The organism is Rhizobium sp. RHZ02, from assembly GCF_014851575.1.
In the GTDB taxonomy this organism is placed as follows: Bacteria; Pseudomonadota; Alphaproteobacteria; order Rhizobiales; family Rhizobiaceae; genus Rhizobium; species Rhizobium altiplani.
Genome location: NZ_JACUZX010000002.1, coordinates 115344 through 173014, shown reverse-complemented (window position 1 = coordinate 173014; position 57671 = coordinate 115344). Strand labels below are relative to the sequence as shown.

Here is a 57671-nt window from a genome sequence, read left to right as displayed (position 1 = left end):
CGCCCTGCGGCATCTGCCAAAGCTGCGGCGATCCATCATATTCGGAATTCTCTTCCGGAATCCGCCGCCCCGCCCATACGAGACCCTGGCGGTTGAGGATCATAACGCCGACGCAGGGGCGATACGGCAGGTCTTCGGCGTTGACGATCAGCTTGCTCATCAGCTCTCTCTATTTCAGGGTCTCTTCGGGTCGTTGGTCAGCGCAGCGACACCGACGATCTCAATGCCTCGCATCGCGGCCTCCTGCGTCCATTGCGCGATGGCATCAATACTCTCATCGAAGGCGGCGGCAACACCGATTGCCTGGCCATTGCGCTTTGCGACGCGTTCAAGCTCGTCCAGCTTCTGGATGATGGCGTTCACATCAAGCTGCTTGTCCAACTGCACATCAGCAAAGGCGTAGGGCGCCTCCGTTCCTTTTGCGACTGCCGCGGTTTTGGACTGGGCCGACGTTCCGTCGTCAAGAAACAGCAACCCGCGCTTTCCGATATCCCGCATCACCGGCTCCATGGCGTTGGGGTCGGAAAGGAAGCGCCCGCCCTGATAATTCATGATGCCCGTATAATTGGTGATCTCGCCCATCGCCCGGTGCAGGCCTTCAATATTCTTCGCAGCCGACGTCGACGTCAGCAACGTATCCGGCCCGGGATCGTTTGCCGGGTAATCAAAAGGCTCGAATGGAACCTGCAGCAGGATTTCGTGGCCGCCGCGGCGCGCTTCCTGCATCCAGCGCTGCAAGCTGTTGCCGCTGGCGGCAAAAGCGAAGGTGACCTCCTCCGGCAACTGCTGGATCGCCCGCTGCGTGCCTGTCTGGCTTAACCCTAATCCGCTCACAACGATCGCGATACGTGTTCCGTGTGCACCGGACCATGGTCGCGCGTACTGGTCCATCGGGCGACGTCCGTCCGGCCCGACGATCGGGAGCCGCCCCAACGGCGTATTTTCCAGAAGCGCATCGTTCGGCAACGCCGCCATCCGTGGGTCCTGCCCGACCTGCGAGGCATCAACTAGCACCGGGCCATTTCCGTCGCGTTGTCTCGGGGAGTATTTCGTGACGACAGATCCATCGCCCGTGACCATCTGCTCCACATTGGCACCCGATCGGGGATCGGATGGCACCATACCATTTGGAGCGGCAGGGGTCGAAGACCGCGACGGCACCTGATTCTGAATAGTATCGGATGGCGGCAAAGCCGCCTGGTCTTGAACTGGCGGCTTCTCGGGCTTCAGCCCATCTCCGCGGAATGCCGTATAAAGCGACGAAACCCCGATCAGAACGAGGCAAATCCCGGCGACGACACGGCCCGTCCGCAGAATACCCGGCCGCTGCCGCTTAACCTTACGGCCCTGTCCTAGTGGTGCGTGCAGATCGGTATTCAAGCTCGTTTCCGCTTCAGAATCAGGACAGCAAAAAGGCGTCAGGCCGGATACACCATCCGGCCTGACGCCTCAAATTGCAATTACTTGGCGCTGACGGCCTTGTCCGGATTGGGCGGGAAGGACGGGTCCGTCTTCTTGCCGCGAAGCAGGTCAAGCGCGTAGTTGAGCTGAACGTCGTCCTTCGGATCCGGCGGAATATAGGCAACCGAACCGGAGCCTTCGTCCGTCTCGCTCTGGCCCTTGATGTGCCCACGCAGGCTGGACTCGCCTTCGGTGGTCATCTTGCCCTTCAGATCGTCCGGCAGCGGCTCTTCGACCTTGATATCCGGCGTGATGCCGGTGCCTTGGATCGAGCGGCCCGACGGCGTGTAGTAGAGCGCCGTCGTCAGTCGCAGCGCGCCGTTTTCGCCAAGCGGGATGATCGTCTGAACCGAGCCCTTGCCGAACGAGCGCGTTCCGAGAACGGTAGCACGACGCAGGTCCTGCAACGCGCCGGCAACGATTTCCGAAGCAGATGCCGAACCGCCGTTGATCAGGACGATTACCGGCTTGCCGTCCGTGAGGTCACCCGGACCAGCGTTGAAGCGGCGGGTCTCATCGGGATTGCGGCCGCGGGTGGAAACCACTTCGCCACGCTGCAGCAGCGCATCCGACACCTGGATCGCCTGGTCGAGCAGACCACCCGGGTTCAGACGAAGGTCGAGGACGTAGCCCTTCAGCTTGTCAGCCGGAACCGTCTTCTTGATCTTCTCGATCGCCTTCTCGAGATCGGGGTAGGTCTTCTCCGTGAAGGAGATGACGCGCAGATAGCCGACATCATCCTCGACGCGCGACTTCACGGCCTGCACAGCCACAACGTCGCGAACGATCGTCAGCTCTATAGGCTTGTCGGCACCCTTGCGGATCAGCGTCAGCTTGATCGGCGTGTTGACCGGGCCACGCATCTTTTCGACCGCGTCTTCCAGCTTCAGGCCGCGAACGGACTGACCGTCGATCTCGGAAATGTAGTCGCCAGCAAGAACGCCAGCCTTTGCCGCCGGCGTGTCGTCGATCGGCGTGATGACTTTGACGAGCTCGTCTTCCATGGTGACCTCAATGCCGAGACCGCCGAATTCACCCTTCGTCTGGGTCTGCATGTCAGCCGCATCCTTGGCATTCATGTAGCTCGAATGCGGATCCAGCGAAGAAAGCATGCCGTTGATGGCATTTTCGATGAGTTTGTCCTCGGCCGGCGGCGTCACATACTGTGCGCGCACACGCTCAAAAACGTCACCAAAAACGGAAAGCTCCTTGTAGGTGGAGGCTCCGGCTGCTTCCGCAGGCACGCCTGCCGAATAGATGACGCTCATCGCGGTCGCACCCATCAATGCGCCGACCAGAACAAGAGAAGCCCTACGAATCATTGCGTGCCTTTCCAGTGTCTTTAGCGGTCCACCAAGGCCGGGAATCGACCGGTTTTCCATCTTTTCGAAATTCAATGTAAAGCGTCGGACGGTTGGTTTCCAGCGCCAATGCTGTCGCGCTCGCCACTCTTTTCGCGCCCATGGCTGCAAGTGGCTCGCCGGAGAAGACGAACTTCCCCTGGCGCGTGCTGATCGTCTCCATTCCGGAGAGGACAAGGTGGTAGCCGTTGCCGGCATCGAGGATGATCATCTGGCCGTAGCTGCGAAAAGCACCCGCGTAAACGACAAGCCCATCTGCGGGAGCGGTAACCACCGTTTCCGGATTGGTGGCAAGCGTCATTCCCATCGCCTCATGGCCGGTTCCGTCGGCATCGCCGAACTGGCGGAGGATATCGCCTGCCACAGGCAATTCCAGCTTCGCCTTCAATTCTCCGAAGGGATATGCGGGCGCAATGCGGTTTTTATCAGGCACGCCGCTCTCCGCGAGGGCCTTGGCCTGGGCACGCTGCTCGTCGGTTAAGAGCTTGCGGTTTTCCTCGGCCTGGCGGGCCGCGGCGGCGGCGTCGCGAACCGATGCGATCTCGGTTTCCATCGATGCCACCAGTCCCTCGAGACTTGTTGCCTTGCTGGCAAGATCCTCCGACCGCTTCTTCTCCGCATCCAGTTCCGCCACGCTGCTGCGGCTCAGCTTCTCGTTTTCAGCGAGAAGCAAGTCCATCCGGCGCTCTTCCTCGATGCTATTGGTCATCGTCGTGGTGAGCGCCGTTTTCTCCGCAGCGCTTGCCGTTTGCAACGCAGACAGGTTGGCAAGATCGGCGACGAGCTTGTCAGTTTCCTTTCGGATACCGGGAACCACCGCGCCGAGCAGGATTGCGCTGCGAACCGAAGCGAGCGCGTCGTCAGGTGTCACGAGAAGGGCCGGCGGCGGATTGCGGCCCATCCGCTGCAGGGCACCCAGCACCTCGGCCAGCAGGCCACGCCGCTCATGCAATGACCGGCGGACCGCGTCTTCCTTGACGCCGAGATCGGCCAGTTTCTTCTCGCTCTCCAGGATCTGCTTCTCGAGCGACTTGCGCCGCGCCGCGGAATCGATCAGCGCCTGGCGAACGCTGCTGGTGCTCTTGTCCAGATCCGCGATGCTCTTCTGAAGCTCCGCAACCTTATCGGACGAGAGGCTGATGGTCTTCGATAGGGCTTCAAGCTCTGCGCGCGTCTCGTCTCGCTTCTTCGCAAGGTCGGCCGCCGGATCGGGCGGCGGCTGGGCAACCGTTGCACTTGCCAGGGCAGGGGCCTCGGGCGGCGAGATCCGCGCAGCTTCCGGCGCATCCTGCGCGAAGGCGCCGGAAGCGAAGGGGCGGTTCGCAACTGCCGCCACAGACACGCTCAAGCCTGCAGCCAAGGCCGACAGAATGACGTATTTTGGCTTGAACGCGCGTGTCGGCATACGAGCTTCGAAATCCCTTCAAATCGCGCGGAGATTAAGCTGATTTGACATTCTTTGCCAGATCGATTGAGGGACTGAGCACACCAGGACGGACACGCTCACGTGAGCAACGCAATCCATCAGACGCGATGATAGGGGTGGCCGGAAAGGATCGTGACGGCTCGATAAAGCTGCTCGGCGATGAGCGTGCGAACCAACTGATGCGGCCAAGTCATCTTGCCGAGACAGAGGGTTGCATCGGCAACGTCGTATAGCGACGGATCGAGGCCATCGGCACCGCCGATGGCAATCATCAGGTCGCGCTTGCCCTGGTCGCGATAGTTTCCAAGGAGATTGGCAAAGCCTTCACTGTCCAGCGCCTTGCCGCGCTCGTCCAACAGGATGAGAACACTCCCCTCGGACAACGACTTCTGCAGCATCGCCGCTTCATCGCGCTTGCGCGTATCGGCATTCGACGCACGACTTTCAGCCACTTCGGCCACGCGGGAGAATTCGAGGCCGACCGCAGGACCGGCCTTGGCAAAGCGATCGAAATAGCGGGCCGCAAGATCCTTCTCGGGGCCGGACTTCAGCCGCCCCACCGCAAAAAGACCAACACGCATCATCCGCTCCCGCAGTTCGGCAACCGGCGGCACACACCTGCCGCCAGCCGGATTCGTCCGGCCAATAAATGCCGTCTATCAGGCCGCGGACACAGCGTCCAGCAGCCTGTTAGTGCACCGTTTCCTCGTCCATATCGGGCGCGGCCCACATCTTTTCGATGTTGTAGAACTCGCGTATTTCTGGACGAAAGACATGGACGATGACATCGCCGGTGTCGATCAGGATCCAATCGCCGCCTTCCTGACCCTCGACGCGGGCGCTTCCAAGGCCCTCGTCTTTGAGATCAGACAGCAGGTGGTCCGAGATCGCCATGACATGCCTGCTCGAGCGCCCGGAGACGACGACCATGAAGTCTCCCAGTGCCGATTTTCCAGCAATGTCGATGGTGACGATATCTTCAGCCTTAGAGTCCTCAAGGCTAGTGAGGACGGCGTGCAGGGCGCGGGCGGCAGCATCGGCGCCACGTTCCGGGCTCTTCGGGACAACGGCAAGCGTTTTTCCCTTGGCGTGTACTGTTGTCAGTGCTTTCCCTTTCTCGGAATGACAAAACATGCACATCACTGATTTGGTGACCAAATCATAGTTAAGATAGGCACCAAACCATTAACGTTTCAAGACGCGCACAATCACAAAGCGTGAACGACCATTTGACGCGATAGATCATCTGTGGATGAAAGACCGAATGTGGCCCGGCTGTGTACAGTCCTTGCAACCACACGTAAAGTAAGATCGTTTTCGACTATAGAAGACTTGCCGATGAAAAGCCCCGCCGTTGATACGCTCACACCGATACTCCGCATCAGTTTTCCTCATGAAGACCGCCTCGGGCGCGGCAAGATGGAACTGCTCGAACATATCAGGGAAACGGGATCGATTTCCGCGGCAGGCAGGGCGATGGACATGTCCTATCGTCGCGCCTGGTTGCTTGTCAGCGATATGAACCGGATGTTTCGCGAGCCCGTCGTCGAGTCCCAGCGCGGCGGCCCAAAAGGTGGAGGTGCGGCGCTGACGCCGTTCGGCGATGAGCTCCTCGCCCGCTTTCGCAAGATGGAGCAGATGATGAAAACCACTCTTGCGGAAGAACTGGCATGGCTGGAGGCCAACCGATCGCCTGAAAGCAATCGCTGATCATGGCTCAAGCGCGACCGTCTTTATCACAGCAAAAACAGGCGACCCAATCCGCACGCCCAGCCGCTCTGCCGAAAAGCTTGTGATCCGGGAAAGAATGGTGTCCCCACCGCAATCGACGAGAACGTCAATGGTCGCGTCGTCTGCCTGCGTCATGTTCTGAACGGTACCTTCAAGCACGTTGAGCGCGCTCAGCGCTTCCGGCTTTCTCATCGCCAGCATCACGTCGCGAGATGGAATGCGGACGCGAACGGGCTTACCGAGGTTTAGCATCGCTCCCGGGACGTGAAGCCGAGCTGATTTCAGGGCAATTGTCGCAATGCGGTGCTGCACGTCGAGGCTCTCCACCGTCCCTTCAAGAAGAGCCCCCGCATCACGCCGCTCGAATGATGCAGGCGGATGGCTTAGCACATCCACGGCTGAGCCGACTGCTTCCACCTTTCCGTCGCGCATGACCACGACCTGATTGGCGAGGCGGGCGACTTCGGCGATCGAATGACTGACATAGACGATCGGAATGTCCATCTCGTCGCGCAGGCGCTCGAGATAGGGCATGACCTCGGCTTTCCGGGCGTCATCCAACGCCGCCAGCGGCTCGTCCATCAACAGCAGACGGGGAGCCGAAAGCAGGGCTCGCCCAATGGCAACGCGCTGCCTCTCGCCACCGGAGAGCTTTTCCGGCCTTCGCTCGAGCAGGCTTTCGATGCCCAGCAACGAAACAATATGATCCAATCCCTCTGCCGAACCGGTGGCTCTGGCAAACCACCGGCCATAGGACAGGTTGTGACGGACACTGAGGTGCGGGAACAGCCGCGCCTCCTGGAAGACATAACCGAACCTCCGTCGATGCTTGGCGACAAAGATCCGCCGCTCGGTATCTGTCAGGACTTCGCCATCGAGGACGACCTGGCCCGCGTCGGGCCGCGCCAACCCGGCAATGATACGGATCATAGAGGTCTTACCAGAGCCGGAACGGCCGAAAAGCGCGGTGATCCCGCGCCCCGAGGTAAACGCGGCATCGAGCGCGAATGCACCAAGCCGCTGTTTTGCTTTCACGACAAGCGTCATTCCGGATCAATCCTCCGGCCGACGATGCGCGACAGCAATTCCGAGGCAAGCAAGGCAGCCATTGAAATCACGATAGCGACGAGCGTCAACCGCAGGGCGCCGGCATCACCACCCGGGACCTGCGTGAAGGAGTAGATCGCCGCCGAAAGCGTCTGCGTTTCCCCCGGGATGTTGGAAACGAAGGTGATGGTCGCTCCGAACTCCCCCATGGCCTTCGCAAAGGAAAGGATCATTCCTGCTATGATGCCAGGCAGGGTAAGCGGCAATGTTATCGTCATGAAAACCCAGAATGGGCTGGCTCCCAAGGTGCCGGCTGCCTCTTCCAGCTTTCGATCGACCGCTTCGATCGACAGCCGGATGCTGCGCACCATCAACGGAAAGGCCATGACCCCGCAGGCGAGCGCGGCACCCGTCCAGCGAAACGAAAACACGATGCCGAAGTAGTGATCGAGAAAGCTGCCGATCGGTCCGCGCCGCCCGAAAAGGATCAGCAAAATGAAGCCCGTGACGACAGGCGGGAGGATCAGCGGCAAATGAACGACACCGTTGAGAACGGACTTACCCCAAAACCGCCCCCGCGCCAGCAGCAGCGCAACGCCGATGCCGAATGGCAGGCTGGCCAGCATCGCCACCACCGACACGCGCAGGCTGAGCAAGATTGCCGTCCATTCATCATCGCTCAGGCCGAGTGCGTCCAAGCCATTCTCTCCAAAAATAGAAGGCCCGTATCGACGGGCCTTCTCACGCTATGTCTTCGTGCGAGAATTCGCAATCATTTCAAGATGGTGAAGCCCTGCTTGGTAAAGAAATGAGCCACCTTTTCCGATTTCAGGAAGTCGAGGTATGCCGCGGCGTCTGGGTTCTTGCTCTCGGACAGAATAGCGACCGGATAAATGATCGGCGGGTGCGAATCCGCCGGGAAGGTGCCGACAACGGCAACGCCCGGGTCCGCGGAGGCGTCGGTCTGGTAGACAACGCCATAGGGCGCCTCGCCGCGCGATACCAACGCGAGCGCGGCGCGAACGCTTTCAGCTCCGGCAACCTTCGCCTCAACCGAGGGCCAGACGCCCAGCGCTTCAAGCGCAGCCTTGCCGTACTTGCCGGCCGGAACCGACTTCACCTCACCCATGGCGAGCTTGCCATCACCGAGCAGCGTGGCGAGCTCGAAGCCCTTTTTGATCTCGACCGGCTTGGCGTGGTCCCTGGTTGCGACAAGTACGATTCGGTTGCCCAAAAGATTGGACCGGCTGTCGGCCTTGATCAGATTCTTCTTCGCAAGATAGTCCATCCAGTCCAGGTCGGCGGAGATGAAGATGTCGGCGGGTGCGCCGCCTTCAATTTGCTTTGCAAGCGCTGAGCTCGCAGCATACGAGGCGACGGCCTCCTTGCCGGCTTCCTTCGCCCACGCGGCATTCGCTGCATCAAGGGCGTTCTTCAGGCTGGCCGCTGCAAAAACGCTGACCTTTTCCGCAGCGGCGGCTGGCGTTGCGGCAACGCCTAAGAAGACAGCCGAAATGGCTGTGACGGCAAACTTCATCCATTGGCGACGACTGTGCATGATCTCTCCCGAAGCTTTGGAAATATCTGTAGAAATATAACGTCGCTTGCGACTTGGCTAGCGCTATATTTTGGCAAGCATAACCGTCTGCGCGTCTCAGACTTCACACATTCGTGATGCGCATGACTGCGGAGATCCCAGTTCCAAAAACGGCGAAAATTCCCCGCCATTTTAGGGGGGAAACCGACAGGAGTTTGAAATCTCGACGAAAATCGTCTCGAATGCCAAAGAATTGGGCAAAATAGAGGAGGGTTTTGGCTACGGCCATGCTTGTAGCGCATTGCTGCAATGCAATGGACCCGCTTCAAGAATCCGGGCACTATGGTACAACACACTCATCGAACGGCGATCTCCTCCTCCCAAAGCCGTTGGATAGGATCGACAACACTCCTCCTCCCAGTTGTCGATCGAGTTTACGAAGCCCGACGGATCTCCTCCCCCGTCGGGCTTTTCATTTGTACGTCTTCCCTGAAAAGTCGAACTATTTTACGGTGCCGTTCGTAGCGCGGATAGCCGTCGAGCTATGACTGGAGCGCGGACCGTGTATGAAGGTCCAGGCTGGTGCCTGGCGCTTCCAGAGCGCGCGGGAATCATCTTCGTCAACGCGGGCAAAATCGAACGTCCTCGCCATCTTCGATGACAGGAACGACAGCGTGGAGCCCGGGCGGTCGATCACGGCAATCGGAAATGTGTTGACGATATCCTGCCAGCGTTGCCACTGATGGAAAGTCTTCAGGCTGTCGGCCCCCATGATCCAGATGAAATGGACATGTGGGTTGCGCGCCTTGACGCGCGCCAGCGTGTTTGCCGTGAAACTCGTCGCGAAATCGCGTTCGAACGCGGTGACCTTGATCGAAGGGTGTCGGGCTAGCCGCTCGCTCAGAGCGATGCGCTCGGCAAGCGGCAGCAGATGTCGCCGATCCTTCAGCGGGTTCCCGGGCGTGACCATCCACCATAGCTGGTCGAGGCCGAGCCGCTTGATCGCGATTTCGGCGACCAGCGCATGTCCGTCATGCGGCGGATTGAAGGAACCGCCGAAAAGACCGACCACCATGCCCCGCTCGCTATGCGGCATGCGAAGATGGCGCCGGTCGATTTCGTCGTTGATCACGTCAGGGCCGGGTCTGTCCGGTGCCGTGCACGCGGTATTTGAAGGAGGTGAGCTGCTCGACGCCGACAGGGCCGCGGGCATGCATCTTGCCGGTCGCAATGCCGATCTCGGCACCCATCCCGAACTCGCCGCCATCGGCAAACTGCGTCGATGCATTGTGCAGCAGGATCGCGGAATCAACCTCGGTGAAGAACCTCTGCACCACATCGGGATCGTCGGCAATCACCGCCTCGGTGTGGTTCGAGGAATAGGTCTGGATGTGCTCGATCGCACCCGAAATGCCATCGACGACAGCAACCGAAACGATGGCATCCAGATACTCGGTCGACCAGTCCTCCTCGGTGGCCGCCTTCGCGCCAGGCATTGCCTGGACGACCGCAGCCGAACCGCGGATTTCGCAACCGGCTCCAGCAAGGGCCTCCAGCAGCGGGCGAAGATGGCTCTTGGCCACGGCGCTGTCGACGAGAATCGTTTCCACCGCACCGCAGATACCGGTGCGCCGCATCTTGGCGTTGACGACGATCTCCTTGGCCATGCCGAGATCGGCCGATGCATCCACATAGATATGGCAAAGCCCCTCAAGGTGCGCGAAGACGGGCACCCTCGCCTCGTTCTGGACACGCGCAACAAGGCTCTTGCCGCCGCGCGGAACGATAACGTCGATCGCACCATCCAATCCGCGCAGCATCGCGCCGACGGCAGCTCGATCGGTTGTCGGCACGAGATGAATGGCATGCTCTGGAAGTCCCGCGGCCTTCAGGCCCTGCACGAGGCAGGCATGAATTGCGTGCGATGAGCGCCGGGAATCCGAGCCGCAACGCAGAATGACCGCATTGCCGGCTTTCAGGCAGAGCGCGCCGGCATCCGCCGTGACGTTCGGACGGCTCTCGAAGATCACACCGATGACACCGAGCGGCGTCCGAACGCGCTCGATCTTCAGTCCATTCGGGCGTTCCCAGGCGGCGATCACCTCGCCGACCGGATCCTTCAGCGCCGCGATCGCGCGGATACCCTCGGCCATCTCGGCAATGCGCTTGTCGGTCAGTGTCAGACGATCGACGAAGGATGCGAGCATGTCCGTGCCGGCGACATCTTTCAGATCCTTGGCATTCTCGGCGAGGATGTGATCCTTGGTGGCGAGGATCGCATCCGCCATGGCGTTCAGCGCCTTGTTTTTGGCTTCAGTGGACGCAAAGCCTAACGGTCGCGCCGCAGCCTTGGCCTTGCGGCCGATGTCATTCATCAGCGCGTCAATGTCAGGGCTCGGCGCAACTGTATCAAGCATAGCTTGTGTCCTTCTTCTGCCTTTCCGATTTTGAACTGATCTGCGACGTCATCACCATGTCATCGCGATGGATCATTGCCGCACGTCCCGCGTAGCCGAGGATTGCCTCGATCTCCGTCGACTTGCGGCCGGTAATCTGCCGCGCCTCTTCGGCATCGTAGCCAGCAAGTCCGCGCGCGATCTCCCGGCCATGCGGGCCGACGATCGCCACCGTATCGCCGCGGCTGAAAAGCCCGACAACCTTGCGAACCCCGGCAGGAAGCAGGCTCTTGCCGGCGCCGAGCGCAACAACGGCACCCTCGTCGACGTGGAGTTCGCCCGCCGGCTGCAACTGACCAGCAATCCAAGTCTTTCGCGCCGTGACGGGCGTCCCTGAAGGAGCAAACCAAGAGGAGCGCGCGCCATTCTCGATCGCCGAGAGCGGGCTGTCCGCCTTGCCTGAGGCGATGATCATTGCGCAGCCGGCCGTCGTCGCAATCTTGCCGGCGTCGATCTTGGTGCGCATGCCGCCACGCGACAGCTCGGACGCAGCGCCACCCGCCATCGCTTCGATTTCAGGCGTGATCTCGGCGATCGTGGCAAGAAATTCCGCCTGCGGATCGAGGTGCGGCGGCGCCGTATAGAGACCGTCAATATCGGACAGCAGAATCAGCAGATCAGCACCGGTCATGGTCGCGACCCGCGCAGCCAGGCGATCATTGTCGCCGTAGCGAATTTCGCTGGTAGCAACGGTATCATTCTCGTTGATAATCGGCACGGCGCCGATCTTCAGGAGCTGATTGATGGTGGCACGCGCGTTGAGATAGCGACGGCGCTCTTCCGTATCGCCGAGCGTCAAAAGGATCTGACCAGCAACGATCTCGTCGTGGGACAGACTTTCCGACCAGGCACGCGCCAGAGCGATCTGGCCGACGGCCGCCGATGCTTGACTTTCTTCGAGCTTCAGGGCTCCCGAAGGGAGATCGAGGACCGATCGGCCGAGAGCAATCGCGCCGGACGAAACAACAAGGACGTCGACGCCCTTGGCCTTCATGGCCGCAATATCGCGGCACATTGCGTCGAGCCACGCCTTCTTCAGACCGGTCTTGCGATCGACGAGGAGAGCCGAGCCGATTTTAATGACGATGCGGCGATAGCGCTCAAGCGACTTACGCGTCGTCATGGGCCTCGCCTTCATCATCCGACACCGTATCGCGATGGCGGAGCTTCGGTGCCTTGGCGAGCTTTTCCGCCCCGCCGGCATTCGCCTCGACAATGACATCCCGCAAGGCTCGCAGCACTTCCGTCATCCCCTTGCCCGTCGCCGCGGAAATCTGGAACGGCGTCTTGCCGCAGGCCTTGGCCAGTTCCCTCGTCTTCTTCTTCAAGGTGGCGTCATCGAGAACGTCGATCTGCGACAGGGCGACGATCTCGACCTTTTCGCCAAGATCACTGCCATAGGCCTCGAGTTCGCGCCGGACGGTCGTGTAGGCCTTGCCGACCTCTTCCTCTTGCGAGGAAACGAGATGCAACAGAACGCGCGTACGCTCGACGTGGCCGAGGAAGCGGTCACCGATCCCGACGCCTTCATGCGCGCCTTCGATCAGCCCCGGAATGTCGGCAAGGACGAATTCCTGACCGTCAACGGTCGCGACACCCAGGTTCGGGTGCAACGTCGTAAAGGGATAATTTGCAATCTTCGGCCGGGCACGGGTGACGGCTGCAAGGAACGTGGACTTGCCGGCATTCGGCAATCCAACAAGGCCAGCGTCTGCAATCAGCTTCAAGTGCAGCCAGATTGTCTTTTCCTCACCGGGAAGACCGGGATTGGCCCAGTCCGGCGCCTGGTTGACCGAGGATTTGAAGTGCGCATTTCCGAAGCCACCATTGCCGCCGGTAGCGAGCCGGTAGCGTTGGCCTTCCTCGGTGAGATCGCAAATGAGCGTTTCCTTGTCTTCCTCGAAAATCTGCGTGCCGACGGGCACCTTAAGTGTCACGTGCTCACCATTGGCGCCGGTACGGTCCCTGCCCATCCCGTGCGTACCGATCTTGGCCTTGAAGTGCTGCTGGTAGCGGAAGTCGATCAGTGTATTGAGACCGTTGACCGCCTCGACCCAGACATCACCGCCGCGTCCGCCGTCACCGCCATCGGGGCCACCAAACTCGATGAACTTCTCGCGTCGGAACGAGACGCTGCCCGCGCCGCCGTCTCCGGACTTGATGTAGACTTTTGCTTCGTCGAGAAATTTCATCTTACTTCCATTGTGGCCGTTCATCGCTCCTCTTGCCGCTTTCGATATAGGCGGTTCAATCGGAGGTCAAAGGATTATCGTGAGGTTTGCGAGCTATAGCATACAGTACGGTTGCGGTCTTGATGGTATCTACGACCTCGACCGTTCGGCAACATCATCGCATCCAGCAACCTGAAATCCGCGAAGATCGACATAGCTCCGACCATTTCCGCATCTGGGTCGTTATTCGGTAGTTGGGGTTGAGGCGCCCCGACGATCGGGACGCCTCGCATTCGTCTCAAGCAATCCTGGCCTGTTGCAGGGCACCCGGCTTCAGCATCGTCTCGACATGCGTGACCATGGTGTTGCGGGCGAAGCTGTAGATTTCGCTGCAACCGGTCATGCGGAAGCCGAGCCTTTCCTGCAGCTTCAACGAAGCCGGGTTGTCCGCGAAGACCCCGGAATGAACCGTCGTCTCCGGCATACGGCGCGAAAAGCGCTCCAGCACCGCCGTTACCGCCTCGCTCATATAGCCGCGCCGCCAGTAGAAGCGGTTCAGCCAGTAACCGAGGTGCCAAAGGCCATGGCGAAGCTCGATGGCGGCGACGCCGATATGAGCGTCGTCGCCAGTCGTGATGGCAAACTGCCAGTCGGCCATGCCACCCGCCGTCACCGGAACCAGCCAGTCGAGTGCGTCCTGCCTGTCATAAGGCGCAGGAACGCGCGCGAGCATGCGGGTAACGGCGAAGTCGGACAGCGTGTCCGCGATCGCATCGGCATCGCTCAGCCTGTGCGGGCGGAGCACCAGCCGGTCGGTGGTGATGACCGGCAATGGGCCGGGCGTCATCGACTGGCTCCTGGGTCTCTGAAGGCTGATCGCGTTCATAGGACGCTCCCCCAGCTTCTCAGCGACATCCAGGTCTTGCGGTCGAGCCTGTACCATTCGACGGGCACATTGCTGCCGAGAGCCAGCGATGCCGCCAACCCCGATCCCTGGAACTGGAAACCGCACTTCTGGATGACCCGCCGCGAAGCGACGTTCATCACCCGGCAACGAGCATCGATCTGATCGACATCCTGACGCGTGCGAAAGACCATATCGACCAAAGCATGGCATGCCTCGGTCATAAAGCCTTGATTCCAGTACGGTTCTCCAAGCCAGTACCCGATCTCGACGGTCCGCCCGTCAAGATGCGGTTCGACCCCGCAGCACCCTACAAAGGCGCCGTTCTCGGCCTTGGTGATCGCATAGACGCACTTGCCAATCTCGCCATTTTTCGTGCGTCGCACGAAGTCGGCGGCATCATTGGCCGTATACGGGTGCGGCATGCGCGACACCATGGTGGCGACTTTGGCGTTGTTGGCAAGATGGGCAAGGGCGTCGATGTCTTCTTCGTGCGGTGCGCGCATGACGAGCCGCTCCGAGAGTAAGACAGGGCAATCGGTCCTTAACCGCTCCGGCCTCAGCCGTTCCTTGGGAGACCGCTGGTCTTCCCTGAAAGACCGCGATTGGCCTTCCCTCAATAGTTCGCCTTGCATGTTCAGTCCTCCTTCGTTGGACAAGAAAAAAGGGGAGATGGCGCCCCATCTCCCCTGTTTTCTGGACTGAACCTGATACGCTCAGCCGGGTCGATGAGACGCCGGCTGTTTTAGAGCGCTACCGGCTTATTCCGCTGCTTCCGCTTTCGGCATTACAGACACGTACACGCGGCCATTGGCCTTCGTACGGTAGTTCACATTGCCGGCCGTAAGCGCAAAAATGGTGTGGTCCTTGCCGAGGCCGACGTTGGCGCCCGGATGCCACTGCGTACCGCGCTGACGCACGATGATGTTGCCTGCGATGACGGTTTCGCCACCGAACTTCTTCACGCCAAGGCGCTTGGATTCGGAATCACGACCGTTGCGCGATGAACCGCCAGCTTTTTTGTGTGCCATTGGTGTTCTCCTTTAAACCTTAAAGTCCCGTGATCTTACTTAGCAGCCACGATGTCCGTGATGCGGACAACAGTGTGGTGCTGGCGATGGCCGCGCGAACGCTTCGAGTTCTGACGACGGCGCTTCTTGAAGGCGATGACCTTCTTGCCGCGGTTGTGCTCGACCACTTCGGCCTTGACGGAAGCGCCCTTGACGAAGGGAGCACCAATCGCAGCGTCGGCGCCTTCGCCGATTACGAGGACTTCGGTGAATTCAATTGCGTCGCCAGCGGTTGCTTCAAGCTTCTCGATGGTCAGCACGTCGTTTGCCGCCACACGGTACTGCTTACCGCCGGTCTTGATGACTGCGAACATTTTTTATCCTTTCATGTTCGTTCCGGCTCGTGCCCGCCAATCAGCAGGTGGCCGTCTTTTTATCAGTCGAGGTTAAGCAGGGATTTCAAAGGCTTTAGCCCAGAACTCTCGCTGCCGGTGATGTGCCTCGCGAGCGCGAAGCATGCAAGGCGCGGACTTATCCACACCTATTGCGCAGCCGAGATACGCGAGCATAAAAAAACTGTCAAGGCAAAAGGATGAAAAGCTTTGAGATTTCGTCTTGCCAGCCCGTCATTCTGTCGCTATGTAGCCCCCCGCGCCGAATAAGCGCCGACCTGACCGCGGAGAGGTGGCAGAGTGGTCGAATGCACCGCACTCGAAATGCGGCATACCTGCAAGGGTATCGTGGGTTCAAATCCCACCCTCTCCGCCATTTTCCCCAATTAGCTGCCTTGTTGTGGTTTTCTCTAACTCCGGCGGCGGAGCCCGTCTTGGTAACGAGTCGGATCCAGCGCGTGAAGTGCGCCCGGCGACCATGCTCGCGGCGACCGCGTGAGCTGCACGCTGAATGGCACCGCTCACGCCAACATGCATGCGCCAGCAGAGCAATCCTCGTTATCGCTAATCGACGGTATCAGGATGCGTCGATGCCTTCAGATCGGCCAGACCGCGGTTTGCATCCTTGTTGCCGGTCGAGGCCGCGGCAGTGAATATCCGCTCGGCATCGCCGTACATCTTCATGTTCAGGTAGGCATATCCGCGCAGCACCATCAGATCGATCGGTTCCTGGCGAAGCTGGGCGCGCTGATCGAGATATATCAAGGCCTCGCGATAGCGCTTTGCATCGAAGGCGGCGAGAGCTCGGTCGGCCAGGATCGCAATCTGCAATTCGGCCGCGCGCTGTTGCGTCTGCGGTGCCTTCGTCGCGGCTACGGCAGCATTGTTGGATAGGCCGGCGCGCAGGAAGGCGAGGCTCTGGCCATAGGCTGCGTCCTCGCGCGTCTTGCGGTTTGGACTGGCGAGCGCTGCCTCGAAAGCCTTGGCTGCCTCCATCGGACGATTGATGTCCATCAGGCACCAGCCACGTGACAGTGCGGTTTCCGGATCGAGCAGTTGCGCATTGACCGTGGTCGTACATCCGCGCAGTTGCCGTGCACCGCGACGAACCGTAACGGTTTGCATCGGAGGCTGGCGTACGACCTCTGTGATGGCTGGCGGATTTGCACTTTCGATGCGCTCCGGCGGTGCCCGGACGATCTCCGGTGACGCGGCCGTTGGACCTTGCGGCACCATCTGCCCGGGAGGGGCGGGCAGGGGAGGTGTTGTGGTCCGTTGGTTCGTGGCCTCACCCAACTGTGCGATGCGCTCGGACCTGCCAGCCCACAGGCGCTGGATCTCAACTACGCCCGCCCGGTCCTGCAACTGCTGGCGCGTGATGGCCAATCCGTAAGCGGACGGTTCGTCATCCGGCTTCCAGCGTAGCGCCGTCTCGAACCAGCGCGCCGCTGTTTGCGGTTGATTGAGAGTGCGGGCAAACCAGCCGAATTGCTGTGCCGTCGGCACATATTTCTGGGCAATGATTTCGCTGGCGATGCGCGAAAGTACCTCTTCGCTGAGGTTGGCAGGCGGCTGCAGGGCCATCAGGTTCGCCGTCGCAGCAAGATATGTCGCGGTCGCATCCTTGGAGGCACCACGCCACTTGTACATGACGTCCTCCGCCTCTTGCGGTTTCTTCTCGGCAATCAGCGCCAGCGCCAGACCCTGGGAAGCGATTGCCGAGTCTTCCTTCTCCCGCGCTGCCCGAAACCATCTTTCCGCATCGGGATAGTTTTCCCGGCGAAGCTGGTACCAGCCGAGAAGAAGGCTGTCGGATGCCAGCCGCTCCGTTTCAGCAAGTCGTTGCACGATTGAAAGATAAGCCGGCGCCACAGCCAGATCGGGGTCATCGTTGCCGGCGGCGACAAAGCGGCGGGCAAGCTCATTGCGAATGCCATCGAATTCGCGGCCGCCGTTGCCATCGGGGCGTTCAAGCGCCAGGAGATCCTGCATCACTGCGTAGGAAAGCAAGGCGGCCGCCTTCTGAATGGTCGCCACACGCTCTTGCGGATTTGTGCAATTCTTCAGGATATAGACATAGGCATCCCGGGCGCGCGGTGCGCGATCGGTCTTCGCGAAAGCTTCGGCAACCCGCCATAGCACGTCGATGTCGCTGCATGTCAGGAGGCTCGGTGTATTGGCGCCGATCTGGACGACGGTTGCATATTGCTTCAGGTCCGACGCATTGACGAGGCGCGCGCGGGCCTCGGCGACATCCAGCCGGTCAAGCAGGTCAGGCGGCGGCTGCCATCCCGATTCGGACGCCTGCCGGTCGGCAATCGCCTTGCGGAGTTCCGCGTAGCGTCCCTCCGAATACAGTTGCCACATCTGCTCCAGCTGCCTGTCGCCACTCTGCGGAACGGCCAGAGGATCGGCGGGCGGCACCCAGTTCGGGTACAGCGCCTGAAGCCGCGCGATCTCGGCCTGCAGGCGCGCCTTGTCGCCGCGGCTGGCGAAATAGCGCAAGGCACTCTCATCGACTTTCGGCTGGGCTGACTTGGCTGGCTGAGCCGCCGTAGGCTGCTGTTGAGGCGCCTGCGCGACCATCAACGACTTTTCGGCCTCGTCACCGGCGGTCTCACCCTGTTGAGGAAGCGGCGGAACCAGTGTTGCTGCGTGTAGCCGATCGGCAATGGCCTGGACGTCGATCTGCGGCTTGGGACTGGTTTCCGGTCCCGTGACACGACCCATGAGCATGAATTGTGGCGCAGCTGCGTGACCCGACTGCCCGAAGCCCAGCATCTCCTGAAGTGCCACGCGGTCCCTCAGGGCGGTCACCAGACCAGCCACCGCCACCGCAACGACAATTGCAACGGATGAGGATTTCACAGACACTCCGGATGCTTCTCCCCGACAAATGCCAACCCAAGAAGATGAAGGGTCGATGGATAGTAGAGCGACGGCTCAAAATGCTGCGACGACTCAGGCAGCTTGGTTCCTTCCGTCACACAGGCCACGACATCGTTAACAATTCGATAACCCGGGTCCGACAGCAGCGCCTTCGGCTTGCCGGACGAGAGGTCGATTGTCGCCGGAGTGCCCTCCTCGGCGGTCATTCCCTTTCGCAATCTTGACAGCAGAGCCTTGTCCGAAACTCCCGCGCGCACGAGATAGAGCGGGATGCGCAGGCTGTTGTATCCGAATTCCGCGTCGAAGCCGGCTGCGGGCTCCGGCATGCGATTGAGGCTCACCCAATCGGCGGGCAGTTTTCGTGGTCCGAACTGCATGGCCTGCAGCAGCTGCAGACCGTCGTCCGACAGCTTCTGCCAGGCGTTGGACGGGGCCAGGAGCGCCATGACCGGGATCGCCTCATACACCCAGTAGGAGGGATTGATGACGGGGCCGTCCTTGCGATCAGGGGAATTGAAACCGCTGACGCCAGGGAGCAACAGGGTGTGTCCGTTTGAACTGATGACGACATGCGAAAGAAGGGCCTGAGCCATCTTCGCAGCCGCCTCCATATAGTCGGTCTTGTTCCACGCAGACCCCGCAAGGGCCAACGCATAGGCGATCAGCAGATCGCCATCCGATGCATTGTTGCTATCGGTGACATGCGGCGTGACGGCAGGATCCCATCTCCAGGCGGCCAGGCCGTCATCGCGCAGCAACAGTTCGGTGCGCGTGAAGTACCATATCTGTTCGAAGTCAGCTGGGTTGTTGGCAAGGTAGGCAAGCAGCAGGCCGTAACCCTGGCCTTCGCTGTGGCTAATATTGCCGTTGCCATCATCGACGATGCGGCCGCTGGCATCCAGGAACTTCGCCTTGTAGGCGCCCCATGCCTGCGGGCTAATTCCGGGACCTTGCGCCTGCGCGGGCTGGCAGACAGCAACAACCGCGAAGCTTGCGGCGCAGAGCAGTTTCAGCAACCTCTTCATTCGCGCCTGCCCAGCCGGGAAAGCATGCTTGCCGTGGTAACACCGATCAGCAGCGAAAGGACGACCAGAAGGAAGGCATAGGACAGTATGTTCGTTGATAGCCAGTTCGCAGCGATCAGGCGATAATTTGAGAGAGACCAGGGCTGAGAGGCCACGAAATCGAAGCGACCGACCGGGACGCTTTCGACCTTGCCGGTCTTGCTGGAATAGGTGGTGATATGACCTGCGATCTGCGGCCAGTTGACCTGTGTGGTAACGGCTTCGGCGCCCTCGCGCAGGTCCTTGGCGGAAGGAGCCGTTACAATCGTCCAGGAGGATCCCCCGGCAGCGCTTTTGCCCTGAGCGATCAAGAAGCTGTCGTCGTTCGAGGGCGTGAAGACTTCCTCGGACCCTGGTACGAACTGCAGTGAACTCAGCGAAATGTCGAAGTTGCGGCGCAGCCACTCCTGAAATGATGTGATCTGCCCGCGCCATACCCCGCCGCTGACCTTGGCGCGCCAATCGTCAAAGGTCACAGAAGGCTCGGTCTGGTTCGATTGGACGGCGGCGGGCGGTCGCCAGGACGCCTGACTGGTCGTTGCTACATTCAACTGCGTCAACACGGCCGGCGGCATCTGCGAGATCGAGCCGATGAAAATCGCATCCCGTTCGCCGATGGCGCCCGGTGTCGCGGCCGGTTCAATGTCGAGCGGGCGGCCGGCAACCACTGCCATTTGCCCGAGTAGCGTGGCCGTCGCCGACAGCGTGTCGCTATCAATCCGGTCGATGAACAGCGGAATGGGCTGTGTCGCGCGATTGTAGGGATAGCCAGTCCCTGACAGTCCGGCGAGGTTTGGTCGCTGCCCGATGCGGGCAAAGTCCGGAATGTGAATCTCGCTGGTGTCGAAGAGCGCAAAGCGCGGCGTGGTACCGGCCGTCGTGCCCGGCACGCATATGTCGTCCTCTTTCGTCATCAGGATGGCTTCGAGAGACAGTGTGTTTAAGCCCGGCTTGAAATGCCGCATCGTCACGCGAATGGGCAAGTGCCGGAAGATGCCCCCACCCGTTGATGAAATCGGCACCGTTGAAGCGATGTTGCCGTTGACGTAGATGTCGATATGGCTGCCGGGCAGGACATTCTGCGTGAAGGCGGCGTCCAGCAGTACCGTCGCATCGCCATAGGCGTTCGCGTAGAAATCAGACGGCACGGCGATGTTGAAACTGGTCCGGAAGCGTCGTCCCGAAAATTCCGTTGTCTTCACGCCCAACTGCGCAAATGTCAGGTTTGTGGCCGAGAGAACAAGCGGTGCATCCGGTGCGCTCCAACGCTGGGTTACCAACGTATCGCGAATGGCGGTCGCGGGCCGATCCACCGTCGACACAATGGTTTCAATCGCGGCCGAAATTGCGGGCCAGGACGGGCCGCTGATCAAAAGAACGGGTGCCCCCGACTTCGGGTCGGTCACAAAGGAGGCCAGCGGCGCCGCTTGCGCGGCCGGCGGGGGGGCGAAGAATGGTTGGAGCTCTGCCGGCGTTCCGACAACCACAGTCATGCGCCCGGGACCAGTCTGGGGCAGTGCATCCGCGCTGAAGGAGAATGTCTCGTTCGGCATGCCGCTCAGAACCGAGAGTCCCTGGGCAAGGCGCAGAAGAGGTTTTGTCGTGCCTGGCTGCTCGAGTGCCGGTACGACAAAATTGAACTGCGTCCTGCCGGTTTCATCGACGCCGATCGCGCGAATGGCGTCCGTGCTGGAAAACTTCGCTGCCTCTTGACCGCTGAAGCTCAGATAGGTCTTGGCCGGGTCGATATCCGTCCAAAGCTCGTAGGTCGATTCAATGGTACAATCGGTGCGGTGGCGTTGTGTGGCTTCGAATGTCAGAAGATTTGCGCCCGGTTGCAGCAGTCCCGCTGGGACATCAAAGGAGACATTCGATGGTGCATCCGGTGAGGCGATCGCCTGTTGGCCGACGATCCGATTGTTCAGAAGAACGGTCAGTTGTGACGCCTCCGGGGCGACAACAACCGCATTCTGATAGGCGAAGTTGAACTTTGCAGGCGCGGCGGCCTGCTCCGGCGTGATGTAGACCGACCACGACTTGCGATCATACTCGCCATCCAGGCCGAGCTTGGCGAACGGAACAACATATCTCCGAAGCGCGGCGCTTAGGCTTGACTGGACGGCAGGCAGAGGGGGTGGCGTGGCAGTTTGTGGGCGAGGCGCTTCCACCTGCGCGGGCGGCGGTTGAGCCGCGGCTGGCGGTGAGGCGGGTGCGATGGCGAATGGTGGCGTCGGGTTAGCAGCGGGTGTAGGCGGCGTGGAGGGTGTTTGCGGGCCGGTCGCCGGCGCAGGCGTGGCCGGTAATGTCAGGCGCGGCACCATCGGGGCGCTCCCTTGCTCACGCTCGCCCGACATGTCGAAGGGCGCGGTCTGTGCATAGGCAACCGCGGAGGCGGAAAGGAGAAACGCCAGGATTGATGTGATCTTCCTCATCAGTTTCCTGCCTTCGCGACCTGATGCGGGCGCTCGCGCTCAGATCTCGTGCTCCGGAAGAGGTACACGAGGCCACGGCTTGTCTGATAGAGCGAAAGGCCGAGAAACCAGATTGTTCCTCGAATGAGGCCTGGGTTATGGCGTCGCGCCTGCTGGAACTGTGTCCACTGATCGGAATTCGCAAAGATCAGGTCGGCGATCAGGCGGTGGTCGAGCGCGCGCTTCGGAATGTATTGGCAGCCAACGGCCAGGATCTCGCCGGACGGCTGGATATTGCGGACGATTAGGGGGAGTGTTTCCATGCTTGCGCCGCTATGAGGCTGAAAGCGAATTTCCCCCTCGGTCCCGATCACCATGGGATCCAGCTGCTTGTTGAAAACATGCAGTCGCGCGCCGTGCACCGACACGTCTTCGATCGATGCCGTGTACCACTTGCCACCGACCCCGAATTCACAACGCCGGTTCACACGCACGCGTCGGGACGCAGCCCGCTCGCCACGTTCGGACACGACCCCGAGGGCACAGCCGGCCATAATGAGGTTGATGACGTTCCAGCCACCGACCACCAAGGTCACATCGGCCTTATATGGCTCGGCATAGATGCGATAGATGGTCACCGCCAGAGCAATCAGCTGGACAGCAAAGATCACGAAGAACGGCCGGCTGATTTCCGATAAGCGGCTGACGGCAATCGACTCGTCCTTCGCCGTCACCTTGAAGGTTGGCTTGCGCGGATTGAGCATGACCGAAACCACCGCCGGGAGCAGGTGGACCGTCTGGACATACTCGTAGAGCTCCGAGATCCACGGCCAGCGGAAGGACCCGTAGAGGTAGTTCTGCATCATCAGGTTCACGAGCATATAGGCAAGCGTATAGGCCAGGAACTCGCCGCCCGATGCCGTGAAGATCTCAAGATCGAAGAAGAGATAGAAAAGCGGCGCGAACAGGAAAATCGTACGCGGGAAGGGGAAGAGCCAGAAGAGCGTCGACGACATATAGCAAAGGCGTTGCGGCAGTGTCAGGCCACGCTTCAGCAGCGGGAAACGGAAACGCAAGATCTGCATCATTCCCTGCGCCCAGCGGCTGCGCTGGCCGATGAAGCTCGCAAATGTTGCGGGCTGCAGCCCGGCGATCAGCGGCTTGTCCACATAGATGCTGTTCCATCCACTGCCATGAAGCGCAAGCGCAGTTTCGCAATCCTCGGTGATGCTGATGCCGCTGAAGCCTCCCTGGGATTCGAGCGCCCTCCGGCTAAGGACGGCGGCTGAACCGCAGAAGAAGGCGGCATTCCATTTGTCGAGACCGCGCTGGATGATGCCGTAAAACATCTCGTTCTCGCTCGGCATCCTCTCGAAGGTTCGAAGATTTCGTTCGAGCGGATCCGGATTGATGAAGAAATGCGGGGTCTGGACAAGAAACAGCTTCGGATCGTCGTCGAAATAGCCGACGGTTTCGAGCAGGAAGTCGCGTGCCGGCGCGTGGTCCGCATCGAACACGGCGATCAGCTCGCCGCTTGATTGCTTCATTCCGTTGTTGAGGTTGCCCGCTTTGGCATGCTCATTGCGGTCACGCGTGAGGTAGCGGACGTCGAGATCCTCGCAAAGCTTCTTGAGTTCGTCATGGCGCGCCACCGCGGCCTGGGCTTCGAGAAGCTTGTTGGAATTGCGCTTCTGCAGTGTACCACCGTCATCCAGCAGCCAGACGTGCAGTCTTTCGGCCGGATAATCCATGGCCTTTGCCGCGGCCAGCGTGTTGGCGAGAAGGTGGGAGTCCTCGTTGTAGGAGGGGACGAACACGTCGACATGCGGAAACCGCTCTTCCTTGCTCGCGCGCGATGGACGCGGAGGCAAGGGCGTGGCGACGATGAACAGGCTGAGTGCCAACATCGCCACGCTATACATTTCCGCGAGATAGAGCAGCAGGCCAGGGATGAAATTTTCCGGCTGGTTGATCGGCGGCAGCGTATTGGTCGTTCGCCAATAGACATAGCGAAGAACGATGGAGGTGCCAAAGGCAAGCGCAATCAGTCTCCAGGTGCCTTCAGCCTTCAGCCCCTTGATGATCGCCATCACGGCGACGACAACAAAGCTCGCGATCAGCTGTGTCTGCAGGTTCACAGGCAATGTGATCAGAACGATCACGCACAGAGAAACGAAGGCCCACGTAATGATGCTTCGGGCTTTATGCATCAACATCCCTTTGACAATGCGGGCCGGGCGCTTAGGAACACCGCAGCCGTCTCACGTCTACTTCTTCTGGCACGCGGCCGTCATGGCCGAATCCCCTATGCACTCCGGTGACGGCACCGTCAGGCCGCTCGCCACCGCGGTTCTCGGTTGCATCTGTTCGGCCGAAGGCGCGGCTGACATGTCTGGCTGCGGCAGACTGCTCGAGCCATCAGGCAACGGAACGCGAGGGCCGGTCGGCGGCGGCAATTGCACGGGCGCCTCCTCGACTCTCGGCTGAACGCTGCGTACGCGAACGACACGAGATTGGATTTCCGGACGGGCTGGTTCATAGCCAAAAGCCATCGGCGTGTTTCTATAGCCGCCCTCGTCTGGATAGATCGGATTGCCGGGGCGCCCGAGCGTCGGATCAGTGCCCTGCGGATGCCCGAACGGATTCCAGATTTCTCCATCCAGCATCCCAACGATCGTGTAGCCGTACATGATTCCGAGCAACTGTCTTTCGGTTGCCCGGGCATCACAGAGGCGCAACCGCACCTGGATCATTCCGAAGTTGCGCGCTTGCGTCTGCGCGGATCTGCTTGAGCGGATCTGCTGCCAGCCATAAATACAGGTATCGCCCGAACCGCTCAGGCCCGAGGCATAGCCGAACGGTCCATAGCTGTTTTGCAGATAAGTCGCCGAGCGCGTCATCTGCACGCCGGGAACGGCCGCAAAGGCTTCGCGGATTATCCCGTCCTCGCTGACCATCCTAAAGGAGGCGTTTCCGATGCCAGGATTGGCTCCTGATGCCCCAAAAAACTGCACCCCGAGAAAATTCTGACCGGACACGGAAGACGACGTGTAGAGCGAAATCGTCTGCTCTGTGCCATTGCCACGCTTGCGCTCGACGACACTGACGATCGAGGGACCACCAGGCGGGGGCAAGGCCAGCGCCCTTTCGGCAGGCACCGTCTCGGAGACGTTTGGGCGCCTGACATTTCCTGACGACTGACATCCGACCACAAGCCCGGCAAGCAGTGCCAAGCATGACGCCTTCAGTACACTGGACGTTTCGGGTCGCCGCAATCGTCTTTCCTCACGTCCATGCGAGATTACGCATTGGACTTCCGAATCAACGACCCTTGAGGCCGCTACCTATGGTAAACGACGATTATGGTTAACCCCTAGTTAATGTGCGACAGCGAGTGTTGATCTGGGAAGGGAATGGCACTCGGTGCAGCTGTCCGGCAACGTCGTCGACGGATTCCGATCCTCGCGGTGTTCTCCGTCTGGCGTTGAACACGGTGTGTCGATCGTCCTGGATAGACTGCGAAATCACCTCGCGAAACTGATTTGCATTTTATTAAACATGTAACCAAATCGCATTCTTCCTTGAGGACCGATTTGCTCTCCTGGCGCGTTAGACCGGCATCCGAAACGGAGTATGCGAGTAGTGGCAAAGATCCTTATCGTGGAAGATGAACCCCTCATTCGCTTCGTGCTGGCAGACCAACTGCTTGAGGAAGGTTACAGCGTCATCGAATGCGGGAACGTGCTTGAGGCGATCGCGGCACTTGGAGTGAACGATGACGTTGATGCGATCGTGACCGACGTGGAGATGCCTGGGGCACTCAACGGCCTGGATCTCGCGAGGCTCATCAAGGCGACAAAGCCGTTCATCCACGTCTTGGTGACGTCTGGTCGTGAAATCGATCTTACTGACCTGGATTGGGACGCGAGCTTCTTTCCCAAGCCGCACGATCTAAAGGCTATCGCCAACGAAATCGGGCGACGGGTCGGTTCCCACGCGTCGCGTTTTTTGCCGAAGCGGCCAAACGCTACCAGATAGCGCGAGGATGTCGTGACCATCCTGAAGGTCATGCGGACGCGGAGTCTGGCTGCCCCCATACAATTGATGCCAGCGCCACAACAGAAGCGTTAGCGATCCTGGCGCGAGCTCTCAAATCCCTGACCCGTCGAGCTCCTGTGCGTCGTCGCCTTCCCAGGGTGAGGGCATCGACGCACGATTGAGATTGGCCGAGGGCATCGGCATCCAGCACTTCATTTCGGGCTCGGCATATTCAATGATTCGGCCTGGCGAGGAATCAGAGGCACGCCAGCCTTCCGCACCGAACTGATCGCCATTCGACCAATAGGCGAGGTCGACTTCTGCCGGCCCCTGTTCGGACTGGCGGATCGTGACGAGGATCCGACTGCCGTCTTTCGGCGCGCTTGCCATGTGACGCCAGCGGTCTTGCTCGTCCATCGTTCTCTCTCTCCCGCCTTGCTGCAGGTTGCAAGTGTCGTCCCGCCATCGAAAACGGTCAACTCATTCTTTGTGGAATCCGTCCTCTATCGGATCTGCTGGTTTACGATCTCCACTGTGACGAAGATGAACGGTTGCGGAGGGGCGGAGGTGCACCAGCATGGTTTCACCTTTCTCACAAAAAAAGCTTGCCAGAATCTCCGGCTCCTCCCAGCAATACCCCGGCGACGGGTGCACTTACTGTCCGTCGAACGGACTTTCCGCCGCAGGAAATTGGCGATTTGATCGATTCGATTGTCAAAAAACCATAATTTGCTTGACCTAGATCGCACATTGACTCTCGGCCTTAAGAATTGGATCAACGCTGAATGCGCATAACCTATGTTTTCCTTGGTGCAGTTCTTGCAATCGTACAGCCTGCATATGCTGACGTCGCGTCTCCGCCTGTTTTGCAGCCGCAAAAGCAACAGGCACAAGCCGCTCAGCTAAGTGCGCAATTCCTCACGCGGTTCAGCTATAAACCCATTCCTCTTGACGACGCCTTGTCGGCCAAGGTCCTGGATCGGTACATCAAGTCCCTCGATCCGGACCACATGCTCTTTCTGCAAACGGATATCGACAAGTTCATGTCTGAACGGAACGAGATCGACGATTCCATCAAACGGGAGGACTTGAAGATCCCGTTTGCGATCTTCAACGTGTATGAGAAACGCGTTGTCGACCGCATGAACTACGCGCGCACCTTGATTAAGCAGGACTTCGATTTCGGTGCGAAGGAAGATTTTTCCGTCCTGCGCGATAAGGAACCTTGGCCGCAGTCGGAAGCCGACAGCAACGAGCTTTGGCGCAAGCGCGTCAAAAGCGACTGGTTGCGGTTGAAACTAGGCGGTAAAGCCGACGCGGCTATTCGCGAGACGCTCGACAAACGGTACGCAAACACGCTCGAGCGCGCTTACAAGTACAAGAGCGACGACGTTTTCCAGTCGTTCATGGACGCCTATACGACCTCGGTCGACCCGCACACGGACTATTTCGGCGCGACCGCTTCCGCCGACTTCGATATCGCGATGAAGCTTTCACTGGTTGGCATCGGTGCGGTGCTACAGGAACGCGACGACTACACGACAATCCGTGAACTCGTGCCTGGGGGGCCGGCGCAGCTATCCGGTAAGCTCTCGGTCGGAGACCGCATCACCGGTGTCGGTCAAGGCAAGGACGGGGCGATAAAGGACGTGATGGGTACACGCCTCGATGAAGTCGTGCAATTGATACGAGGCAAGAAAGGCTCCGTCGTGCGCTTGGACGTCCTGCCGGCGGATGCCGGAGCAGATGCCACCCATCGCACCATCAGCCTGGTGCGCGACAAAATCAGCCTCGAGAAGCAGGCTGCCAGCAAGACCGTGCTGCCCGTGAAAGTGGGCGACGCCACGCGTAAAGTCGGGGTGATCACCCTACCGGCATTCTATGAGGATTTTGAAGCCAAGCGCAAAGGCGACAAGGACTATAAAAGCGCAACCCGCGACGTCGCAAAGCTTCTCGGCGAACTGGAGCAAGAAAAGGTCGACAGCGTTCTTATTGACCTGCGCAACAATGGCGGCGGCTCTCTAGACGAAGCGGTCGATTTGACCGGTCTGTTCATCGGCAAGGGTCCGGTCGTTCAACAACGCGGCAGCGACGGCAAGGTCGCGGTGAGACGCGCTGATTTTAAGGCGCCAGTCTGGACAGGCCCCGTGGGCGTCCTGATCAATCGCGGATCAGCATCGGCGTCGGAGATCTTTGCCGCGGCGATCCAGGATTACGGTCGAGGCGTGATCGTCGGCGAACCAAGCTTCGGTAAAGGTACCGTTCAAACCGTCGTCGATCTTGATGACATGGTTCGCAACAGCAAACCGGAATTCGGCGAGCTGAAAGTGACGATTGCCCAGTTTTTCCGGATTAACGGCGGTACGACGCAGCTGCGGGGCGTGACGCCTGATATCAGCTTGCCGGGGTTCTCGGATCCGACAAGCTTCGGCGAGACCAGTTATGATAACGCCCTGCCCTGGGCGCAAATCAAGCCTGCGAACTATACGCCGGCAAAGGTTGTAGCGGCATCGCTGCCGACGTTGCAAAGCCGCCATGATGCACGGGTCGAGAGCGACCCGGACTTCCAACGACTGTTGAAAGACATTGCTGACCTGAAGGCGCAGCGCGAGAAAGGGGTTATCTCCTTGAATGAAGCCGAACGTCGCAAGGAAGCGGCTGCTCGCGAGGAGCGGCTCAAGTCTCAAGCGCAAGCAAGCGATAGCGAAGATTCTGGTTCAGATGATGGACTGCAGTCAAACGAGCGCAGCCTGAGCGCTGATATTGCTATGGAAAATGCCCGCAAGAACGCAAAAGACGTCTTGCTGAACGAGACCGCCGCCATTCTTGCCGATGAGGCGGACTTACAAGGGAAGGCAAAGACTGCCGCAAAACTATCGGGAAGCACCGACGGAAAATAGCTCTATCCGATGGCGTGGCAGGCGATAAACCGAACCGAGTTCGGCAAGCGAGTTCTCGTGACTGCCTGCGGCCCCATCGGATACACTTGCGGCGGCCCGCGCTCGTAGCTCGCCGAACGGTAGGCGAAGCCGATTTTATCTTGAGCTGCATTGCTCTAAGCTGTCGGCTGAGCACTCCGTTGGGTTGGTGTATCATGGTCGGCCAGCTAACCATCAAGGTATTGGGCGAACTTAACGTCACGCAGCAGGGACAGCTTTTGCCTCTGCCGCAGTCAAAGAAAACCCGTGCCCTTCTTGCCTATTTGGCTGTCGTCGGAAGAGCCCAACGTCGCGAGCATCTTTGCAAGATGTTCTGGGAAGTTCCGGACGACCCTCGGGCTTCCCTAAGGTGGAGCCTTCACAAGCTGAGGCCAATCGTGAATACGGAAGGTCATGTGCGTCTGCATGCGGACCACAATTCCGTTCTCCTCAGCCCCCAGACGGTCGAGGTGGACTTCAAGGGTATGGCTTCTCTGAGGCCCGCGGACCTCGACCGCTTGGACACGGAGAGATTGGAGTCGCTTGCCGCGACATTTCGTGGTGAATTTCTCGATGGCCTATGCCTCCCGCACTGCCCAAACTTTGAAGCGTGGCGGCTATGTCACCGGGATATTACGCTTCGGGTGCACATGGAGATTCTGCGCGCCCTTGTTCGACGCCTGCAAGACCGACCTGAGCGAGTAAACGTCTATTCCCTGGTGCTCGATCGCCTTACCAACGAGATTGCCGCCGTCGATCGCCCCGAACAGTGGCCGGAGCCTTCAGTCTCCGGCGTGAGCAACGGGTCTCGCGATGTCCCACTCCGGTCACTTCCACCTTCACAGCCTGGATCAGCTTTCATCTCGCGGAACTTTGAAACGGATGTCCCGTGGCCAGCAGTGACGCCCAGCAAAAGATCGCAGGAAATTCGCTTCTGCAAAACCGCGGATCGGGTAACAATCGCTTACGCGGTGTGTGGGCGGGGATCACCGATCGTAAGAGCCGCACATTGGATGTCGCATCTCCAGTATGATTGGGAAAGTCCGGTGTGGACGCATTGGATCGACGCCCTGTCGGAGAAGACGAAGCTGATACGCTACGACGAGCGCGGCACCGGACTCTCGGACTGGATTGCCGAGGATATCTCGTTTGCGGCGATGATTGCGGACCTGGAGAGCGTGGTCGACGCGGCGGGCCTCGATCGGTTCACGCTGCTGGGTGTATCGCAAAGCTGTGCCGTCTCCGTTGCCTACGCTGTCCGACACCCCGAACGGATTTCGGGGCTCATCCTGTACGGAGGATTTGTAAAAGGCTGGCGAAAGCGAAGCGACAGCCATGAGGTGGCAACGCATGAGGCAATGACCGCTTTGATCAGGGAAGGATGGGGTCAGAACAATCCGGTTTTTCGACATCTGTTCACTGCAATGTTCATTCCAGGGGCGGACGAGGTGCAGATGGATTGGTTTGACGAATTGCAGCACATTTCTGTGTCGCCCAGCAACGCAGGTCGCCTGCACGAGGCGTTCGGAGAGATCGACGTTTCGGATGTCCTGTCGCAGGTGACGATTCCGACGCTGGTCTTGCACGCAAGAAAAGACATGGTCGTTCCCTTTCAGTGCGGAAGGGAGTTTGCGACCGGCATCCCCGGGGCTCGATTTGTCGATCTCGATAGCGCCAACCACATTCTCCTCGCCAACGAACCCGCCTTTGAGCGGTTTGTTCGTGAAGTAACGCGCTTCGTCGCCGAAACAGCGTAGCCTTGTGACTGGTGCCTTGGCGCGCCCGACGGTCTTGGAGACGCTATCAACCGAGTTTGGCTCCCGCCTCTCGTTCAAGCGCGATCGCACCCGAGGGGCGCCTTTTCAACGATCCGCCCGGCATTTTCAACGATTCCTCCCACACTCCTTCTCACGCCGGCAGAATAAAGTGCTTCCTACAGTTCTCGACGCTGACGAGGAGGCACGACGATGAAGGTTCACACTGTAACCGGCGGCGCAGGATTGCGACTGCATGTTCGCGAGTGGGGAAAAGAAGACGCTCCTTCGATCCTCTTCATCCACGGGTGGTCACAGAACCATCTCTGCTGGAAGAACCAGTATGAGAGCATGCTTGCCGAGGACTTTCGCCTCGTAGCCCTGGACCTGCGCGGTCACGGCATGTCGGAGGCCCCGCTCGAAACGGAGTATTATACTGAGCCGCAGCTTTGGGCCGACGATATCGCCGCTGTCGTAGATCAACTCAACCTCCGCAGTCCCGTTTTTGTGGGCTGGTCCTACGCCGGCTTCATTATTTGCGACTACCTCCGAGCCCATGGAACGGCGAAGGTTGCGGGCATCAACTTTGTAGGCGCGGCGACCACGCTCAATAAGGCAGCATTCGGCACCTTGATTGGCCCGGGCTTCCTTGATCATGTCATTGGTGCCACGAGCGAGGACCTGCCTGGCAACATCGAAGCAATCCGCAATTTCGTGCGCGGGTGTACTTATTCGCAACTGCCTTCCGAGGTATTCGAAACGGCGATCTGCTGGAACATGGCCGTGCCAGCGAAAATCCGGGCTGCGCTGCTCACCCGCGAGATCGATTCTGACGATGTACTGACCGCTCTTGCGGTGCCCATCCTTGTCACGCACGGCCAAGAGGACACGGTGATCCTGCCGGCGATGGGGCGGCACCTTCTAGCGTTATGTCCTGAAGCCACGGCATCGTGGTATGCGGCAACGGGGCACGCACCTTTTTTGGAGAACCCTACCAGGTTCAACGATGAGCTATGTCGTTTTGCAGATGACGCAAAGGTGTCCCGGGAAGGTATCTCTTCGAGGCTGGAAGGGAGCACATTGGCTGGAACAAGTCCCGTTTTCAATCGCACTTGACCGCGCGGACGAGTTTCAGTTCCTCCAGCGGCGAAGGATACGGCACCAGTACACACACAGCTGGCTTCGAATGTCGGATAACTGGCGCGCCCTCGCGGCCATCCGACCTCACACGCCGCCTTCACCGTGCCGCCACTGACCGGTCTCGAAGCTTCCCGTTATCGATTCGACCGCCGCTTTTCGAAGAAGGCGGTTATGCCCGCCTGCGCCTCTGTGGTCTCCCAGCTGTCTGCAAGCTTGGAAATCACGCTCTCGATGATCTCTTCCGTGATGGGCGGCGCAAGAGACAGCGCAAGGGCCTTGGCGCGTGTCGCTGCCTCCGGTGAGGCCGCGATGAATTCCGCGATCTCGAGGTCGACAGCACGGTCGAGGTTCGCAGCGGGAACAACAGAGGCGACGAGACCGATGGATTTGGCATGGGCAGCATCGAAGGTTCGACCGGAGACGAAGAGGGATCGTGCCGCAGGGCTGCCGATCCGCGCTACGACGTAAGGGCTGATCGTTGCCGGTATCAACCCAAGCCGAACTTCCGTCAGGCCGAAGCGCGCCGCCTCCGAGGCAATCACTGTATCGCAGACGCTGATCAGCCCGATACCGCCGCCAAAGGCGCTCCCGTGGACGCAGCCAATGAGCGGCTTCGGAAGCTCGTTCAGGGCCTTGAACATCATCGCCAGCCGCCGCGCTTCGGCGATTCTCTCCGCCCTGCTCGCCTTGAACTGGGCTCTCATCCACTCCAGGTCACCGCCGGCACAGAAGCTCTTGCCCGCTCCAGCAAGCACGACGACTCGCACCCGTCCATCCGACCCGAGCGCGCTTGCGGCCTCCGTCAACTCGTCGATCATTTCGGCGGACATGGCATTGTGCTTGTCCTCACGGGTGAGCGTAAGCCGCGCAACGCCGCGTTCGTCGATCGAAATCATCAGCGTTTTCGGCATTATGCCTCGCTCCTTAGGCTCTGGGCAAAATCGGCGGCCTCTTCCAGCTTCTCGGGCGCGAGCCCGGTCCGATAGCCCTTGCGGGTAAGGAACTCAGCGACAGCCAAAGTATCGACATTGCCCTTTGCGCCCGGAGCATAGGGGCAACCGCCCAATCCGCCGACCGACGCGTCGAAAACCCGCAGCCCGTGCTTCAAGGAAACCCCGATATTGTCCAAGGCCCAGCCGTCGGTGTCGTGGAAATGACCCGCAAGCATCGTCGCCGGCGCACAGGAGAGGACCGTTACCAGCATCTGATCGACCTCTTCCGGTCGTCCCTTGCCGATCGTGTCGCCGAGACTGATCTCGTAGCAGCCCAATGCATGCAGGCTCTCGACGACGCGCGCCGTCGCATCCGGCGAAATGGGCCCCTCATAGGGACATTCGACCACGCAGCTGACATAACCACGCATTGGAACGCCACGTGCACGGCTTGCTTCGGCAACCGGCTTGAAGCGTTCGATACTCTCGGCGATGGAACAGTTGATATTCTGTTGCGAGAAGCTCTCCGAGGCGGACGCAAAGATCGCGACTTCGTCCGCGCCCGCGGCCATTGCAGCCTCAAACCCCTTCATATTCGGGGTCAAAACGGCATAGCGGACCCCCGGCCTGCGCTTGATGCCGGCCATCACTTCGGCGGCGTCAGCAAGTTGCGGCACCCACTTCGGGCTGACAAAGCTCGTCGCCTCGATCCGCTCGAAACCACATTCCGAGATCATGTCGATGAGGGCGATCTTCGTCGCCGTCGGGATCAGGTTCTTCTCGTTCTGGAGGCCATCGCGGGGTGCCATCTCGACGATCGAGACGTCCCGGGGCAGCAATGACGATTCTCCGGGCTGCATCACGTCTCCTCTACCCGCAGCGTCAGAAGTACGGCTCCTTCGTCGACTTGCTGCCCTTCGCTCACCTCGACGGCTTCCACCGTCCCATCGCGGGCTGCGACAAGCGTCAGCTCCATCTTCATGGCTTCCATGACGACAAGCGCATCACCCTTGGCGACCTCCGCCCCCGAACTCGTCCGCACGATCTTCACAAAGCCCGGCATCGGCGCGATCAGTCTGTTGCCATCAGCAACATCCGTGGCACTGAAATCGAGCGGGTTACCGAGATGGAACACATGCGTTCGGTGGTCGACGCTGACGACCAGGTGATGCGCCGCCATACTGGCCTTGACCTGCACCTGCCGGGCATCGACCTCCACCCGGCAACCATCGTCCTGCCGGCTGACGATCTTCACGGGAATGACCCGCCGTCCATCATGCACGGCGAAGAAATCGAAACCCTTAGCCGCAATCCGTAGCGTTGAATGCCCTCCTTCATAGTTCAGAACGACGATGCGCTGCATCTCGCTCCAAAGCTGCCAATGTCCCAGCGTGAGCCAGGGATCGCCATCCGATGATCGCGCAAGCGTACCCAGTGACAACACGCCGGCAAGCGCGATCACCGTGTCCGCAGGCGGCTCAAGCGCGGTCAGAGATTGAAGATTGCGATCGATCAGCCCGGTATCCGGATGGCCAGCGACAAATTCGTCCTGCTCGCTCAATCTGGCGAGGAAGTCGAGATTGGTGGTGACACCGACGACATGCGAGCTCTGCAAGGCCCTGGTCAGTCGCAACAGGGCGACACTCCGGCTGGGCCCGTGTACGACCATCTTGGCGATCAGGGGATCGTAGTGAGCCGAGACGGTATCGCCCGGACGGATCCCGGCATCGATCCGCGCCGTAACCTCCGGAAAATCCAGATGCCTGATCGTCCCCGTCGCGGGCAGGAAGCCTTTGGCCGCATCCTCCGCGTAGATCCGGGCCTCGAAGGCCCAGCCATAGATCTCAAGCTCCGACTGCTTCTTCGGCAGCGGCTCGCCGAACGCCACACGCAATTGCCACTCGACGAGATCGACCCCGGCAATCGCTTCGGTAACGGCATGCTCGACCTGAAGACGGGTATTCATCTCCATGAAATAGAAACGATCCGGCCAGAGGCCGTTCGAGACATCCGCGATGAACTCGACGGTTCCGGCACCACGATAGGAAATGGCACGCGCCGCGCGTACCGCGGCTTCACCCATGGCACGACGCATCTCCGGCGTCATTCCCGGCGCCGGCGCTTCTTCGATCACCTTCTGATGGCGGCGCTGGAGCGAACAATCACGTTCGAAAAGATGCACAACATTGCCGTGCCGATCGCCGAAGATCTGAACCTCGATATGGCGCGGGCGAATGAGGTAGCGCTCGATCAGAACGGCATCGTCGCCGAATGCGGCCTTCGCCTCTCGCCGCGCAGCAGCAAGTGCTTCGGGAAAATCCTCCTCGCTGTCGACGCGGCGCATGCCCTTGCCGCCGCCACCCGCGCGTGCCTTGATCAGCACGGGGTACCCGATCAGGGTCGCCTGATCGGCGAGAAACCCGTCGTCTTGTTCCTCGCCATGGTAGCCGGGAACGACCGGCACGCCCGACTGATCCATTAACGCCTTTGCGGCATCCTTCAATCCCATGGCACGAATGGACGACGGCTGCGGCCCAATGAAGACAATGCCGGCGGCCTCTACGGCTGCGGCGAAGTCTGCATTCTCCGAGAGAAACCCGTAACCAGGATGAATGGCTTCGGCGCCAGTTCGCTGCGCCGCAGAAAGGATCCGCTCGATCGAGAGGTAACTCTCCTGCGCGCTCGCGGGCCCCAGCCGAACCGCTTCGTCGGCCATCTCGACGTGCAGCGCCCCAACATCGGCATCCGAATAGACCGCCACCGTGGCGATCCCCATGCGCCTGGCGGTTCGGATCACCCGGCAAGCAATCTCGCCACGGTTTGCGATGAGAATTTTCTGGAACATCGCTACCTCACATCCGGAACAGGCCGAAGCGCGTCTCTTCAATCGGTGCATTCAGCGCCGCAGACAGCGAGAGACCGAGCACGTCGCGGCTCTTGGCCGGGTCGATCACCCCATCGTCCCATAGCCGCGCCGACGCGTAGAGCGGATGGCTTTGCCGTTCGAAAAGATCGAGCACCGGCTGCTTGAAACTGGTCTCCTCCTCCGGTGTCCATGGCGTGCCGGCACGGGAGAGCGCCTCGCCCCGCACAGTCGCAAGCACGCCGGCCGCCTGCTCTCCGCCCATGACCGAGATGCGGCTGTTCGGCCATGTCCAGAGAAAGCGCGGCGAGAAGGCACGACCGGCCATCCCATAGTTGCCCGCACCGAAGGAACCGCCAACCAGCATCGTCACCTTTGGCACCCCGGTCGTTGCGACTGCGGTAACGAGCTTCGCACCATTCTTCGCGATGCCTTCGGTTTCGTATTTGCGGCCAACCATGAAGCCGGTGATGTTCTGCAGGAAGACGAGCGGTATCCTGCGCTGCGAGCAGAGCTCCACGAAATGGGCGCCCTTCAGGGCCGACTCGGAGAACAGCACGCCGTTGTTGGCGACAATGCCCACCGGGATACCATGGACATGTGCAAAGCCGCAGACCAGCGTCGTCCCGTAGCGCGCCTTGAATTCATCGAAACGCGAGCCGTCGACGATACGGGCGATAACTTCGCGCACGTCGTAGGGCACGCGCAGGTCGGCCGGGACGATCCCTGCGATTTCCGAGGGATCGAACAGTGGTGCCTCAACCGCCTGGCGCTCGACGCCACCCCCCTTGGATCGATTGAGATTGGCGACGGCGCGCCTCGCCAATGCCAGGGCATGCGCGTCATCTCGCGCAAGATGGTCTGCGACACCGGAGAGCCTTGTGTGCACATCGCCACCGCCAAGGTCCTCGGCCGAAACGACTTCGCCGGTTGCGGCCTTCACCAGCGGCGGGCCGGCGAGAAAGATCGTCCCCTGCCCCTCGACGATGATTGCCTCGTCGGACATGGCAGGCACGTAGGCACCACCTGCCGTACACGAGCCCATGACGACGGCGATCTGTGGAATTCCTGCCGCCGACATATTGGCCTGATTGTAGAATATCCGGCCGAAATGATCGCGATCCGGAAAGACCTCGTCCTGATTCGGCAAGTTCGCGCCGCCCGAATCCACCAAGTAAATGCAGGGCAGATTGTTCTGGGCCGCGATTTCCTGCGCGCGCAGGTGCTTCTTTACCGTCATCGGAAAGTAGGTGCCGCCTTTGACGGTCGCGTCATTGCAGACGATCATGCAATCGCGGCCTGAAACGCGGCCGATGCCGGTTATCAGCCCAGCACCCGGCGCCTCATTGCCGTACATGCCGTGGGCTGCGGTCAATCCGATTTCGAGAAATGGCGTAGCCGGATCGAGCAGGGCGGCGATCCGATCCCGTGGTAGCATCTTGCCGCGGGCAACGTGACGCTCGCGCGCTGCAAGTCCGCCCCCATTCGCCGCACTCAAGGCTGCGTCCTCGATGGCACGGATAGCTTCGGCCATCGCCGTGCGATTTGTCCTGAAGCTCTCCGAATTCGTCGAAATCTGCGACTTCAAAACCGTCATTGGTCACCAGGATGGTTGTCGGATGAAACGTTCGGATCAGGCCGTTTCGGAAAAGAGCTCGCGGCCAATCAGCATGCGTCTGATCTCAGAGGTTCCGGCACCGATCTCGTAGAGCTTGGCGTCACGCAGCAACCGGCCGGCGGGATAATCGTTCGTGTAGCCATTCCCCCCGAGCGCCTGGATTGTCTCAAGCGCCAACAGCGTCGCCTTCTCGGCGGCATAAAGAATGCAGCCGGCAGCATCCTTGCGCGTCGTCTCGCCGCGATCGCAGGCCGCCGCAACCGCGTAGACATAGGCGCGCGCCGTGTTCATGGTCACGTACATATCGGCGAGTTTTCCCTGCATCAGCTGGAATTCGCCGATCGCCTGGCCGAACTGCTTTCTTTCGTGAAGATAGGGCACGACGACATCCATGCAGGCGGCCATGATGCCGATCGGTCCAGCGGAGAGGACGACACGTTCATAGTCGAGCCCCGACATCAGAACGCGCGCACCACCGCCGAGTGTGCCCAGCACATTTGCCGCGGGAACCTCGCAGTCCTCGAAGATCAATTCGCAGGTGTTGGAGCCGCGCATGCCAAGCTTGTCGAGCTTCGGGCCCGTTGAAAAGCCCTTGAAGCCTTTCTCGACGAGGAAAGCCGTGATGCCACGCGGACCCGCATCAGGGTCTGTCTTCGCGTAAACCACCAGCACATCGGCATCCGGGCCGTTGGTGATCCACATCTTGTTGCCGTTGAGGAGGTAGCTGTCGCCTCGCTTCTTCGCCCGAAGCTTCATCGAAATGACGTCGGATCCGGCGCCCGGCTCGGACATGGCGAGTGCGCCAACATGTTCGCCGGAGATGAGCTTCGGCAAATAACGCGACTTCTGCTCGTCCGTTCCATTGCGGCTGATCTGATTGACGCAAAGGTTGGAATGGGCGCCGTAGCTGAGGCCGACGGAGGCGGAAGTGCGGCTGATTTCCTCCATCGCGACGCAATGGGCCAAGTATCCCAAGCCGGCGCCGCCATAGGCCTCCTCGGCCGTGATCCCGAGCAGTCCCATCTCACCCATCTCGCGCCAGAGTGGCGTTGGAAAACTGTTGCTGCTGTCCGTCTCGGCAGCGAGCGGTGCAATGCGCTCCGTCGCGAAACGTCGAACGCTGTCGCGGAGCGCCTCGATCTCGTCCGCCAGACCAAATCTCAAACCACCGGAATACATGCCTTCCCTCCCAAGTCCGGCGCGCGACTACAACAGCGTCCGGTATGCGTGTGCCGTCATTCTCCCGTCATTGTTCTTCACGCGCGTATCTTGTCGGCAGCTCCTCCACTGCCGGTCGGCCTGATAAATCTCGTTGAAGAACGCGAAAATGGCAAGCATTTCCGGTCGGCCAGACGTTTCTGACCGCCAGATTGCCCCAGCGACTATTCGATCGATCTTCCGCCGGCATCCGCCCTTCCTCCCGAGATAGGCGACGCACGGGATCTCTAGAGATCCGCGTGAGAATAAAGGGATGCTAGCACCGGGCGCGCGGAATTTCTGAACCAAGACGGTTCATCCTGCGCAAAGTATGGAAAGAATTCGCCGCCGGGACGACGCGTTCAACCGCTCAGGGCCGTCCGACAAAATCGACGGCCCAAGTGGCGATATGAGCCACCTATGACGCTAGCGCTTTATGGCGCGGCCACTGCGGCTTTCGGCGATTGCCCGCACTTGATGACGGCGAACCAGCTCGGCCTGTACCTCGGCCTGAAACGTCATGACCTGTTCGCGGACCTTAGCTTCGGAGCAGCCAAGCGACGTCAGCTCATCAGCCAGCCGGCGGCATTCTGTCTTCCAGAAGCGTACTGCATCCTCGCCGTGGCGACGGTCCAGTTCGGTCGCGCACCGTTCAATGTCTCCGGCGCGTGAAGCGACCGGGAAAAGTACGATCTCGCTTGTCGTCATTGCTTGCAGATTCTTGTTTGACTGTACTGACATCGACTCATTCCGTTGCGTCCGACTCATTCCTAGCTGACCATGGTTAACGCTTTCCTCTTCGCCCCCCACAAACGCGGCGTTCAATTCATCGCGGCGGTCAAAACGGGCATCGACACGGTCTCCGCCACAAGCAGGACTTCCGAACCATCGGAAATGCCGCTAGGCTTCTGCAGGCTGCTTTATTGATGCAGCGAGGGGGCTGAAATCAGTGAGACGTGTAGTTGCGAAGCCTGTTGCGGCGGCAATCGTGGTGTTCGCGCGCGCCATTACCGCGGTTCGCGCTATCTGGCCGAATGACGGCATTCCCCAGGGCCAGTGTGTTTACTTCGCAAATCACTCCAGCCATGGCGATTTCATCCTGGTCTGGGCCGTCCTTCCGCCGAGCTTGAGACGGCAGACACGCCCCGTCGCTGGCGCGGAATATTGGCTGAAGTCATCGATCAACCGCTTCATCGGCTGCAACGTCTTCGACGCAGTTCTTATCGAGCGGGACCGCGACAAGCGCACACGCGATCCGATTGAAGTCATGGCCGAAGTGCTCGATTCCGGAGCGTCGCTGATCCTCTTTCCCGAAGGAACGCGCAACCAGACGGATGCGCCGCTGCTGCCGTTCAAGAGCGGACTGTTCCATCTCGCCTCGACCCGGCCGGACATTCAGCTTGTGCCGGTCTGGATCAACAATCTCAATCGGGTCATGCCAAAAGGCGAGATCGTCCCGATCCCCTTCATCTGCACCGTGACCTTCGGCAACGCCATTCGGATCGACGCCGGCGAGACCAAGGAAACCTTCCTCGACAGGGCGCGGACGGCGCTGCTTGATCTGTCACCAAAACACCTGGGCGGTAAAGAATGAACGCAGCGAACGCCGACCTGTGGACACTCGTCCTTGGCATCTTCACGCTCCTGATTGTTTCGTCGACCATCGGCTACCTGCTGCAGCGGCGACTGCCGGCCGGCCAGTCGAATGCCGCGATCGAGAACCTGAACGCACGCATCAAGGCGTGGTGGATCATGGCCATCCTGATCGGCCTTGCCTTTCTTGCCGGTCGGATCGGCGTGCTGCTGCTGTTTGGCTTCTGCTCTTTCGCAGCACTACGCGAGTTCATTACGCTGACCGACACCAAACGCGCCGATCACTGGGCGCTCGCAGCCGCCTTCTTCGTCGTCCTGCCGCTGCAGTATTGGCTGTTGTGGGAGAGGCAATACGGCATCTTCTCGATCTTCATTCCGGTCTACGCGTTCCTCTTGATGCCGATCATCTCCGTACTGCGCGGCGATACCGAGCGTTTCCTGATACGCATTGCCGAAGTCCAATGGGCGCTGATGATTTGCGTATTCTGCGCCTCCCACGTTCCGGCGCTGCTGACGCTGACGATCCCCGGCTACGAAGGCCGCAACGTTCTGCTGATCGCTTTCCTGGTGATCATCGTGCAGCTCAGCGACGTGCTCCAATATGTCTGGGGCAAGCTGTTCGGTCGAACAAAAATCGCACCAAGCCTGTCGCCTTCAAAGACCGTGGAAGGCTTTGTCGGGGGCGTCTTGAGCGCGACGTTGATCGGTGCCGCCCTATGGTGGATCACACCTTTCACGCCGCTCCAGGCCGGGGTCATGGCTTTCGTTATCACCATGATGGGCTTTTTCGGCGGCCTCGTCATGTCGGCGATCAAGCGAGATCGCGGCGTCAAGGACTGGGGTCACCTGATCGAAGGCCACGGCGGACTGATTGATCGGCTCGATTCCGTCGTCTTTTCCGCGCCGATCTTCTTTCACATTGTCCGCTACTGGTGGTCGATCACATGATGACGCCGGTCCGTCGGCTGGCCCAGAGCAGTGCGATGCATGTGCTTTTCGCATTTGTCGCCATGGGCGGCTGGGCGGTCTTCGCCAACAGCAGCCACCTGCTGCAGCGAGCCCTATTTGCCGGCCTTGTGCAGGGCGCACTCTCGGCCGGCCTCACCTTCTTTCTCAAGACGGTTATCGAGCGGCTCGCAAAACAGTTCAAAGGGCGCGCCGGTCTCTGGGCACCGCCGCTGATCGCATGTCTGGCATCGACTGCCGTGCTGATCTCGATCCATGCGTTGAGCGGCACCCCGGAAATCCTAAAAACCATAGCGGTGCCGCTAACCGTCTCGACGACCTACGCGGCAGTCTACAATTACTTTGTCTACCAACAGAGGATCGTGGCATGACGGAAACGGGCGATCGCCGGCCGCTGGCAAGCAGAGACACGCAATGGGCAAAGCGCATTGCGAAATGGCTGGCGACACGGTCGGTCACGCCGAACCAAATCTCTCAGGCAAGCATGATCGCCGCGGCATTGGCCGGCGGCGCGTTCTTCCTTGCGGGACGGGACGACGGGTGGACAAGACCGCTCCTCTTCGTTCTCGCGGCCGCGTTCTGCCAATTGCGGCTGTTGTGCAATCTCTTCGACGGTATGGTTGCCGTTGAGGGCGGCAAGGGCGCAGCGGACGGCCCCTTCTGGAACGAATTCCCCGACCGCGTCGCCGACATCCTGATCCTGGCCGGTGTTGGGTATGGCATCGGATCGCCCGGCCTTGGCTGGGCGGCGGCATCGTTTGCCGTATTGACGGCCTATGTTCGCGAGCTCGGTCGAGCAACCGGGACACCGAGCGACTTCTCCGGCCCGATGGCAAAACAACACCGAATGGCGACAATCACGGCTGCGGCAATCCTCTCGATCCTCGAACCGCTTTGGAGCGGGCACAATCAGGTTCTACTCGCTGCCCTCTGGCTGATTACGATCGGTGCTGCCTTCACGGCGCTGCGACGGGGCAGAAACGTCGTTCGGAATCTGAAAGGTGGCCACGAGGGCAATTGACGCGCTTCACTCAATCCTCGTCAGGCGTACCGAAAAGCTCGAAAGTGCGCTTTGCAGTCGAGCGCACCAGCAATACAACAACCGCGCCGCTTCTTCTTTTCCCCGAAACGGCCTTGGACTAGCCTCGCTTCGGCGAGGCATTTTTCTTCCATCGGCATTTATAAGATTTTTATATCCGCGGCCCGCCGCCGATCTCGAACGCTTATGCGGTTCGACCGCATATTAATGTCCGAGAGATCCAAGGATCATCTCCAGCCAGAAAGCATAAAAGGTGCCATCCTGAGGATGGTGCCCTTTGTCTTGTCTGACTCCAGAAGAACAACAGGAGTCACGATCGATGATGGACATAGTTCTACTCGCCACAGCAATCGTATTTTTCGCCCTCTGCTTTGCTTACACCAAAGCCTGCGACCGACTTTAACCGGAGAAGCGCCATGACACTCGACTATATTCTCAGTGGTGCCGTCACCGTGTTCCTCACGGTTTACCTCACCTACGCTCTCATTCGCCCCGAACGCTTCTAGCATCGCGCCTCCTCCCAAGGCGCGACCGGCGAAACAAATCGGGTATTGAAAGTTTCCTCCCATGACCCTCAACGGATGGCTTCAGATCCTACTTTACTGCGGGATCATCATTGTGCTCGTCAAACCGCTCGGCGGTTACATGACACGCGTCTTCAATGGCGAACGCACGTTTCTCTCACCCGTCCTCGTTCCGATTGAACGGGGACTTTATGCGCTTGCAGGCACCAGCGAACGCGACGAACAGCACTGGACTTCATACGCGTTCGCCATGCTGATGTTCAACCTGCTCGGCTTCATCGTCCTCTACGCGTTGCTGCGTATGCAGGACATCTTGCCCCTGAACCCGGCCGGAATGGCTGCGGTTGGCCCCGAACTCTCTTTCAACACCGCCACAAGCTTCGTCGCCAACACCAACTGGCAGAACTACGGCGGCGAAAGCACGATGTCCTATCTCACGCAGATGGCTGGCCTCACCGTGCAGAACTTCGTATCTGGCGCGACCGGCATGGCAATCGCCATCGGCCTGATCCGCGCCTTTTCGCGCGCATCCGGTAAGGCGGTCGGCAATTTCTGGGTCGATATGACCCGTGCGACGCTCTACATTCTCCTGCCGATCTGCATCGTGCTGACGCTGGTCTATGTCTACCTCGGCGTGCCGCAGACGCTCGGCCCTTATGTCGACGCGACGACGCTCGAAGGCGCCAAGCAGACGATTGCTCTTGGACCGGTGGCCTCGCAGCTTGCCATCAAGATGCTCGGAACCAACGGCGGCGGCTTCTTCAACGCCAACTCCGCGCACCCCTTCGAAAACCCCGACGCGATTTCCAACCTCCTCCAGATGGTCTCGATCTTCGCAATCGGTGCTGCCTTCACCAATGTCTTTGGACGCATGGTGGGCAACCAGCGCCAGGGCTGGGCAATCCTCGCCACCATGGGCGTACTCTTCATTGTCGGCGTCGGCGTCACCTACTGGGCGGAAGCCGCAGGCAATCCGCTCATGCACGCCTTCGGCCTGCAGGGCGGCAACATGGAAGGCAAGGAAGTGCGCTTCGGCGTCACGTTGTCCTCACTCTTTGCGGTCATAACAACCGCTGCCTCCTGCGGTGCGGTTAACGCAATGCATGGCAGCTTCACGGCACTCGGCGGCTTGATCCCTCTCATCAACATGCAGCTTGGCGAAGTCATCGTCGGCGGTGTTGGCGCGGGCTTCTACGGCATCATGCTTTTCGTGATCATCGCAATCTTTGTCGCAGGGTTGATGGTCGGCCGCACGCCTGAGTACCTTGGCAAGAAGATCGAAGCCAAGGAGATGAAGATGGCCGTGCTTGCCATTCTTTGCCTGCCGCTTGCGATGCTCGTGTTTACTGCGATCGCCAGCGTGCTGCCCTCCGCCGTCGCCTCGATCGGCACGGCAGGACCACATGGCTTCTCCGAGATCCTTTATGCCTACACGTCCGCTGCGGCGAACAACGGCTCGGCTTTCGGTGGCCTGACCGGTAACACACCCTGGTACAACATCACGCTCGGCCTCGGCATGCTGATGGGACGCTTTCTGGTGATCGTCCCGGCGCTCGCAATCGCAGGCTCCCTGGTCGCCAAGAAGACCGTCCCCGCCTCGGCAGGCACGTTCCCGACCGATGGCCTGCTCTTCGTAGGCCTCCTGACGGGCACGATCCTGATTGTCGGCGGACTGACCTTCTTCCCGGCCCTGGCGCTTGGCCCGGTCGTCGAGCACCTGGTCACGATCGCCGGCCAGACCTTTTGAGGTGAAGCAATGATCCTTCGTCACAAGCTTCGCAAATCCTTCAACGCACGTCCCGGTTCGCCGGGACGTGATAGCCAGCGGATGACCCGCGCCTCCGACATCATTCTAGTGATGCTCGCCGGCCTCCTCGTCATCGCCGCGGTACTTCGGATCCTACACGGCTGATCGCAACACGGTCGCCTTACTCTTTTCAAGCTGGAGTCTCTTATGAGCCAGGCAAAATCAGCGAGCATCATGGATTCTCGCATTCTCATTCCGGCCGTGGGCGCCGCCTTCAAGAAGCTGAACCCGCGCACCCTTGCCAAGAACCCCGTCATGTTCGTCGTAGCAACGGTTTCGGCGCTGACCACGATCCTGTTCGTCCGTGATCTCGTCACGGGCGGCGGAAATCTTGGCTTTTCCTTCCAGATCAACCTTTGGCTCTGGTTCACCGTGCTTTTTGCCAACTTCGCCGAAGCCGTTGCCGAAGGCCGCGGCAAGGCGCAGGCGGACTCGCTGCGCAAGGCTCGCACCGAAACCCAGGCAAAACTGCTGACGGCCAACAACGGCACCGGCTACCGCCTCGTTCCGGGCACGAGCCTGAAGGTCGGCGATCTTGTCCTCGTCGAGGCTGGCGACATCATTCCCTCGGACGGTGAAGTCATCGAGGGCGTCGCATCTGTCAACGAGGCCGCGATAACGGGCGAGTCCGCCCCTGTCATCCGCGAGTCCGGCGGCGACCGTTCGGCCGTTACCGGCGGTACGCAGGTTTTGTCCGATTGGATTCGCGTTCGTATCAGCGCGGCCGCGGGGCACACCTTCCTCGACCGCATGATCTCGCTCGTCGAAGGTGCCGAACGTCAGAAGACCCCGAACGAGATCGCCCTCAACATCCTGCTTGCCGGCATGACGCTGATCTTCGTTCTGGCCACCGCGACCATCCCCAGCTTTGCAAGCTATGCCGGCGGCTCGATCCCGATCATCATCCTCGTCGCGCTCTTCGTGACGCTGATTCCGACGACCATCGGCGCGCTTCTCTCGGCGATCGGCATCGCCGGCATGGACCGTCTGGTACGCTTCAACGTGCTGGCCATGTCCGGTCGCGCCGTGGAGGCAGCCGGCGACGTCGACACGCTGCTCCTCGACAAGACCGGCACGATCACGCTTGGCAACCGCCAAGCCACGTCCTTCCGCCCCGTTCACGGCATCTCCGAACAGGACCTTGCCGATGCCGCGCAACTGGCATCGCTCGCCGACGAAACACCGGAAGGCCGCTCGATCGTCGTGCTTGCCAAGGAGAAATACGGCATCCGTGGCCGCGACATGGCCAGCCTGAGGGCCGCCTTCGTGCCCTTCACCGCGCAGACGCGCATGAGCGGCGTGGATGTCGATGGCTCTTCGATCCGTAAGGGGGCCGTCGATGCCGTACTCGCCTATGTTGGCGCCGCATCGGCACCGGCATCAGGCAACGCAGCGATCGCCATCCGCACCAACACCGAGACCGTGCGGGAACTGCAGGCAATTGCCGACGAAATCGCCAAGGCAGGCGGCACGCCGCTGGCAGTCGCCCGTGACGGCAAGCTGCTCGGCATCATCCAGCTCAAGGACATCGTCAAGGGCGGTATCCGCGAGCGCTTCGCCGAACTGCGCCGGATGGGTATCCGCACGGTCATGATAACAGGCGATAACCCGATGACGGCAGCAGCAATCGCCGCCGAAGCCGGCGTGGACGATTTCCTGGCGCAGGCGACACCGGAGAACAAGCTCTCGCTGATCCGCGAGGAGCAGGCCAAAGGCAAGCTCGTCGCCATGTGCGGCGACGGCACGAACGACGCCCCTGCCCTCGCCCAGGCCGACGTCGGCGTGGCCATGAACACCGGCACGGTCGCCGCCCGCGAAGCCGGCAACATGGTCGACCTCGACAGCGATCCGACGAAACTCATCGAGATCGTCGAGATCGGCAAGCAGCTGCTGATGACCCGCGGCGCGCTGACGACCTTCTCGATCGCCAATGACATTGCCAAGTACTTCGCCATCATCCCGGCAATGTTCCTGGCCTTCTATCCGCAACTCGGCGTCCTCAACGTCATGGGGCTAGCGACCCCGCAGAGCGCGATCCTGTCGGCCATCATCTTCAACGCATTGATCATCGTGGCGCTGATCCCGCTCTCGCTCAAAGGCGTCAAATACCGCGCAATCGGCGCCGGCGCGCTCTTGTCCCGCAATCTGCTGATCTACGGTGTCGGCGGCATCATCGTCCCGTTCATCGGCATCAAGGCGATCGACATGGTCATCACGGCCATCGGTCTCGCCTAAGGAGTTGACATCATGTTGAAAGAACTTCGTCCGGCAATCGTTATGATCGTTGCCACCACCGCCATCACCGGGCTGCTCTATCCGCTCGCAATGACGGGCGCTGCACAGGCACTCTTCCCGGCGCAAGCCAACGGCAGCCTGATCGAGAAGGACGGCCACGTGATCGGCTCGACCCTGATCGGCCAGGCCTTCACCGGCGATAAGTACTTCCGCGGCCGTCCCTCGGCAGCAGGCGACGGCTACAATGCCGCCAGCTCCAGCGGTTCGAACCTCGGCCCAACCAGCCAGAAGCTCATCGATCGCGTGAAGACTGATTACGAAGCAGCCAAGGCGACCAACCCGAATGTGGAGGTGCCGATCGACCTCGTGACGGCTTCCGGCAGCGGCCTTGATCCGCACATCTCACCCGAAGCCGCCTACTTCCAGATACCGCGCGTCGCCAAGGCGCGCGGCATGGATGAGGCAAAGCTCAAGACGATTGTCGATGCCGCCGTCAATCACCCCGAACTTGGGTTCCTCGGTGAACGCACGGTCAATGTTCTGGCATTGAATCAGTCTCTTGATGCTTCTATCTCTCAGTAAAATTGAAGGCCCCGGGCGCCTGCGCGCACCGGGGCTTGCTCGTCAGAAAGATTGACCCGCATGCCGGAAGACAACCGCGACAAGGTTGGAAGGCCCTCGCCCGACGCGCTGCTAGAGAAAGCGCGCCAGGAGACACGTGGCCGTCTGAAGATCTTCCTGGGCGCCGCGCCCGGCGTCGGCAAGACCTACGAGATGCTGGAATCGGGCCGTGCCAAGATGTCCGATGGCGTTGACGTGGTGATCGGCATCGTCGAGACCCACGGGCGCAAGGAAACGCAAGCGCTCGTCAATGGCTTCGAAGTCATTCCGCGTGTCAAGATCGACTACAAGGGCCGCCCGCTCGAGGAGATGGATATTGACGCTATCCTCGCCCGCCAACCGCGCCTCGTCCTCGTCGACGAACTTGCCCATACGAACGCCGAGGGCAGCCGCCATCCGAAGCGCTATCTCGACGTGAAGGAGCTGCTTGACCGCGGCATAGACGTCTATTCGACATTGAACATCCAGCACGTCGAGAGCCTGAACGATGTCGTTTCGCAGATTACCCGCATCCGAGTGCGAGAGACCGTCCCGGATTCGATCATCGATATGGCCGATGACGTCGAGATCATCGATCTGACGCCGGATGATCTGATCAAGCGGCTGCACGACGGAAAGGTCTATGTTCCGAAGACTGCCGAACGGGCTCTGACCAATTATTTCACGCCCGGAAACCTGACCGCGCTGCGCGAACTGGCATTGCGCAAAACCGCGCAGCGTGTCGACGACCAACTCCTGACCCACATGCAGGCACATGCCATCGCTGGTCCCTGGGCCGCGGGCGAAAGGGTTCTTGTATCGGTTGATCAGCATCCGCGCTCGGCCTCGCTGGTCCGCTATGCCTCGCGAATGGCCTCGCGACTGCGGGCACCGTGGGCGGCCGTCTATGTCGAGACCGGTCGTTCCATCAATCTGACTGAAACCGACCGTGACACAATTGCGGCCACACTTCGATTGGCCGAACAGCTCGGCGGTGAGGCGATCACCATTCCCGGCCGTGAGGTCTCCGAAGAGCTGGTCCGCCACGCCGCTGCCAACAACGTTACCCACATCGTCATCGGCGCCCCCAACAAGCCGACCTGGCGTGACTGGCTTCACCGCTCCATAGCCGACGATCTGATCCGGACGTCAGGCAATATCAGCGTCCATGTGATTTCCGGCAGCGAGACGGTGGGAACATCCGCGCGCGGCGTCGGAGCCGCACCGTCCGTGCCCGACTTCAACATCCGGGCCTATCTCTCCGCGACAGCCTATGTGGTTGTCGCGCTCATCGCCGGCGTGGTGCTCGATCAGGTTCTTGATGTCCGCAACCTTGCCCTCGTGTTCTTGATGGCGGTGCTAACCTCGGCGGTCATCCACGGGCTGCGCCCAGCGCTCTATACCTGCATCATCAGCGCGCTGTCCTTTAACTTCTTCTTCCTGCCGCCCCGCTACACGCTGACGATCAGCGATCCGGAGAGCGTGCTTGCGTTGTTCTTCTTCCTGGGCGTCGCTGTCATCGCGAGCAACCTGACGGCAACGGTCCAACGCCAGGCGGCTGCTGCCCGGCAGCGTGCCAGGACGACGGAAGACCTCTACCTCTTTTCCAAGAAATTGGCCGGCACCGGCACGCTCGACGACGTTCTCTGGGCCACCGCCTTTCAGCTGGCATCGATGCTCAAGGTCCGCGTCGTCCTTCTGCTGCCGGAAGAAGGCACCATCGCCGTCAAGGCCGGTTATCCGCCGGATGACACCCTCGATGAGGCAGATATTGCCGCCGCCCGCTGGGCGTGGGAGCACAATCACGCCGCAGGCCGTGGCGCCGATACCCTGCCTGGCGCCAAACGCCTCTACGTGCCGCTGCGAACCGGACGTGCCGCCGTTGGTGTGATCGGCTTGGACAATGACCGACGCGACGGCCCTCTGCTGACGCCCGAACAGCAACGCCTTCTCGACGCCTTGGCGGATCAGGCGGCGCTTGCGATAGAGCGCATTCAACTAGTAGCGGATGTTGACCGCGCCAAGCTGGCTGCCGAAGCCGATCGTCTGCGCTCTGCCCTCCTGACCTCGATCTCGCATGACCTGAAGACGCCGCTCGCGGCCATCCTTGGCGCTGCAGGCACTCTGCGGGACTACCGCGATTCCATGTCGGTTGAAGATCGTCTGGATCTGTTGTCGACCGTCGTCGACGAGTCGGAACGGCTCAACCGCTTTATTGCCAACCTGCTCGACATGACGAAGATCGAGTCCGGTGCGATGGAGCCGAACTATGCGCTTCACTACCCGGGCGACATTGCCGGAAGCGCGCTGCGCCGCGCCGAGAAAATTCTTGCGCACCACAAGACCGTCATGACGATTCCTGCAGACCTGCCGATGATCCGCGTCGATCCGGTATTGTTCGAACAGGTGCTTTTCAATTTACTCGACAATGCTGCCAAGTATGCGCCGCAGGGGTCGTCAATCCGTATCGATGGGCGGGCGGACGAATACAATGTTGTGGTTGAGGTTTCAGACGAGGGACCCGGCATTCCGCCGGCGGATGTGGACCGCGTCTTCGACACATTCTATCGAGTAAGCAAAGGGGACCAGGTTCGCGCCGGGACGGGCCTCGGCCTGTCCATCTGTCGCGGTTTTGTCGAGGCGATGGGCGGTGCGATCACTGCCCGGAATCGCTCCGATCGTTCGGGTGCTGTCTTCACCATCCGTCTTCCGAAGCCAAACGAGATTCCTAAATTGGATGAGCTAAAATGACCGGTTCAGCCGTAAAAATCCTCGTCGTTGACGACGAGCCCCCGATCCGCAAGCTGCTTCGAGTTGGTCTCACGGCGCAAGGCTACGAGGTGCACGAAGCGCCAAACGGCGTGGCGGCGCTGCAGGCAGCGAAGGATGATCCGCCGGATCTGATCGTGCTCGACCTTGGCCTGCCGGACAAGTCGGGCCATGAACTGCTGCAGGAATGGAGAGACGCAGGCCTTGCCTTGCCGATCGTGATCCTTTCCAGCCGGACCGATGAAACCGGAATCGTCAAGGCACTGGAAGCGGGCGCCGATGACTATCTGACGAAACCGTTCGGCATGAACGAGCTCGGTGCCCGGCTTCGTGTCGCCTTGCGTCATCGCTTGCAGCAGCAGGGTGAACGAGCGATCTTTCAGGCTGGCGGCCTGTCGATCGACCTCGTCAAGCGCATTGTCAAGATCGACGGCAGGGAAATCAAGCTCTCGCCGAAGGAATACGACATTCTGCGGGTCCTCGCCCAGCATGCGGGAAAGGTCCTCACCCACCAGTTTCTGTTGAAGCAGATCTGGGGGCCCGCTGCCGACGTACAATACCTGCGTGTCTACGTGCGACAGCTGCGCCAAAAGATCGAGCAGAGCCCGGACCAGCCCCAATACATCACGACTGAAACCGGCGTCGGATACAGGCTCAAAGAAGCAGATCCGCCAGCAGCCTAAATCGGCCTATCGGTAAGCGCGCTCCGACAGTGCGCGCATGCCCAATCCGACCATCACTTCATGAGCGATGCGGCGGCGCATCGGATTGTGCAACCGGATCGCCGTCGAGCCGAGGAAATCCGTCTCTATGTGATCGAACGCCTTCAGCTCCGGTGAAGTCATGATCGAACGCGAATAGAATGCGTGGAAAGCGTTGCGGCAGACATAGGTCTTGTATTTCGTCAGGCAGAAAACCGAGAAGCGGCCGGCCTCTTCACGCAGGAAATCGGTCACCCCGACCGTGACCTCCGGCCAGGCGGGATTGAAGGTATCGTCGAAGACGATAATCCCATGCTCCGCAAGCGACCCGGCAGCAAGACGACTGTCGGCCGCGACGTGGTGCAGCATGTGGCCGCCGTCGATACTGAAAAAGCGGACCTTGCCGGCCCTTTCAATAATGTCCTCCGGCCTGAGCAGCGTGCTGTCGCTCTTGACGACGCGCTCTGCATCCACGGAAAGGCCCAGTTGGCGGCCACCCGCCACGAAACGGTCATATTGCGTCGCGCCGTGCTCAGGTTTCAGGATATCGAAGGGATCGATCGCCACGATCTTCTCGGCCTCTCCGCAGATCTTTCGCATCAGGAAGTAGGATCGGCCGTAGTAAACGCCGATCTCGGCCAAGCCACCTTGCAAGGATGCTGATTGCTGTGCCCGCAGAACAGCAAGAAATACCAGCGCGTCAGGCGGATCAATGTATCCTTCAATCGCCTGAAGATCATGGAAGATGAATTTTCTTATCGATGAATTCATTGAACTGTGCTTCCAGATTCATCAACAGAGGCACCGAAGAAGACAATTTCTCGCAGAAATCACGAAGAGAAGTCAATTCTATTTAAAATCACGCGAAAGCAGTATTTATAGATACGCTTGGTTGCAGGAATGATCAAAAGGAGTCTGCTGTTCTATTTAAAAATATTGTCGTGTCGAGCATTGCCGAACAGTCGATCGCGCCTGAAAAGCTTTGCGCGATCAATTTGCTAATGCCATCGTCGACAAAACGAGGCCAGCGTCCCTCCCCCGTTCGTTTCTTTCTTTTTCTTGCCATCGACCTGCCTTAAGTCTTCTCTTCATCCGAAACGAGAATTGAAGGTGGTGCATGGCAGGTGAAACGGTTCTGGTCGTTGGCGGCGCTGGGTATATTGGCTCGCACACGTGTCTCGATCTTGCGAACAAGGGCTTCAAACCGGTCGTTTTCGACAATTTCTCAAACGGTCACCGCGAGTTCGTAAAGTGGGGACCCGCGGAAGAAGGGGATATCAGGGATCGGGCGCGCCTTGACGAGGTCCTGGCAACACACAAGCCAGCCGCCATCCTGCACTTTGCCGCGCTCATCGAAGTCGGCGAATCGGTCAAGGATCCGGTTGCCTTCTACGAGAACAACGTCATCGGCACACTGACACTCCTGGCAGCTGCCCAGACGGCTGGCGTCAAGGCATTCGTCTTCTCGTCGACCTGCGCGACTTATGGCTTGCCGCAGAGCGTGCCGCTCGACGAGACGCATCGCCAGGTGCCGATCAATCCGTACGGTCGCACGAAGTACATCGTCGAGCAGGCGCTTTCCGACTACGACAAGTACACGGGCTTTCGATCGGTCGTGCTTCGCTATTTCAACGCTGCCGGGGCCGATTTCGAAGGCAGGATCGGCGAGTGGCACCAGCCGGAAACGCACGCCATACCGTTGGCGATCGACGCCGCCCTTGGCCGCCGCGAAGGCTTCAGGGTGTTCGGAACCGACTACGAGACGCGCGACGGCACCTGCGTCCGCGACTACATCCACGTCCTCGACCTCGCCGATGCCCATGTCCGTGCCGTCGAGCATCTGTTGCGCGGCGGCGAGTCGGTTGCTCTCAACCTCGGCACCGGCACCGGGACGACCGTGAAGGAGTTGCTCGACACCATCGAGCGCGTCTCCGAGCGGCCGTTTCCTGTGGAATATGTCGGCCGCCGCGAGGGCGACTCGCACACGCTGGTTGCCAACAACGACAAGGCGCGGGAGATTCTCGGCTGGACGCCGCAGTATGATTTGTCTCAAATCATCCGCTCGGCGTGGAACTGGCACGCAAAATCAAACCAGCACTGAATGCATCCATGACCGGTCGACCGAACATTCTCCTGATCACCGCGGACCAGTGGCGTGGCGATTGTCTGTCAGCGACCGGGCATGCCTGCCTCAAGACGCCGAACGTAGATGCGCTGGCGGCAGAAGGCGTGTTGTTTGCGCGCCACTACGCCGGCGCGGCTCCATGTTCGCCGGCACGAGCCACGCTCTACACTGGCCTCTATCAGATGAACCACCGGGTTTGCCGGAACGGCTCACCCCTCGATGCCCGATTTGACAATCTGGCGTTGGCGGCGCGGCGGGCGGGCTATGATCCGACGCTGTTCGGTTACACGGACACCGCACCCGACCCCCGCGGCCTGGATCAAAACGACCCGCATCTGACGACCTATGAGGGATTGTTGCCCGGTTTCACGGCCCGGCAACTCCTTCCCGAACATGAAAAGCAATGGCTCTCCTGGTTGCGCTCGCGGGGGCACGCTGAAGCGCATACCCGCGACATCCACATTCCTGTTGGCGCGCGGCGCGGCGAGATCTCGAACGCGGCAACAGCCTATTCGAAGGACGAGACGCAGACGGCGTTTCTCGCAGGAGAGTTTATCCGCTGGCTGGGCGAGCAAGATGCGCCGTGGTTCGCGCATGTTTCGTTCCTGCGTCCCCATCCGCCATTTTCGGCCCCGCCTCGATACAACGACCTGTTCAGCCCGGAGGACGGTCCGCATTTCGCCCGGGCGAAAAACCATGAAATAGAACAGAGCGCACATCCTTACCTGTCCTATGCCATGCCGAGGGCAAAGAAGGGTAACTTCATCTACGGCGCAGCCGGTCGCGTCAACGACTGGGAAGACAGCGACTTCGGCGCGATCCGCGCCATCTATTATGGCATGATTGCCGAGGTCGACGCGCAGCTCGGGCAAGTTTGGAGCGCATTGAAGGAAGCCGGGGCCTGGGATAACACGCTGATCATCTTCACCTCCGACCACGCCGAGATGGCGGGCGATCACTGGACGCTCGGCAAGGGCGGCTTCTTCGACGGCAGCTATCATATCCCGCTTGTCATCCGCGACCCGCAGGCCGCCACGCGGGGCAGCGTTGTCGAGCGGTTCACGTCCGCGGCAGACATCTTCCCGACATTGTGCGACCGCCTGAATATCGAGCCGGAGAATGGTGTGGACGGACAATCGCTCCTGCCGCTCATGCGGCGCGAGCCCGGAAATTGGCGCGAAGCAGCCTTCTGGGAATTTGACTTCCGCGATATCGCCACTCAGGAGCCGGAAACTCATTTCGGATTGCGGTCGAACGAATGCAATCTTGCCGTCATCAGGGATGAGCGCTTCAAATACGTGCATTTCACAGCACTGTCACCGCTGCTGTTCGATCTGCAGGCTGATCCGATGGAATTGAACAACCTCGCGTCAGACGAAGCCTATCTGCCGGTGCGGCTTGCCTATGCCGAGAAACTTCTCTCGCTGCGTGCCCGCCATCTGGATCAGACGCTAGCCTTCACCGAACTTACCGAGAAAGGGCCGGTGAAGCACCGGCCCTGAGCTTCGTCACGCGAAGCGACCGAGATAGTCCATCTTGCCGACCGGAACGCCCTGGTTGCGCAGGATCGCGTGAGCCGTCGCAATATGGAAGAAGAAGTTCGGCAGTGCGAAGGTCATGACATACTCGTCGCCGCGGAACGTGATCTTGTTGCCCCCTGGAGACAGAGTGATTTCGCGCGTTTCCGTTCCCTCGAGTGCAGCCGGCGTAACGGCCGCAAGGTAGGCTTCTGTCTTGGCAACACGTGCGCGCAACTCGGCGATCGTCGCTTCGTTATCCTCGAATTTCGGCGCCTCGCTGGCGGTCAGTCGCGCAATCGCCAACTTGGCGCTGTCGGTCGCGCGCTGATATTGGCCTGCAAACGGCAGCATGTCCGAAGATAGCCGCGCCGCAACGAGATCCGCGCCATCGATGCCTTTTTCTTTGGCGAAGGCCTCGGCTTTGTCGAGATAGGTCTTCAACGTCTCAAGGCCACGTTGGAAGACCGGAACGGTTGATCGATACATCGAGATCGGCATCAGTTTCTCCATGGAAGGGCAGCGAAACTGCTGCCGCTGGCGCGGCCAATATAGTCATCGACATCGCGCTTTTCAGTGCCTGGCAGCCATCTTGGCGAGATTTTCGCCAAGCGCCGGCGGCCTCATCCTTCAATTGGACTTGACGCCTCCCATAGAAAATGGAATGAATATTCCGTGATACAAATTTCACGGTTCGTTTGTTCCGTTTCTTGACGGATGGCCAACGGGAGATGGCACGCAGCGAACAAGATACTGGCTTTTGGGCATGGCCCGAAGCTCCGGCGTGAGGAGGGTGCAGCCGGACACCGCTTTGTGGAGGAAAACAAAATGAAGAAATTTATCATGGGTACTGCCCTGGCGCTCGTCCTGTCGACGGCCGCTCACGCTGAAACCGTTGGCGTCTCGATGGCGCTGTTTGACGACAACTTCCTGACCGTCCTGCGCAACGGGATGCAGGACTATTCCAAGACCCTGAAGGGCGTGACGCTGCAGGTTGAAGACGCCCAGAACGACGTCGCGAAGCAGCAGAGCCAGATCCAGAACTTCATCGCATCCAAGGTTGACGCGATCATCGTCAATCCGGTCGACACCGACGCTACCGCCGCCATGTCGAAAATCGCGGCTGATGCCGGCATTCCGCTCGTTTACGTCAACCGCGAACCGGTCAACGTCGACAGCCTTCCGGATAAACAGGCCTTCGTCGCTTCGAACGAGCAGGAATCCGGTACGCTTGAAGCCAAGGAAGTTTGCCGCCTGTTGGGAGGCAAGGGTAAGGCCGTTGTCATGATGGGCGAACTCTCCAACCAGGCTGCACGCATGCGCACCAAGGACGTCCATGACGTCATTGCGACGGACGAATGCAAGGGCATCCAGATCATCGAAGAGCAGACGGCCAACTGGTCCCGTACTCAGGGGTCCGACCTTCTGACCAACTGGCTCTCCAGCGGTCTCGAGTTCGATGCCGTCATTTCGAACAACGACGAAATGGCGATCGGCGCCATTCAGGCGCTCAAGGCGGCCGGCAAGGACCTCAGCAAGATCGTGATCGGCGGCGTTGACGCTACGCAGGACGCACTCGCCGCGATGCAGGCCGGTGATCTCGATGTGACGGTCTTCCAGGATGCCGCAGGGCAGGGCAAGGGCGCGCTTGATGCGGCCCTGAAGCTCGCGAAGGGCGAAAAGATAGAGAAGAAGGTTTACATTCCTTTCCAGCTCGTCACGCCTGAGAACGTCAAGGACTTCGTCGCGAAGAACTAACGTTCGGAGAAATCGGGATGCGGGACAGGGTTCCGCATTCCTTCCCTCAGTCCGTGTCCGGGAGGAGATGAGATGGTTGTCAGCCCGTCTACAATGGCTGCAGTGCGCCAGAGCGGCGCTGTTCCGAATGCGGAATACCTGTTGAGCGCCGAAGGTGTCCGGAAGGAGTTCCCGGGCGTTGTCGCACTTGATGATGTTCAGTTCCGGCTGAGGCGCGGCACCGTGCATGCCTTGATGGGCGAAAACGGCGCCGGCAAGTCGACGCTGATGAAAATCCTCGCCGGCATCTATATTCCCGACAAGGGCGAAGTACGCCTCAAGGGCGTTGAGATCCAGCTAAAATCGCCGCTCGACGCCTTGGAAAATGGCATTGCGATGATTCATCAGGAGCTGAACCTGATGCCCTATATGACCGTCGCCGAGAACATTTGGATCCGTCGCGAGCCGACGAACAAGTTTGGCTTTGTCGACCACGCAGCCATGTTCCGCCAGACCGACGAGCTGTTTCGCCGGCTGAACATCGACATCGACCCGGAGATCCAGGTCCGCGAACTTTCCGTCGCCAGCCGGCAGATGGTCGAGATCGCCAAGGCTGTCTCCTACAATTCCGACGTCCTGATCATGGACGAGCCAACCTCGGCGCTGACCGAGCGCGAGGTCGAACACCTCTTTCGGATCATTCGCGACCTCAGAGCTCAAGGCATCGGTATCGTCTACATCACGCACAAGATGAACGAGCTGTTCGAGATTGCCGACGAGTTCTCGGTGTTCCGCGATGGCCGCTATATCGGCACTCATGCCTCAACAGATGTCACCCGCGATGACATCATCCGCATGATGGTCGGCCGCGAGATCACCCAGATGTTCCCCAAAGAGGACGTGCCGATCGGCGACGTCGTCCTCTCGGTCAAGAACCTGTCGCTCAACGACGTCTTCCGTGACGTTTCCTTTGACGTGCGATCGGGCGAAATCCTCGGCGTAGCCGGCCTTGTCGGCTCAGGCCGATCAAACGTCGCCGAGACCTTATTCGGCGTGACGCCCGCAACATCGGGCACGATCGAACTCTTCGGCAAGAAGACGACGATCGCCTCGCCGACCGTCGCAATCCGGAATCACATGGCGTTCCTGACCGAGGACCGCAAAGACACGGGCTGTTTGCTGATCCTCAGCGTTCTCGAGAACATGCAGATCGCCGTTCTCCAGGACAGGTTCGTCAAGGGGGGCTTTGTGCAGGAAAGCTCGATCGAGGCGACCTGCGAGGACATGGCCAAGAAACTCCGAGTGAAGACGCCCAACCTCGATGAGCGCGTGGAAAACCTGTCCGGCGGCAATCAGCAGAAGGTTCTGATCGGTCGCTGGCTGCTGACCAATCCGAAAATCCTCATTCTCGACGAGCCGACCCGTGGCATCGACGTCGGCGCCAAGGCTGAAATCCATCGCCTGGTGACAGAGATGGCGAAAAACGGAGTGGCGGTGCTCATGATCTCGTCGGAAATGCCCGAAGTACTGGGCATGAGCGACCGCATCATGGTGATGCACGAGGGTCGGGTGACCGGTTTTCTCAATCGCGACGAAGCAACGCAGATCAAGGTCATGGAGCTTGCCGCGCAGTAACGCGGCGTCCGGCAACCGAAGGGAGGATATCATGAATACCAACGCAGCTGAGGTAGCGGCCCCGCTTGCAACGCGCGCGCGCAGACGGCGTGTCCCGCCCGAG

Annotated in this window: 52 protein-coding genes and 1 tRNA gene (2 of these 53 cut by a window edge); 22 read left to right on the top strand and 31 right to left on the bottom strand. The window is 60.2% G+C overall.

Annotated elements, in window-relative coordinates; translation table 11 throughout:
* The 6 genes from IB244_RS03670 to rsfS form a co-directional block, all read right to left on the bottom strand.
* Positions 1-160, bottom strand: partial view of an RNA pyrophosphohydrolase gene (locus IB244_RS03670; protein ID WP_018855938.1) — the 5' end (the start) only. The gene continues 374 nt to the left of window position 1, outside the view; the window shows 160 of its 534 coding nt (coding positions 1-160); its start codon is at positions 158-160; the stop codon falls past the left edge of the window.
* Between the two features lie 14 nt (positions 161-174).
* Complete coding sequence (locus IB244_RS03665; RefSeq protein WP_192303208.1) at positions 175-1380, bottom strand: divergent polysaccharide deacetylase family protein; 1206 nt, start codon at positions 1378-1380, stop codon at positions 175-177.
* Between the two features lie 80 nt (positions 1381-1460).
* On the bottom strand, positions 1461-2783 hold the full coding sequence (locus IB244_RS03660) for a S41 family peptidase (protein ID WP_018855940.1): 1323 nt from the start codon (positions 2781-2783) through the stop codon (positions 1461-1463).
* Positions 2773-4227: a murein hydrolase activator EnvC family protein gene (locus IB244_RS03655; protein ID WP_018855941.1), complete on the bottom strand. Its 1455-nt coding sequence runs from the start codon at positions 4225-4227 to the stop codon at positions 2773-2775. Before IB244_RS03655 ends, IB244_RS03660 begins: the two co-directional genes overlap by 11 nt.
* A 119-nt stretch (positions 4228-4346) precedes the next feature.
* Complete coding sequence (gene rlmH / locus IB244_RS03650) at positions 4347-4829, bottom strand: 23S rRNA (pseudouridine(1915)-N(3))-methyltransferase RlmH (RefSeq protein ID WP_113469685.1); 483 nt, start codon at positions 4827-4829, stop codon at positions 4347-4349.
* A 109-nt stretch (positions 4830-4938) separates the two neighbouring features.
* Positions 4939-5382 carry a ribosome silencing factor gene (gene rsfS, locus IB244_RS03645; protein ID WP_018855943.1) on the bottom strand — a complete coding sequence of 148 codons (444 nt, stop codon included), beginning with the start codon at positions 5380-5382 and terminating at the stop codon, positions 4939-4941.
* 204 nt (positions 5383-5586) lie between these two features.
* Here rsfS and IB244_RS03640 point away from each other — a divergent pair, with 204 nt between their 5' ends.
* On the top strand, positions 5587-5958 hold the full coding sequence (locus tag IB244_RS03640; RefSeq protein ID WP_018855944.1) for a winged helix-turn-helix domain-containing protein: 372 nt from the start codon (positions 5587-5589) through the stop codon (positions 5956-5958).
* On the opposite strand, the gene modC is transcribed toward IB244_RS03640, so the two are convergent.
* From modC to rplU, 11 genes are all read right to left on the bottom strand, one after another.
* Positions 5959-7026 carry a molybdenum ABC transporter ATP-binding protein gene (gene modC, locus IB244_RS03635; protein WP_192303206.1) on the bottom strand — a complete coding sequence of 356 codons (1068 nt, stop codon included), beginning with the start codon at positions 7024-7026 and terminating at the stop codon, positions 5959-5961.
* On the bottom strand, positions 7023-7724 hold the full coding sequence (modB, locus tag IB244_RS03630; RefSeq protein ID WP_018855946.1) for a molybdate ABC transporter permease subunit: 702 nt from the start codon (positions 7722-7724) through the stop codon (positions 7023-7025). The genes modC and modB overlap by 4 nt, the downstream gene beginning before the upstream one ends.
* 74 nt (positions 7725-7798) lie before the next feature.
* Positions 7799-8584, bottom strand: a complete 786-nt coding sequence (modA, locus tag IB244_RS03625) for a molybdate ABC transporter substrate-binding protein (protein ID WP_192303204.1) — start codon at positions 8582-8584, stop codon at positions 7799-7801.
* A gap of 481 nt (positions 8585-9065) precedes the next feature.
* The gene (locus IB244_RS03620; protein WP_246734327.1) at positions 9066-9659 is read right to left on the bottom strand and encodes a nicotinate-nucleotide adenylyltransferase; all 594 of its coding nucleotides are present in this window, start codon (positions 9657-9659) and stop codon (positions 9066-9068) included.
* A 37-nt stretch (positions 9660-9696) separates the two neighbouring features.
* Positions 9697-10980 carry a glutamate-5-semialdehyde dehydrogenase gene (locus IB244_RS03615; protein WP_113469682.1) on the bottom strand — a complete coding sequence of 428 codons (1284 nt, stop codon included), beginning with the start codon at positions 10978-10980 and terminating at the stop codon, positions 9697-9699.
* On the bottom strand, positions 10973-12142 hold the full coding sequence (proB, locus tag IB244_RS03610) for a glutamate 5-kinase (RefSeq protein ID WP_018855950.1): 1170 nt from the start codon (positions 12140-12142) through the stop codon (positions 10973-10975). The genes IB244_RS03615 and proB overlap by 8 nt, the downstream gene beginning before the upstream one ends.
* Positions 12129-13211: a GTPase ObgE gene (gene obgE / locus IB244_RS03605; RefSeq protein ID WP_113469681.1), complete on the bottom strand. Its 1083-nt coding sequence runs from the start codon at positions 13209-13211 to the stop codon at positions 12129-12131. Before obgE ends, proB begins: the two co-directional genes overlap by 14 nt.
* 277 nt (positions 13212-13488) lie before the next feature.
* A complete protein-coding gene (locus IB244_RS03600; protein WP_026371617.1) occupies positions 13489-14076 on the bottom strand; it encodes a GNAT family N-acetyltransferase in 588 nt (195 codons plus the stop codon).
* On the bottom strand, positions 14073-14729 hold the full coding sequence (locus tag IB244_RS03595) for a GNAT family N-acetyltransferase (RefSeq protein WP_026371618.1): 657 nt from the start codon (positions 14727-14729) through the stop codon (positions 14073-14075). The genes IB244_RS03600 and IB244_RS03595 overlap by 4 nt, the downstream gene beginning before the upstream one ends.
* A 126-nt stretch (positions 14730-14855) precedes the next feature.
* A complete protein-coding gene (gene rpmA / locus IB244_RS03590) occupies positions 14856-15125 on the bottom strand; it encodes a 50S ribosomal protein L27 (RefSeq protein WP_018855954.1) in 270 nt (89 codons plus the stop codon).
* A 35-nt stretch (positions 15126-15160) separates the two neighbouring features.
* Complete coding sequence (gene rplU, locus IB244_RS03585; RefSeq protein WP_007528566.1) at positions 15161-15478, bottom strand: 50S ribosomal protein L21; 318 nt, start codon at positions 15476-15478, stop codon at positions 15161-15163.
* Between the two features lie 304 nt (positions 15479-15782).
* Between rplU and IB244_RS03580 the strand changes: the two genes are divergently transcribed.
* A tRNA-Ser gene (locus tag IB244_RS03580) sits at positions 15783-15872 on the top strand.
* 188 nt (positions 15873-16060) lie between these two features.
* Here the strand turns inward: IB244_RS03580 and IB244_RS03575 are convergent.
* The 5 genes from IB244_RS03575 to bcsN are packed head-to-tail and all read right to left on the bottom strand — an operon-like array spanning position 16061 to position 25135.
* A complete protein-coding gene (locus IB244_RS03575) occupies positions 16061-18364 on the bottom strand; it encodes a cellulose synthase (RefSeq protein ID WP_113469680.1) in 2304 nt (767 codons plus the stop codon).
* Complete coding sequence (locus IB244_RS03570) at positions 18361-19410, bottom strand: glycosyl hydrolase family 8 (RefSeq protein ID WP_018855956.1); 1050 nt, start codon at positions 19408-19410, stop codon at positions 18361-18363. Before IB244_RS03570 ends, IB244_RS03575 begins: the two co-directional genes overlap by 4 nt.
* Positions 19407-21881, bottom strand: a complete 2475-nt coding sequence (locus IB244_RS03565) for a cellulose biosynthesis cyclic di-GMP-binding regulatory protein BcsB (RefSeq protein WP_192303202.1) — start codon at positions 21879-21881, stop codon at positions 19407-19409. The genes IB244_RS03570 and IB244_RS03565 overlap by 4 nt, the downstream gene beginning before the upstream one ends.
* Positions 21881-24070, bottom strand: a complete 2190-nt coding sequence (gene bcsA / locus IB244_RS03560; RefSeq protein WP_025657998.1) for a UDP-forming cellulose synthase catalytic subunit — start codon at positions 24068-24070, stop codon at positions 21881-21883. Before bcsA ends, IB244_RS03565 begins: the two co-directional genes overlap by 1 nt.
* 57 nt (positions 24071-24127) lie before the next feature.
* The gene (bcsN, locus tag IB244_RS03555; protein ID WP_192303200.1) at positions 24128-25135 is read right to left on the bottom strand and encodes a cellulose biosynthesis protein BcsN; all 1008 of its coding nucleotides are present in this window, start codon (positions 25133-25135) and stop codon (positions 24128-24130) included.
* Positions 25136-25493: 358 nt separating this feature from the next.
* Between bcsN and IB244_RS03550 the strand changes: the two genes are divergently transcribed.
* Positions 25494-25898 carry a response regulator gene (locus IB244_RS03550; protein ID WP_113469676.1) on the top strand — a complete coding sequence of 135 codons (405 nt, stop codon included), beginning with the start codon at positions 25494-25496 and terminating at the stop codon, positions 25896-25898.
* Between the two features lie 111 nt (positions 25899-26009).
* Here the strand turns inward: IB244_RS03550 and IB244_RS03545 are convergent, their stop codons facing one another.
* The gene (locus tag IB244_RS03545; protein WP_018855961.1) at positions 26010-26315 is read right to left on the bottom strand and encodes a hypothetical protein; all 306 of its coding nucleotides are present in this window, start codon (positions 26313-26315) and stop codon (positions 26010-26012) included.
* A 368-nt stretch (positions 26316-26683) separates the two neighbouring features.
* Here IB244_RS03545 and IB244_RS03540 point away from each other — a divergent pair, with 368 nt between their 5' ends.
* The 3 genes from IB244_RS03540 to IB244_RS03530 all read left to right on the top strand — a co-directional run bounded on the left by IB244_RS03540 (position 26684) and on the right by IB244_RS03530 (position 31686).
* Positions 26684-28798, top strand: a complete 2115-nt coding sequence (locus tag IB244_RS03540) for a carboxy terminal-processing peptidase (protein ID WP_018855962.1) — start codon at positions 26684-26686, stop codon at positions 28796-28798.
* An 86-nt stretch (positions 28799-28884) separates the two neighbouring features.
* A complete protein-coding gene (locus tag IB244_RS31985) occupies positions 28885-30573 on the top strand; it encodes an alpha/beta hydrolase (protein ID WP_246734319.1) in 1689 nt (562 codons plus the stop codon).
* Positions 30574-30783: 210 nt separating this feature from the next.
* Complete coding sequence (locus IB244_RS03530) at positions 30784-31686, top strand: alpha/beta fold hydrolase (protein WP_029792560.1); 903 nt, start codon at positions 30784-30786, stop codon at positions 31684-31686.
* Between the two features lie 158 nt (positions 31687-31844).
* On the opposite strand, the gene IB244_RS03525 is transcribed toward IB244_RS03530, so the two are convergent.
* From IB244_RS03525 to IB244_RS31980, 6 genes are all read right to left on the bottom strand, one after another.
* Positions 31845-32621, bottom strand: coding sequence for a crotonase/enoyl-CoA hydratase family protein (locus tag IB244_RS03525; RefSeq protein WP_029792561.1), 777 nt, complete (start codon positions 32619-32621; stop codon positions 31845-31847).
* The gene (locus tag IB244_RS03520; RefSeq protein WP_049809243.1) at positions 32621-33502 is read right to left on the bottom strand and encodes a hydroxymethylglutaryl-CoA lyase; all 882 of its coding nucleotides are present in this window, start codon (positions 33500-33502) and stop codon (positions 32621-32623) included. Before IB244_RS03520 ends, IB244_RS03525 begins: the two co-directional genes overlap by 1 nt.
* Entirely contained in the window at positions 33502-35487 is a 1986-nt protein-coding gene (locus IB244_RS03515; RefSeq protein ID WP_029792564.1) for an acetyl/propionyl/methylcrotonyl-CoA carboxylase subunit alpha, read from the bottom strand. Before IB244_RS03515 ends, IB244_RS03520 begins: the two co-directional genes overlap by 1 nt.
* A 7-nt stretch (positions 35488-35494) precedes the next feature.
* Positions 35495-37102 (bottom strand): carboxyl transferase domain-containing protein, encoded by a 1608-nt coding sequence (locus IB244_RS03510; RefSeq protein ID WP_113469674.1) that lies wholly within the window; start codon positions 37100-37102, stop codon positions 35495-35497.
* 36 nt (positions 37103-37138) lie between these two features.
* Positions 37139-38302, bottom strand: coding sequence for an isovaleryl-CoA dehydrogenase (locus IB244_RS03505; RefSeq protein ID WP_018855969.1), 1164 nt, complete (start codon positions 38300-38302; stop codon positions 37139-37141).
* Between the two features lie 444 nt (positions 38303-38746).
* Positions 38747-39028: a DUF6074 family protein gene (locus IB244_RS31980; RefSeq protein WP_312867209.1), complete on the bottom strand. Its 282-nt coding sequence runs from the start codon at positions 39026-39028 to the stop codon at positions 38747-38749.
* Positions 39029-39269: 241 nt separating this feature from the next.
* Here IB244_RS31980 and IB244_RS03495 point away from each other — a divergent pair, with 241 nt between their 5' ends.
* The 11 genes from IB244_RS03495 (at position 39270) to IB244_RS03445 (ending at position 50536) form a co-directional block, all read left to right on the top strand.
* Positions 39270-39914, top strand: a complete 645-nt coding sequence (locus IB244_RS03495; protein WP_026371622.1) for a lysophospholipid acyltransferase family protein — start codon at positions 39270-39272, stop codon at positions 39912-39914.
* Positions 39911-40861: a phosphatidate cytidylyltransferase gene (locus tag IB244_RS03490; RefSeq protein WP_018855973.1), complete on the top strand. Its 951-nt coding sequence runs from the start codon at positions 39911-39913 to the stop codon at positions 40859-40861. The genes IB244_RS03495 and IB244_RS03490 overlap by 4 nt, the downstream gene beginning before the upstream one ends.
* Entirely contained in the window at positions 40858-41250 is a 393-nt protein-coding gene (locus IB244_RS03485; RefSeq protein WP_026371623.1) for a hypothetical protein, read from the top strand. Before IB244_RS03490 ends, IB244_RS03485 begins: the two co-directional genes overlap by 4 nt.
* Complete coding sequence (locus tag IB244_RS03480) at positions 41247-41900, top strand: CDP-alcohol phosphatidyltransferase family protein (protein ID WP_113469673.1); 654 nt, start codon at positions 41247-41249, stop codon at positions 41898-41900. The genes IB244_RS03485 and IB244_RS03480 overlap by 4 nt, the downstream gene beginning before the upstream one ends.
* A gap of 434 nt (positions 41901-42334) precedes the next feature.
* A complete protein-coding gene (locus IB244_RS03475) occupies positions 42335-42424 on the top strand; it encodes a K(+)-transporting ATPase subunit F (RefSeq protein WP_016556800.1) in 90 nt (29 codons plus the stop codon).
* Between the two features lie 61 nt (positions 42425-42485).
* Positions 42486-44189 carry a potassium-transporting ATPase subunit KdpA gene (gene kdpA, locus IB244_RS03470; RefSeq protein WP_018855976.1) on the top strand — a complete coding sequence of 568 codons (1704 nt, stop codon included), beginning with the start codon at positions 42486-42488 and terminating at the stop codon, positions 44187-44189.
* 9 nt (positions 44190-44198) lie between these two features.
* Positions 44199-44354 (top strand): hypothetical protein, encoded by a 156-nt coding sequence (locus IB244_RS03465; RefSeq protein ID WP_018855977.1) that lies wholly within the window; start codon positions 44199-44201, stop codon positions 44352-44354.
* A 42-nt stretch (positions 44355-44396) separates the two neighbouring features.
* Entirely contained in the window at positions 44397-46484 is a 2088-nt protein-coding gene (gene kdpB, locus IB244_RS03460) for a potassium-transporting ATPase subunit KdpB (protein ID WP_018855978.1), read from the top strand.
* Between the two features lie 12 nt (positions 46485-46496).
* A complete protein-coding gene (gene kdpC / locus IB244_RS03455; protein WP_018855979.1) occupies positions 46497-47066 on the top strand; it encodes a potassium-transporting ATPase subunit KdpC in 570 nt (189 codons plus the stop codon).
* Between the two features lie 60 nt (positions 47067-47126).
* The gene (locus tag IB244_RS03450; RefSeq protein ID WP_018855980.1) at positions 47127-49835 is read left to right on the top strand and encodes a sensor histidine kinase; all 2709 of its coding nucleotides are present in this window, start codon (positions 47127-47129) and stop codon (positions 49833-49835) included.
* Entirely contained in the window at positions 49832-50536 is a 705-nt protein-coding gene (locus IB244_RS03445) for a response regulator transcription factor (protein WP_018855981.1), read from the top strand. Before IB244_RS03450 ends, IB244_RS03445 begins: the two co-directional genes overlap by 4 nt.
* Positions 50537-50542: 6 nt before the next feature.
* Here the strand turns inward: IB244_RS03445 and IB244_RS03440 are convergent, their stop codons facing one another.
* Positions 50543-51325, bottom strand: a complete 783-nt coding sequence (locus IB244_RS03440) for a class I SAM-dependent methyltransferase (RefSeq protein ID WP_018855982.1) — start codon at positions 51323-51325, stop codon at positions 50543-50545.
* 346 nt (positions 51326-51671) lie between these two features.
* On the opposite strand from IB244_RS03440, the gene galE reads away from it, so the two are divergent.
* Both galE and IB244_RS03430 read left to right on the top strand, forming a co-directional pair.
* Positions 51672-52655: a UDP-glucose 4-epimerase GalE gene (gene galE / locus IB244_RS03435; RefSeq protein WP_113469672.1), complete on the top strand. Its 984-nt coding sequence runs from the start codon at positions 51672-51674 to the stop codon at positions 52653-52655.
* Between the two features lie 8 nt (positions 52656-52663).
* On the top strand, positions 52664-54181 hold the full coding sequence (locus tag IB244_RS03430) for an alkaline phosphatase family protein (protein ID WP_018858910.1): 1518 nt from the start codon (positions 52664-52666) through the stop codon (positions 54179-54181).
* A gap of 6 nt (positions 54182-54187) precedes the next feature.
* Here IB244_RS03430 and IB244_RS03425 read toward each other — a convergent pair whose 3' ends face one another.
* Entirely contained in the window at positions 54188-54697 is a 510-nt protein-coding gene (locus IB244_RS03425) for a DUF1993 family protein (RefSeq protein WP_018858911.1), read from the bottom strand.
* Between the two features lie 327 nt (positions 54698-55024).
* Here IB244_RS03425 and IB244_RS03420 point away from each other — a divergent pair, with 327 nt between their 5' ends.
* The 3 genes from IB244_RS03420 to IB244_RS03410 form a co-directional block, all read left to right on the top strand.
* Complete coding sequence (locus IB244_RS03420; protein WP_018858912.1) at positions 55025-55954, top strand: sugar ABC transporter substrate-binding protein; 930 nt, start codon at positions 55025-55027, stop codon at positions 55952-55954.
* Between the two features lie 72 nt (positions 55955-56026).
* The gene (locus tag IB244_RS03415) at positions 56027-57568 is read left to right on the top strand and encodes a sugar ABC transporter ATP-binding protein (protein ID WP_026372010.1); all 1542 of its coding nucleotides are present in this window, start codon (positions 56027-56029) and stop codon (positions 57566-57568) included.
* Positions 57569-57599: 31 nt separating this feature from the next.
* Positions 57600-57671 carry the beginning of an ABC transporter permease gene (locus tag IB244_RS03410; protein WP_018858914.1) on the top strand. Its footprint extends 954 nt past the window's final position, so the window shows 72 of its 1026 coding nt (coding positions 1-72); it begins with the start codon at positions 57600-57602; its stop codon lies beyond the right edge, outside the window.

Coding starts and splice junctions, on each gene's coding strand:
- IB244_RS03660 (WP_018855940.1), bottom strand. CDS start 2,783: ATGATTCGTAGGGCTTCTCTTGTTCTGGTCGGCGCATTGATGGGTGCG.
- IB244_RS03655 (WP_018855941.1), bottom strand. CDS start 4,227: ATGCCGACACGCGCGTTCAAGCCAAAATACGTCATTCTGTCGGCCTTG.
- rlmH (WP_113469685.1), bottom strand. CDS start 4,829: ATGCGTGTTGGTCTTTTTGCGGTGGGGCGGCTGAAGTCCGGCCCCGAG.
- rsfS (WP_018855943.1), bottom strand. CDS start 5,382: ATGTTTTGTCATTCCGAGAAAGGGAAAGCACTGACAACAGTACACGCC.
- IB244_RS03640 (WP_018855944.1), top strand. CDS start 5,587: ATGAAAAGCCCCGCCGTTGATACGCTCACACCGATACTCCGCATCAGT.
- modC (WP_192303206.1), bottom strand. CDS start 7,026: ATGACGCTTGTCGTGAAAGCAAAACAGCGGCTTGGTGCATTCGCGCTC.
- modA (WP_192303204.1), bottom strand. CDS start 8,584: ATGCACAGTCGTCGCCAATGGATGAAGTTTGCCGTCACAGCCATTTCG.
- IB244_RS03620 (WP_246734327.1), bottom strand. CDS start 9,659: ATGCCGCATAGCGAGCGGGGCATGGTGGTCGGTCTTTTCGGCGGTTCC.
- IB244_RS03615 (WP_113469682.1), bottom strand. CDS start 10,980: ATGCTTGATACAGTTGCGCCGAGCCCTGACATTGACGCGCTGATGAAT.
- proB (WP_018855950.1), bottom strand. CDS start 12,142: ATGACGACGCGTAAGTCGCTTGAGCGCTATCGCCGCATCGTCATTAAA.
- obgE (WP_113469681.1), bottom strand. CDS start 13,211: ATGAAATTTCTCGACGAAGCAAAAGTCTACATCAAGTCCGGAGACGGC.
- IB244_RS03600 (WP_026371617.1), bottom strand. CDS start 14,076: ATGAACGCGATCAGCCTTCAGAGACCCAGGAGCCAGTCGATGACGCCC.
- IB244_RS03595 (WP_026371618.1), bottom strand. CDS start 14,729: ATGCAAGGCGAACTATTGAGGGAAGGCCAATCGCGGTCTTTCAGGGAA.
- rpmA (WP_018855954.1), bottom strand. CDS start 15,125: ATGGCACACAAAAAAGCTGGCGGTTCATCGCGCAACGGTCGTGATTCC.
- rplU (WP_007528566.1), bottom strand. CDS start 15,478: ATGTTCGCAGTCATCAAGACCGGCGGTAAGCAGTACCGTGTGGCGGCA.
- IB244_RS03570 (WP_018855956.1), bottom strand. CDS start 19,410: ATGAAGAGGTTGCTGAAACTGCTCTGCGCCGCAAGCTTCGCGGTTGTT.
- IB244_RS03565 (WP_192303202.1), bottom strand. CDS start 21,881: ATGAGGAAGATCACATCAATCCTGGCGTTTCTCCTTTCCGCCTCCGCG.
- bcsA (WP_025657998.1), bottom strand. CDS start 24,070: ATGCATAAAGCCCGAAGCATCATTACGTGGGCCTTCGTTTCTCTGTGC.
- IB244_RS03550 (WP_113469676.1), top strand. CDS start 25,494: ATGCGAGTAGTGGCAAAGATCCTTATCGTGGAAGATGAACCCCTCATT.
- IB244_RS03545 (WP_018855961.1), bottom strand. CDS start 26,315: ATGGACGAGCAAGACCGCTGGCGTCACATGGCAAGCGCGCCGAAAGAC.
- IB244_RS03540 (WP_018855962.1), top strand. CDS start 26,684: ATGCGCATAACCTATGTTTTCCTTGGTGCAGTTCTTGCAATCGTACAG.
- IB244_RS03530 (WP_029792560.1), top strand. CDS start 30,784: ATGAAGGTTCACACTGTAACCGGCGGCGCAGGATTGCGACTGCATGTT.
- IB244_RS03525 (WP_029792561.1), bottom strand. CDS start 32,621: ATGCCGAAAACGCTGATGATTTCGATCGACGAACGCGGCGTTGCGCGG.
- IB244_RS03520 (WP_049809243.1), bottom strand. CDS start 33,502: ATGCAGCCCGGAGAATCGTCATTGCTGCCCCGGGACGTCTCGATCGTC.
- IB244_RS03515 (WP_029792564.1), bottom strand. CDS start 35,487: ATGTTCCAGAAAATTCTCATCGCAAACCGTGGCGAGATTGCTTGCCGG.
- IB244_RS03510 (WP_113469674.1), bottom strand. CDS start 37,102: ATGACGGTTTTGAAGTCGCAGATTTCGACGAATTCGGAGAGCTTCAGG.
- IB244_RS03505 (WP_018855969.1), bottom strand. CDS start 38,302: ATGTATTCCGGTGGTTTGAGATTTGGTCTGGCGGACGAGATCGAGGCG.
- IB244_RS31980 (WP_312867209.1), bottom strand. CDS start 39,028: ATGACGACAAGCGAGATCGTACTTTTCCCGGTCGCTTCACGCGCCGGA.
- IB244_RS03490 (WP_018855973.1), top strand. CDS start 39,911: ATGAACGCAGCGAACGCCGACCTGTGGACACTCGTCCTTGGCATCTTC.
- IB244_RS03485 (WP_026371623.1), top strand. CDS start 40,858: ATGATGACGCCGGTCCGTCGGCTGGCCCAGAGCAGTGCGATGCATGTG.
- IB244_RS03480 (WP_113469673.1), top strand. CDS start 41,247: ATGACGGAAACGGGCGATCGCCGGCCGCTGGCAAGCAGAGACACGCAA.
- IB244_RS03475 (WP_016556800.1), top strand. CDS start 42,335: ATGACACTCGACTATATTCTCAGTGGTGCCGTCACCGTGTTCCTCACG.
- kdpA (WP_018855976.1), top strand. CDS start 42,486: ATGACCCTCAACGGATGGCTTCAGATCCTACTTTACTGCGGGATCATC.
- IB244_RS03465 (WP_018855977.1), top strand. CDS start 44,199: ATGATCCTTCGTCACAAGCTTCGCAAATCCTTCAACGCACGTCCCGGT.
- kdpB (WP_018855978.1), top strand. CDS start 44,397: ATGAGCCAGGCAAAATCAGCGAGCATCATGGATTCTCGCATTCTCATT.
- kdpC (WP_018855979.1), top strand. CDS start 46,497: ATGTTGAAAGAACTTCGTCCGGCAATCGTTATGATCGTTGCCACCACC.
- IB244_RS03450 (WP_018855980.1), top strand. CDS start 47,127: ATGCCGGAAGACAACCGCGACAAGGTTGGAAGGCCCTCGCCCGACGCG.
- IB244_RS03445 (WP_018855981.1), top strand. CDS start 49,832: ATGACCGGTTCAGCCGTAAAAATCCTCGTCGTTGACGACGAGCCCCCG.
- IB244_RS03440 (WP_018855982.1), bottom strand. CDS start 51,325: ATGAATTCATCGATAAGAAAATTCATCTTCCATGATCTTCAGGCGATT.
- galE (WP_113469672.1), top strand. CDS start 51,672: ATGGCAGGTGAAACGGTTCTGGTCGTTGGCGGCGCTGGGTATATTGGC.
- IB244_RS03430 (WP_018858910.1), top strand. CDS start 52,664: ATGACCGGTCGACCGAACATTCTCCTGATCACCGCGGACCAGTGGCGT.
- IB244_RS03425 (WP_018858911.1), bottom strand. CDS start 54,697: ATGCCGATCTCGATGTATCGATCAACCGTTCCGGTCTTCCAACGTGGC.
- IB244_RS03420 (WP_018858912.1), top strand. CDS start 55,025: ATGAAGAAATTTATCATGGGTACTGCCCTGGCGCTCGTCCTGTCGACG.
- IB244_RS03415 (WP_026372010.1), top strand. CDS start 56,027: ATGGTTGTCAGCCCGTCTACAATGGCTGCAGTGCGCCAGAGCGGCGCT.